Raw genomic sequence first — 57,671 nt, forward strand, 5'->3', positions numbered from 1 at the left:
GGTCTGCGGCTCCCGTCGAATCCTCGTTCATTCGAACAGAACGCCGTTCATTCTTTGCGAGTCTTCAAAAAGAGTGGACCTCTCTCTTCCCGTGCGACACGCCGAAGACACGCCACGTTGGCATTTCGCAAATCGCATGCTATTCTTTTCGAGTTGCCTGAATTCGTCGGTTACGACGTTTCTGTGCAGTGGAGGATTCGCCTAGTGGTCTATGGCGCACGCTTGGAAAGCGTGTTGGGTGCAAGCCCTCACGAGTTCGAATCTCGTATCCTCCGCCATCGCCCTTTTCCCACCCAAAGGAAAAGGGCTTTTTCATACCATCCTCCGAACCCGGACCAATTCAGGGCAATGCGTCGATGTTGCTTCGCAGATGTTCGATGAATCGTCTGGCCGCGAGGGGGAGTCTGTCGCGGTCGGCGTAGGCGATGGCGATGGTGCGTTCCACGGGAGGGTCGGTGGGGCGCAGAACGAGCCGGTAGTTGGTGCTGGTGCGGTGGAGGATGAGTTCGGCGAGGATGCTGAAGCCCAATCCGGCCTCAATCATGGTCATGATCGAGTAGTCGTCGTGGATGCGCAGTCGCACATTCGGTTTGAGTCCGATCGACGCAAACGCCTCCAACGGCTCGGAATAATGGCCCTCCTCCAGCAGAATCATGGGTTCCTTGGCGAGCGCGGCCAACGGCACCCGGTCGAGTACAGCGAGCGAATGGCCTTGGGGCAAGACGGCGAGCATGGAGCCCCGTTTGATGGCGATGGTCCGCACGTCGCGCGCGGCGGCGGGGTTGATGAACCCGAAGTCGATGGTGCCGTTGTGGATCCATTCCTGGATGGTGGTGTAGTCGCCTTGATGCAGGACGAACCGCACGTTCGGATAACGTTGCTGGAATCCGCTGATGAGCCTGGGCAGCCAGTGGGCGGAGATGCTGGCGATGGTGCCCATGCGAATCACACCGACATCAAGGCCGAGGATTTCGTCGGCCCGTTCGCGGATGCGCAGACCGTCCTCCACATAGCGTTCGATGAGCGGGTAGAGCTGGCGCCCCTCCTCGGTGAGCGTGCATCCGCCGCGCTGCCGGTTGAGCAGGATGACGTCGAGCTCCTTTTCCAGCGAGGCGATCATCTGGCTGACGGCTGATTGGCTGCATCGCAGTTCGTCGGCGGCCGCGGAGAAGCTGCCATATTCGACGATGTGCTGCAGGGCGAGATATCGGTTGTCCATAGTTGTTCATCATAGACGTTGCATAAGCATCGCTCATGTGTCCATTAGCGGATTTGATTGTACTTATCGTATATGTCCGCCATACGATGGCCGCCATCGGATACGTCCAGCGCAGTTGGATTGTTCGACACATGCACGGGAACATCAATGAAGGAAAGGATCTCCCCGATATGACGTTGTTGCGTACGACGTTCCGGACCGCATTGCCGCCCACGCTGCCGATCGCCGCGGGTTTTCTGTTTTTCGGCGGATCCTACGGACTGCTCATGCATGCCAAGGGATTCCCGATTGTGTATCCGCTAGCCATGGGCTACGTCATTTTCGCCGGGTCGATGGAATTCGTCACCGTGAATCTGCTGCTGTCCCCGTTCGCCCCGTGGGCCGCGTTCCTGTTGGCAATCATGGTCAACGCGCGTCATCTGTTCTACGGCCTGTCTATGTTGGACAAATTCCGCGGACTGGGCTGGAAGAAACCGTACCTGATCTTCACGATGATCGACGAGACGTTCGCCATCGATTCCAGCGTCCACATTCCGACATCTGTCGACCGAGGATGGTTCATGATGTTCGTCTCGGCGCTTTGCCGTTCCTACTGGTTTGGCGGAATAGCCGTGGGCTGGCTGGCCGGCGGCGTGCTGCCGTTCGACACCAAGGGCATCGAGTTCGTGCTCGCCGCCTTGTTCCTGTCGATTCTTCTTGAGCAGTGGGATGACGATCGGAATCGGAAGGGAGCCGGCAGAAGCCGCTCGCACTCGGCGATTGTGAATTTCGTGGATTCGGCGTGGCCCCATGTGCCCGCGTTGGTCGGGCTGCTGGTGCCTACGACTTGTCTGATGCTGTTCGGCCCGGATCGGTTCATGATTCCGGCCATGGTACTGATGCTGGTGGCATTCCTGATATTGCGTACGAGATTGGAAGACGTGGACGATGAGCACGGCATCCAGAATGGGGAGGAACAATGATGGCTATGACCACGTGGCAGGCCGTTGCGACCATCGCGGCGGTCTCGCTGGGCACCATGCTTACTCGATTCCTGCCGTTCGTGCTGTTCCCTGATTCGCGTCACCCACCCAGGACGGTGACCTACCTCGGCGGGGTGCTGCCGCATGCGATGACCGGTCTGCTGGTGGTATACGCGCTTAAGGACGTGTCGCCGTTTTCCGGATTCCACGGGATACCCGAGGCGATCGCAATCCTTGTGATCGTGTTGCTGCACCGGTGGCGTCACAGCATGCTGGTGTCCGTCGCCGGCGGAACCATCATGTATATGGTGCTCGTCCAGCTGGTGTTCGTCTGACGAGCTTGGATTTCCTGCTTCGTTGGGGGTCATGACGACGGACATCCGGAATCAACAGTAAGAAATGTTCTCCATCGGCACCATTCTGCCCGACCGATGGCGACGACAACGATGAGCAGACCCCAGCCAATTAGTGGATGGCAACCGCGTCCGTCATATAGAGCATATGGAGCGACGGCCTTGGAACCATGAACGACGGGACCGGTTTTCGAACGTCCCGCATCGATTGACTTGCCCGCCCCGCAGTCCGATGATGGTGGGCATGAGCATCATGGTGAAACGTATCTATGACGAGCCGGAACCCGATGACGGCTGCAGGATTCTGGTGGACCGGCTGTGGCCGCGCGGCATGAGCCGGGAACGCACCGCCCTTGACCTGTGGCTAAAGGACATCGCGCCGTCGCCCGGACTGCGCAAATGGTTCGGACACGATCCGGCGCGCTTTGCGGAGTTCGCCGAACGGTACCGTGAGGAACTGGACGCCAACGTAGAGACGGTCGCGTCTCTGCGCGACATCATCATGACCCATGAAACCGTCACGCTCCTGTATGCGGCCAAGAATCCGCTGGCCAATCACGCGGTCGTCCTACGCGACTACATGGCCGGCGACACGGGAATCATCAAGTCACGCTGAAGTGTAAGGGCACGGGAAGGAATCGACCATGAGGAAGTTGGGACTGATCGGCGGGACCGGGCCGGAATCCACGATCATCTACTACAAGGAGATCACCGACGGGGTGCGCAGGCGCTTGGGGCGCGACCGGTTCCCTCATCTGAGCATCGAGAGCCTGGATGTGTTCGAGGTGCTGGACTTCTGCAGACGCGCAGACTATGACGGGCTCGCCGATTACCTGACCCATGGAATCGCCAATCTCGCCGCCGCGGGGGCCGAGTTCGCCGCGTTCACGGGCATCACGCCGCATGTGGTGTTCGACGAGGTGGCACGATGCTCGCCCATCCCGATCATCAGCATGCTGGACACGTCCTGCCAGTACGCGGTTGACCGGCATTACGATCGAGTCGCCCTGATGGGCACCGGTCCGACCATGGACGGCGATTTCTTCCAGCGGCCGTTCCAGGCGCATGGCATCGACGTCGTCACACCGGACGATGAGGACAAGCGGTACATAGCCAAGGCAATCGAAACGGAATTGGAATACGGCATCGTCAGACCGGCGACCCGGAAGGCGCTGCGAGACATCGCCGCTCGCCTGGCCGAACGGGAGCATGCCGAGGCGATCGTGCTGGGCTGCACGGAACTGCCATTGGCGTTCGACGGCATCGGCCTGCCGGTGGACATCATGGACGTCATGCGCATCCACATCAACGCCCTCATCGACCACATCTGCGACCACCCCTGCGACCAATGATGAACTGAGGCCTTGTATCACAATGCCCGCCCACCCGCGCGTGGAAAGTCCTACCTCACCCTGAACAAGAGCGATCTCCGCAAGTGCCCACCCACCCGCGCGTGGAAAGTCCATCCGTTTCGGTCGTCACCGAGAAGCCGGCAGCTAACGACCTCGTCTAGAGTCAACGGCTCAGCCGCGCGACCAGAGCTCCATCCGCATCCCACAGGCGTTCCCATCATCCCGATTGAACGGCAAGGTGCCATGTTCCATCTCTTCGGCCACCGCCTCACAACGCTCTTGGGATTTCGCTCCGCCACCAAGGTTCCAGCTTCGGCTGGGACCTTTTTTCGTATTTCAGTGCGTTCTTCATCACAGTTGTGGTATCGTCTGGACGTATGCGATAAATTTCGCTTCGAACATTCGTTTGTTCATGTCGATCAGATACCTAGGGAATAGTGTATCCACGCTCATTCCACGACATCTGGGCAGTAATAACCGACAACAAACGAATGGAGTATCGCATTCATGCCGATGAATGATATCCGAACGACCGATATCAATCTCTCTTCCCTCTCCGAACTTCTGCGGGCCAGCTCCCGTACCATCGACGTGGCCGACACCGGTGCGGGCCTCGTCATCACCGACAATCGCGCCGTATATCTCAAGACCTACGTGGGAACGAACGGCATCGTCCGCTCCCGTTGGGAGTACCCCCAGCCCGACAAGCGCGGACACGTCCGCGGACTCCGCGACCACGACACCGCAACCGTGGCGACGTTCACGGACCGTTGCGTGGAACTGCCGCCGTTCGTTCTGACCGGCGACAGTTCCCATCAGGCCATACGGCTCCGACTGCATCTCAACCGTCAGACGAACCGCTTCGCACCGCACCAGGTGCACACCGCACTGCGGTTGCCGCAGCTCGCTGCCTCGTCCGACGTCCGCTACGACGTCTGGCGTTCCTATCATCGACTTATGCAGAACATCATCGACGACGGCGACACCGACGCCGTGTTCAGCGGTGCCATTGGCCGAGATTTGCAACTGCTCATGGACGCCATAGCCTCCCCCACCGGACTGGCGCTCATCGCTGCACTCGTCATCGACGAGGTGGAGCGCACGAAGCCCGACATCAACAAAACCGAACAGGACCACCAGCTGCGTTACGTCGTCGAAGATCTCGACTACAGCGGCGCCGACGATGCCGGGCAGCTCGCCGAACTGCTCGACACGGCGGCAGAGCTTATCGCCGGAGTGCGGGTTCGTCCCGACTTCGCTCGCGTCCGCGCCATGCGTGACCTGCTGACCGGCATCGTCAACCGGCTGCCCGAAAACGCTCTGGCGGACGCCGGATTCACGCGCGGCATGGCCGGTCACGTGCTCATCCTCATCAGCTGGTGGCTCGGCTCCGACCTTTCGCGACTGGCCGACGCGGCGCTGCGTTTGGAGATGCTCACCGAAGCGCAGCTGACGGCCGCAGGCACGTCGGCCGGCGTTGGGCTCAAGCCGGTCGGCGGTTCGTCGGTCTGCACACGGGCGGTGCGCAACGGCCGCCCCGGCTGGAAGCGGTAGGCGGGAGTACCGTACCCACCGTGTACGGGTCGGGTTTATCGCACGCATGCGCAAGACCCGACCCACACGACTTCCTCGTGGCGGGTTATGCGCACCCGTACGTAATAACCGCCACTGCACAACGCCCAACGGCGGTTATTACGCACGCATACGCAAAACCCGACACTGAAGGCTATCTAGCGTCGGGTTTATCGCATACTTGCGCAAAACCCGCCGCTAACGGGGACAAAACGGCCACACAAACCGCTACTCCCCCAGCGTCTGCTTGATGGCGTCGATGAACGCGTCCAGGTCGTCGGGCTTGCGCGAGGTAATCAGTCGCCAGCCGTTGGCGTCGTCCACATGAACTTCCTCGTCGACGTGCTTGCCGCCGGCGTTTTCGATGTCGGCCGCGATGTAGCGGCAGCTGGTCAGCGTCTTGCCGGGCAGCAGCTCGGCGTTCACCAGCAGCCACGGACCATGGCAGATCGCGGCGATCGGCTTGCCGGCGGCGGCGAACGCCTTAGCCAGCGCGATGGCCGCCGGGTTCACGCGCAGACGGTCCACGTTGGTGGTGCCGCCGGGCACGACGAGCAGGTCGTAGTCATCGGCCGAAACCGCGTCATACGTGGTGTCCGGAGTCACGGTCTCGCCTTCGAAGCGGTCGTGCTGCACGGTCTCCACCGGGTCGGCGGTCAATGCGGCCAGTGTCACTGCGGCCCCGGCCTCGCGCAGCTCGCGCAACGGCCGCGTCATCTCCGTCTCCTCGATACCCCAGTTCTGCGTGATGATCAGCACTTTTGCAGCGGCAATCGGCATGGTATCCCCTTTCAGCGAAGGTTTGACTACGGAATCCAGAATAATCCACGCAATGAGCATCAATCCCGACGAACCCCCACAACGGCCTCAGGTTTCTCCCAGCGACTGCGGTAATATTGCTGTTACGTTAGCGACGAAATGAACACACATAAGGTGAGGCAGGTTATGACATCCGACAATCGGGATACGTTCTCGGACCCCTCGCCATTCTCATTGCTGATGTCCGTGTATCATGGCGATTCGCTGCACAATCTGCAGAGGGCGGTGCAATCCAACACCATCGACCAGACGCTGCCGCCGAATCAGGTGGTCATCGTCCGCGATGGACCGGTCGATACGGAAATTCAGCAGTATCTCGATACTCTTCAGACTTCAATGCACGAGGCCTTTCAATCGCGGGACCTTCCCGCTCCGGAGGTCGTCGTTGTACCGCTGCCCAACAACGGCGGTCTCGCCCATGCGTTGAATGTCGGTCTGCAGCACTGCTCGCACGAGCTTATCGCTCGGGCCGATAGCGATGACATCTCCCTGCCGCGCCGTTTCGAAACCATGATTCCCTGCATCGACTCCGCAACCGCCGTCTCTCCAAACAGCACCTACGATGTGGCCGGCAGTGCAATCCAGGAGTTTCACGGCGACGAACTGCGTCGTGGAATCATACGACGAATCCCTGCCGGAGGAGCGGAACTACGTAGGTATGCCACGCTTCAATCGCCGTTGAACCACCCCAGTGTGGTCTTCCGCAAGAGCGCCGTGCTGCGGGTCGGCGGCTATCCCGAAGGCGTGGGACGTTTTGAAGACTATCTGTTGTGGGAACAGCTGCTGCTACATAACTACCGCATACGCAACCTTGCCGTTCCCCTCGTTCTCTACAGAGTGGACGAAGGCGCATATGAACGTCGCGGCGGCTGGCGCATGCTCATTGCGGAAATTCGTCTGCAACGACGGTTCCTACACGACAGGTTCATCACCCCGGCGCAGTTCCTGCGCAATGTGCTCATAAGGGCCGTATATCGACTGGTGCCTTCATCAATCCGTACAGCCGGCTACCGACTGCTGAAAAAGCAGAAGCAGAGACTTGCATAAATCCGGTAAGCCGCGAACATCGGAGCACACCAACGCACTCGGAGGAGCACCCCATGCACAGAATCCTGCATATCGTCCCGCAGTTCCAACCGGGAGATGGCATCAGCAGCGTGGTGATGAACTACGCGAAGTCGGTCGACCATACGCGTTTCGTCTTCGATGTCATCACACATCGTGTGGATCATCCAGCCTACGTCGACGCGATACGGAATCTGGGAGGAACGGTTCACGTACTTCCGGGATTCTCACCGAAGGCCCTGCCGCAACTTAACCGCTGGATACGAGATTTCTTCGCCCAGAATCGGAAAGACTACGACACCGTTCACTGCCATATGTCGAACGCCGCCTTCCTGTATCTGCGGGAGGCCAAACGCGCCGGGATACCCGTGCGCATACTGCACAGCCATCAGACCAAATACGCGGATACATTCAGTCATGCGGTGCGCAACGTGCCTCTCATCGCATGGGGTAAGCGGTATGCGAACGTCAATATCGCCTGTTCTCAGCAGGCGGGTGCGTTTCTGTTCGGGAAGCATCCGTTCATTCTGCTTCCCAACGCGGTCGATACGCAGCGATTCGCCTTCAATGCCGCCACTCGTGATGAATTCCGCGCGAACATGCATCTTACCGATGGCAACCGTTTGTACGGCAACGTGGGAAGACTGGCCATACAGAAGAACCAGGGATTTCTGTTGAATGCCTTCCGGCTCGTCCATGAACGGGATGATTCCGCTCGATTGCTGATCATCGGCGAGGGACCATTGAAAGCGGAGCTGCATGCCAAGGCACAGGAACTCGGCATCGTGGATGCCGTGATATGGGTCGATAATACCTCTCGGCCAGACGGGTACTACAACGCCATGGATGTTTTCCTGCTGCCATCCTTGCATGAGGGGCTGCCGGTGAGTCTGGTGGAGGCGCAGTGTTCCGGGCTGCCCTGTCTGATCGCCGAGGACATCGATAAGCAGTCTCTGATTCTGCCCGATGTGCAGCAGTTGCCAATCGACCATGCAATGGTATGGGCGCAACGGATGCTAGAGACCAAGGACACTCCGAGAGACGAACGCGCTCAGGGCCAATCGGCCGTATCCGAAGCAGGGTTCGACATGCTCAGGCAGGCGAAAACACTGGAAACGATTTATCTCAGCCACGCAGCTTCCGCCAGATAGTCAGGCCGAGGGTGAACAGTGAGCTCTTCAACGCCTTCATCGTCCCTATGACGAGCATGTTGTAGGGAAGATAGGCAATACGATAGTCCTTGGCGTGTCTGATCAACCAGACATTGAACAGCCGTTCGGCGATGAAACCGACGAGACGCTTGTTGTAATCATCGTATTGCGACGTGTCAATGGATTCGTATGCGTAGTCCAGCAGTGGCATCACCCAGGTCATGTAGGCGTCCAGAACGTCGCGCCTCGCCGCCAGCATGTTGCAGTAGATAGTCGTGCGTGAGCCCATGGCCTCGTCATACGCCGGGATATAGTCCGGTTCATGCTCGGCGATATAGGCCCGCATGAGGTCCATATCCTTGATATGGTGCATACGCTCATACGTCGCCCGCACCGTCTCGTGGTAGGTGATCGGCTGACCGACGACGATATCGTGACTGTCGAGTATCGCATTGATGTCCTGCAGGCCCATAATCGCCTTGAGCGAGCATTGCCAGGGCTTACGGAAGAAGTACCGGCGATACTGCACCAATCCGACGCGAGACGCATCGATATTCTTCCAAATCCAATACAGCACGCTGATTTCGCAGTATGAGGGATTGCGCTCGGAGATGTTGTCCCCGGTGTCATCGGTCAGTTCGGCGAAATGAGGATGCAGGGCCGCTCCGGCCTGGACCATCTCGTATCCATCGGGCATGGCCCATTCCACGGGCTTATGCGCGGAGACGAACATGCGAAGCTCAGTGCCATGCTGCACCATCGGCGTCGGTCACCTCTTTCTTATGAAGACTGGAAAATCGATGGCTGGAGCGAGATTCCTCGCTCAGCCCATCATCTTGCGAATATCGACAGGGCAGGAAAGATTGTCCTTCAACGACTTCAGCGACGACAGCGGGTCGGAATCCGACGAGGAGTCGCTCTTCGAAGAGCCACTCTTCGAAGAGCCGGTGCCGGACGATGCCGGCGAAGAAGACGAGGACGAGGCAGAAGACGAGGACTGACTGGGGGTCGCCGACTGCGTCTGATCCTGGGACTGCTGCGTATCAGTGGACGATGCGGCGCAATTATCCGTCACCGCACCATTCGAACCGGTCTGGATGCCCTTTTCATTGGCAATCGGCGTATTGACGATGTCCAGAGCCTTCGTCGCGGTCTTCGGGACACGAACCGTGTAAGCCACTGTCACGGACTTACCGGCCTCGACGGGAATCTTGACGGAAACGAAATGACGCTTGTTCATCATCATGCTGCCGCCGTACTCGCCGTGATTGAAGGCGATGGACGTGATCTCGCCGTTGGTCGGCGCCATGATGAACATGCGGTAGCTCATGGTCCCCGGATCGTCCTTGCCGGTCACGAACTTAGGAAGGTCCTTGACCTGCTTGGCGGTCAGCGTGTTCTTCATGGTGAACTCGACCGTGTATTCGTCACCCAGGTCGCTGGTGCTTATGGCTCCGATGGCGGTGGAACGCGGGGCATAATCGACCTTGTCGGAAATACGGTCCTTCGACGCCGCCTCAGTGCCATCGCACGACCGCGTGACCTTGATCTCGCTCTGCATATACCAGTCGAGCTTGCTGGCCTGGGTCTCATTGAGATACACGCCGCTGACCGGCGTCGTCTCATCGCCGGGCAGTTCGCCGGCGGCGTTTTCGTTAATCAGACCCGTCTGGACCATCGCATCGAATTCATCCTGCTTCTGCATCCAAATCTTCAGATGCGACGACGACGTGGTATCGCGGAGCGCCTTGAGCAACGACGACAGATTCGACGGCTTCGCATTCTGCAGAATATGGTTCATCACCAGTTTCGCAGCCTTGCTCACGTATGCGTTCTGATCGTTGAACTTCGGATGCTCGATGTACAAATCCTTTTCGAAGAACCTCACCGTGTTCTCACCGGTCAGAACCTTGCCGTCCTCAAGCGTGACATCGCCGGTGGCCCCGACCATGGACTGCAGAAATACAGGATCGACCATGATGACGCCGGCCACATTCTGCTTCTTGTTCTTGGCGTCCTGATACTGCCAAAGATTCTTGAAGGTCACGGCGGCACGAGGATAGTTGGGGTTGACCGTGGTCGTCTGCGGCCAATTCCAGACCTGCATGCCGTACAGTTGCGCCTCTTCCACGCCCTGATCATCAAAAGCCTTGGGGGGATTCTGGAAGCCGCCGGTGGTATCGAAATCACCGATGGTTACCATGCCCTTGTTGGCTGTCACTGCCGTATAGGTGCCGACCATACCTCCGGCGGAACGAATCTCCGCAGGATTCTGAACGGCGACGAGATACGTGCGCTCGCCGTTCTCGCCGAGCAGCTCCGGGAAGAGATTCACCAGCTCGTCATAACTGTCGAGCATATTGTCCACGGCCTCCAGGCCGTTGGTGCCCGCATCGATGGCCGATGCCACCTGATGAATCTTCGGCTGCTTCAGCGCCTTGAGCGTCTTGGTCTCCTGCTGGATGTCGGCACGTGCCTGATGCACGATCTTTGGCATGGTCGACAGCGCGCTCAAGTCTACGGTTTTGTCCTGCATGGAGAAGCCCGACAGGCTCTTGGAGAGATTCATCATATCGGTGAACGGACCGTCGACCAGATTGTTCATGGACTGCAGCATCGTGCGAGCCGCGGTGATGTCGTTGCCGTAGGCGGTGTGGTCGCGAATGAACGTCCACTGCGGCTTGTTGAGTTCGTCGTTAAGCTTTCGGGACGAATCCACCAGATCATCGGCGGAGTCGCTCAAACTCTTCTTGCTCCCGCACCCCAGCGCGGCGTTGGCGAGGTTTTCGGCGGCGGTCATCATGCGGTTGGCCTCGTGGTACATCTTCAGCGCCGAGACGCCGTAGACGCCGGCGATGGCGAGGATGAACCCGAGGAACACCATGACGACGCTGAGCGCCACGCGCTTGGGCATCGACTTCTTCCGCAGACTCCGATGGCCTTTGGGAGTGCTATGACGGGGAGTTGTCGACATAAATGGACCTCACGTACTCGTTTGACCTCGTGGCTTGGCGTGCGGTCTCACCGCACATACAGGGTCATATGGTACAACCGCAAGCTTAAAACGATTCCAGGAGCCTTCGGAACCGCCACATTTCTTTACGTTATGGCACGCCTATTTGTGGAACACCCCGTCGCGGATGTTCTTGTATCCCTCGGGTTCGATCTGGAACGTGGAGTGTTCCACGGAGACGGGGAAATGGTCGCGCACGCAGGTCTGCAGCGCGGTGAGGATGCCCTCGTAGTCGCCGATGGTGTCGGCGTCGACCACCACGTGGGCGCTCAGCGTCGGCATGCCGGTGGCCACGGTGTTGGCGTGCAGGTCGTGCACCTCCACCACGTGGCTGACGTTCTCCAGATGCTCGCGTACTTCGGTGAGGTCGAGTCCTTCCGGGGTCTCCTCCAGCAGCACGCGCATGCTGGAATGCAGGAGCTTGCCGGCGCGTGGAATCATCAGGACGGCGATGACGAGGCCGGCCACGGAGTCGAAGTTGTTCCAGCCGGTCGTCATGACGAGCACGGCGGAGATGACGACGGCCACCGAGCCGAGCGCGTCGTTGGCCACTTCGAGGAACGCGGCCCTCATGTTCATATTGGCCGCGCGGTCGGTCATGAGGATGGACAGCGAACCGAGGTTCGCGGCCAGACCGAGGATGCCGAAGAACAGCAGCAGAGCCGGGTCCTGCACCTCCTCGCCGCCGCTGGACAGTCGGCTTATCGCCTCGACCAGCGCATACAGCCCGACGAACAGCAGGGCGATGGCGCCGCCGGCGGCGGTGATGACCTCGAGCCGCGCCCATCCCCAGGTGCGTTCGGCGTTGGGCTTGCGGCGGATGAGGATGGCGGTGACGGTCGATGCCGTGAGCACCGAGATGTCGGTGAGCATATGGCCGGCGTCGACGAGCAGCGCCAGACTGCCGGTGAGTACGGCGCCGATGACTTCGGCGATGAACACCGTGCCGGTCAGGCCGAGTGTGGCGATGAGTCGACGCGAATGACGTGGGTCGTTCACGTCGCCCGCCGTATGCGCATGGTTGTGTTCGGTCATGCTTCACCTCCACTGACATACTACGATGCCGTCCGACCCAACGGAGGGCGGACGGCATCGTTTGCAATCCAGATCGGACCGCACAATTGGACCATACGATCGGACCATGCGATCAGCCGGCAACGCCGGTCGTCGCAAGCGCCTCGCTACAGCGCGAACATGTGGTCGGCCGATTCGGCGAGCGCCTTGTCGCCGGTGATGATGATGACGCAGTGGTCGTCGCGCTTGGGCAGTCGGCGCAGCAGCTTCATGATCTCGTGGCTGGCCTGTTCGCCCAGCTGGCCGGTCGGCTCGTCGATGACGATCACGTTCGCCTCGCAGATGAGCGCACGGGCGATGGCCGCCTTGCGGCGTTCCACTTCGAGCAGGTCGCGTACGGGCTTGTCGTTCTTCTCTTCGGGGAAGCCGACGGTCTCCAGCATTTCGGCGGCGAGGATCGGCTTGGCCTTGAGGAAGTTGCGGCCCGACGCCTCCATGGTGAGCACGAGGTTCTGCACGGCGCTCAGGTCGGGGCGCAATGCGTAGCGCTGCGGGATGAGTCCCATGAAGTGTCCGCGGTATTCGGCGGGCGTCAGTTCGTTGAGCTCCTGGCTTTTGAACATCACCTTGCCGGAGGTCGGGGCCATAAGGCCGGAAAGCAGGCCTCCGATGGCCACATGCTCGGCCTCGGACTGCGCCCAGATGGCGTAGAGGCGACGGGCATGGAATTCCATGTTGGCGTCGTGGATCACGTCGCCGCCCTTGGAATCGGGGGCGTAGGAGGCGTGCTTGAGCGCCAGCACCGGGTAGCTGCGGAACGCGAAGTCGCCGCCGGCGCCGAGCTCGCTGTCGATGTGCGAGGCCGCATGCTCGGCCTCGACCACCTCGACGGGAGCTGCGGGCTCTGCATCGGAATCGTCGGAAACGCCGTCAACGACCTCGTCGCCATCGGCGTTTGCAACGGCCTCGGCGGCCTCGGCTGACTCAGCCGTATCGGAACCGTCGTCGGCATGTTCTGCCGCAACGCCATCCGCGGTGTCGGCGGCGTCCGTGGTTGCCGTGTCGTCGGACGCCGCGGCTTTCTCGGCCGCCTTGGCGACGCCGGCGGCCGCCGATTCGGCGGCGATGGATTCGACGTCCGCAGCGTCGGCCCCGGCATCCGCATCGGAGGCGTTCATGTCGTCGGCGCCCGTCAACGTGACCGTTTCCACGGCGTCGTCGTAGACGATGTCGAACTTGGGGAACGTCGTGGCTGCGTCGGCGATATCGTCGGCTCCTGCGATCTTCTTGTCGTCGTTCTTGTCGTCAATGTTCTTGTCGTCGCTCATCGTGCCTCCTCCATTCGTGTGGCCAGAATCGACTGCGGGCGGATCATCGCGGAGCGGATCTCGCAGACGATGATCGTGGCGAGCAGCGCGCCAAGTCCGATCCACACCATCGTCCAGATGACGTCGGCGTTCGGCGCGGCGTTGGCCGCGGTCGCCAGCCTGTTCGAGATCGGCGATGCGGAGAATGCTCCGGCGACCGTGCCGATGATCCATCCGAGCAGCATCGGCATCATCGCCTCGAGTGCGAACTGCCAGCCGACGCGGCCGCTTGATATGCCGATGACGCGCAGGAATCCGGCGTCCTCGAGGCGCAGACGCGACGATGTGGCCGACCATACGAGCAGCAGCGCGACGACGGCGCCGACGACGAACAGCGCGATGACGGCCGGCCTGGTCTTGGCGGCCAGCTGCTTCAGCGGCTCGATCTTGGCGTTGTAGTCGTCGATGGTGGCGGATGCGATGATGAAGTCCTTGCTCAGACCGGCCTTGCGCACGCCCTTTTCGAACTTCGAGAAGTCGGCGGGGCTGTTCAGCACCATCGACACGTCGAGGTCGTTTTCGGTGGATTCGGAGCCGGTGGATGCGAGGCCGAGCATGCTCAGCGTGTAGGCGCTGGCGTAGATGGTGTTGTCGGGGTCGATGCCGGTGGCGTCGGCGTCGACGTCCTCCTCGTTCTCGTAGATTCCGGTGATGACCATGGACTGCGTGTAGCTGGCGTCCTTGGGATTGGTGATCTTCAGGGTGTCGCCGGCCTTGAGCTTGTTGGCGTCGGCGAGCGCCTTGGGCACGAGCAGGGTGCCGGCGGTGTCTTCGGCGTAGGAGATGTTCTTGCCGCTGACGATGGTGAACTTGCCGTTGATGGCGGCTCCGGCGGCCGTGGCGTCGGAGAAGCCGGTCATGGCGAGGGTGGCGCCGCTTTTCGTGGCCTTCACGCCGTTGATGCTGATCTTCGCGGTCTCGGCGGAGTAGGCGTTGGCGATGGATACGCCGGAACGCTGCACGTAGTCGGAGTATTGGGCCCAGGAGAGGTGGTATTTCGTCCAGTCGACCTTGCTGATGTCGCCGCCGTACTTCTTGATGATGCGGGCGCGGTCGGCGCGGAAGGTGACGGCCGGGTTCAGGTCGTTGTATGTGGTGGTGGTCGCGACGGTGTTGGCGTTGAGGATCGAGAGGCCGACCACCGAACCGAATGACACCGCGATGGCGGTAAGAGCCAGCAATGCGGTGCGCGCCTTGTGGCGGCCCATTGCGGACCATGCGTTCTTGAGAACGAACATGCGTTACTTCTCCAGTCCAACTGTTGGTGGACGGGGCCGGCGGGCGCAAGGTGCCACGGCCCCGTGCGAATCACTATGCACATAGTATGTGCGTGTTTGCTTGTTCCTTTCTAGGCTACTCCTGAGAGAAATCTGAAAGATCGCCCATATCGCGAGGCGGCTAGCCGGCAGCGGAAGCCGACTGTGGATGCAGGCATGATAACGAACATCACATATGGATGGCCGCGAATCACTCCTTTTACGGCCGTCGGCGGGCCGCCGCGGCCGTAAGATGACAGTATGATTCCTAATTTTGATGAGATCGATGAACTGCATCGCAAGTACGCGCCGTCGCAGGAGGCGTACGAGCTGGTCTACCGTCATTGCATGATCGTGGCGAACATGGCCCGTGAGATCTGCCGCCGTCAGAACAATCTGTTCGTGCAGCGCTGCACGCTCGGCGACGACATGATTCGCCAGTACACGACGCGAATCCCCCCGCGTCTGCTGAACACCGACAAGACCGTGGTCGGCGCGCTGCTGCACGACATCGGCACGTATTCGGTGATCGACAACGACGGTTCGAACGGCGAGCCGGTGAGTTTCGACCGCGACCGCTACATCCTGCACGGTCTGGCCGGCTACGACCTGCTCAAGGCCGAGGGCGTGGACGAGGAGATCGCCGAGTTCTGCCGCAACCACACGGGCGTGGGCATCACGAAGGAGATGGTGGAGAAGCAGCATCTGCCGCTGCCGCCGGCCAACTACACGCCGAAGAACCTCGAGCAGGAGGTGGTGATGTATGCCGACAACTTCAACAGCAAGTCGGAACCGCCGCGTTTCGTGACCGCGGCGAAGGCCATCAAGCGCTGCGCCAAGTTCGGCAAGGAGAACGAGCAGAAGATGCGCGACCTCGTCGGCATCTACGGCGAGCCGAAGGGCCTGAAGGAGATGGCCGAGCAGTACCACATGGTGCTCGTCGATGCCTGATGTCTGATATCGGACATCGACAATGAGGAAGGCCGGTACGATTTCCGTACCGGCCTTCCTCGTTTCCGTATCGTTTGACAGTTCCCGAACGTTCCCTATGCCTGGAAGAAGTCGGGGCGCAGCGGGTCGCCGGGCTCGTTGTCGAGCGTGCCTTCGGCGTGGAGGAACTCGCGCCAGAAGTCGAGGCTCTGGCCGTACGGGTGCGCGTCGGCGCCGTGGGCCTGCAGATCGGCCTTGGCCTCGCGCACGTCGAGGTTCGTCAGTCCGTCGAAGTACGAGAGCAGGCCCTCGAATTCGCTCTTCGTGTAGAACAGGTTCGACACGATCTCCGTGAGCCGCTGGGCGCGGGCGATCGGCAGCGAATCCCAGGAGCGCAGCTCCACGAAGTTCTTCAGGCGCACGTCGTTGAAGTGCGTGGAGATGATGTGGTTGATCTCCGCCTGGTTGAGCTCGCGGTCGGGGTAGAGCGTGGCGGCGTCGTCATACGGAGCGGAGAACACCGGACGGTCGCCCGTGTATTCCGGCGTGTGCGAGAGGTCGGCGATGAACACCGGCGTGGTCAGCACGTCGACGGCATAGTGCTCCCAATCATAGTTGTCGTCGTAGAGGCCCCACAGCTGGCCGGTGCGCTGCGGGTCGATCCAGTCCCACATCTCCTGGCGCAGCAGCGGATACGGGTTGGGCTCCTTCTCGAAGTTCGGCGTATTGCGGAAGAACCATGCGAGGATCGGCCCGATGGCGGTGCCGATGCGCAGCTTGTCGATGGCGTCCTGCTCGCTGAAGTAGTCGATGCTCACCTGCGTGGAGGCGGAGGCGCGCATCATGCAGAAGCCGAATCGTGCGATGCGGCCGAAGTACTTCTGCATCGCGTAGTAGCGATGCTTGGGGATGATCTCGATCTCCTTGTACGAGGTGTCCGGCTGATAGCCGAAGTTCACGAGGCGGATGCCGAACTTGTCGAGGATCGGGTCGAGGTCGCGGCGGAACTCGGAGTACAGGGCGTCGAGGTCGTCGGCGTGTTTGAGCACGCCGAGCGAGCACTCGATCTGGCCGCCGGGTTCGAGCGAGACCGAGATGCCAGGCTTGCCGAGGCCGAGCAGGTGGCCGTCCTCGTAGTATTCGTTGGCGGGATCGTAGTACTGCGTCAGCGCCTGCAGCACGTTGCGGATGCCGTGCGGTTCGGCGTAGGTGACGGCCTTGCCGGTGTCCTTGCGGATGGGGAGGTGCTCGATCTCCACGCCGAAGCCGTAATGGTCCGGCTGCTTGATGCCGGATTCGAAGAACTTGACCAGGCTCTCCACGTGCTTGGGATTGGCCGTGGTGCTCTGGTGAGCGAAATCAAAGGCTCGTATCGTCATGGTGTAGAGCGTACTGCAAATCGTTCGACGACGTGTGAGAGCGCCTATACGAATAATCGATAGGACGCGATAGGAAAGCGGCGGCCTCCGGCTGCGGTTGTGGCGACCGCGCGCCGGCTACAGCTCCTCGATATGGTATTCGCCGGTGCGGTTGGACGCGATGATCATGTGGTTGTTCGGCAGGGTCTTCCAGCCGTCGCGGTCGCGCTGCTCGAAACCGGAGCTGGCGGCCACCACGCCGCCGCCCGCAAGCTCGCGGTAGCGGATGCGGCGGTAGTCGGCCGCATGCTCGGCCTGGCCGTAGCGCGCATACAGCTCCTCGATCTCCTTTTCGGGCTTGAGGCTGCCGACCGCGTGCACGCAGATGTATTCGTCGCCGGTCTGGATCATGCAGTTGTACGACGAGCGCGGGCACAGGCCGCGCAGGTCGGCGATGGCCTCGCGGGCCGCCGCCGGCAGTTCGAGACCCTTGTGGTAGTAGGACAGCACGAGCGCGAAATACACGGCGGAATCGCTTTTGCCGCCGGTGCGCAGCATGTCGAGCTCGGAGACGGGCTTGCTGGGCGCGCGCACGATGTTGCGCTGGTTGAGGTCGCTGATGTCGCCGTTGTGGATGAACGAGACGCCGTCGGCGAAGAACGGCTGCTGGTTCTCCATGATCAGCGGCAGGTTCGACGATGCGAGGCGCAGATGGTACAGGCCTCCGCGGGCGCCCTGGCATTCGATGGAGCGGAACACGGGGTCGGCGTAGGCCGACGACGTGGACTTGTAGATGCTCACGTTGGCCGATGGCGTGGGCGCGCCGCCGTCCTGGATGCCGGCCGGCTCCGACGGATCGGTGATCAGCGCGGCGCCCCATCCGTCGTTGTGGATGATCGCCATCTGCTGGAACGTCTCAAGCTGCGAGGACGTCAAAACGTCGTCGAGGCTCTGATTGTCACCCGAGGTCGCGTATCCCAACAGTCTGCACATAAACACCTACGATACCGTCTGCCGGCCGCAAATCGCCAATGTCGTTATAGCCGTTGTCTATAGCGCGGCCGTGGACCGGTCGGCCGCGCGCGACGCCTGTTTTCCGCGGCCGACGCTTGACGCGGGCCGCAGCTCGAAGTTCGGCCTCGCATACTCGTGGCTTTCGCGGGCCGAGATCTCGGCGGCGCGGGCGTTCTCCTCCTCGTCGCGTTGCTCGGCGCGGATCTCCTGCAACGTGACCGGACGCTTCGGCTTGCGCAGCGCCACACGCTTGAGGGCCGGCACCTTGTGCGTGGAGACAAACAGCGGCTGGATCTCGACGACGGGATTGTACGCCGTCAGACCGAACCACTTGACGGGGTTGCCGGCCACATGACGGATCGCGTACTTCACGCGCAGCGACGTGGCGCCGCGCGACGTTATCTTCGACTCCGGCATGAGGGCCTTGTGCACGAGCACGTACCGGATGGTGCCGATCTCGGGATCGGCGTCGACCTTCGGATAGATGGACGACTGCCGGGGCAGCGTGCCGTCCTTGATGAGGTCGTGCATGATCTGGTGCAGATACGTGGCGACGTTCTGCGAGACCTTGAACCCGAGACGGATGCGCACACGGAACAGGAAGCTCGTGCCGAAGTTCTCCACCGAGTACTCGCGCGTGAACGGGTCGTCGGTCACCTGCACCGACACGGCCCACCATGCGCGGGCGCGCTTCGGATGGTTCGCGAAGATGGAATAGAAGATGTCGGTGTCGAGACGCCTCAGCTCGTTGTCCGACGTCAGATAGACGAGGTTGTCGGCGTAGTACGGGATCTTGAAGTCGCGGTGCAGCGCGTCGAGCGCGGGCAGGAACTCCTTGGGCCACATGTGCCGCCGCTGCGAACGCTCGACCTTCGTGCCCTGGTCCCACGTGTACATGATGCCGAGGATGAGCAGGGTGAGCAGCATGGTGAACCAGCCGCCGTGCAGGAACTTCGACATCGACGCCAGGAAGAACAGGATCTGGATGGCGAGGAACACGATGGCGAACACGATGGCGAACACGCGGCGCTTCCATGCGCACCAGATGTAGGCGGCGAGCAGGATCGTGGTGGTGATCATCGTGACGGTGAGCGCCAGGCCGTAGGCGGCGGTGATGTGCTCGGAGTCGCGGAAGAGCGCGAGCACGGTGATCGTGGCCACGCACAGCACGAGGTTCACGGTGGGGATGTACAGCTGGCCGCGCGTGCGGGCCGGGTAGCGTACCTGCAGATGCGGCATCCAGTTGAGGCTCGTTGCCTCGGAGATCATGGTGAACGCGCCGGTGATGAGGGCCTGCGAGGCGATGACGCCGGCGGCGACGGAAAGGATCACGGCCACGGAACGGATGCTCGGGGTCATCATCTGGAAGAACGGGTTGAGGCTTTTGATGCCGTACAGCTGCTCGTTGCCCTGGTTGCGCAGCATCCACGCGCCCTGGCCGAAGTAGTTGAGCACGAGGGCCACCTTGATGAACGGCCATGTGGCGTAGATGTTGCCGCGGCCCACATGGCCCATGTCGGAGTAGAGCGCCTCGGCGCCGGTGGTCGCGAGGAACACGGTGCCCATGATGGCGAGGCCGGCCTTGTTGGCGGGGTCGAACAGGAACTCGACGCCCAGCCAGGGGTTGAGCGCCTCGAACACCGTCCAGTCGGCCCCGAGGTTCGCGACGCCGACGACGGCGAGGAACGAGAACCAGACCATGACGACGATGCCGAACACCTTGCCGATGCGTTCGGTGCCGCGCGACTGGATGCAGAACAGCACGACGATGATGACCACGGTGATCATGAGCGTCAGATTGGCGTTGCTGTCGAATATCGGCGCGATCTGCGGAATGGTGGTGAGGCCCTCGACTGCGGACGAGATGGACACGGCCGGCGTCAGCACCGAATCGGCGAGGAAGGCGGCGCCGCCGATCATGGCGGGGATGGCCAGCCACTTGCCGTATCGACGGACGAGCGAGAACAGCGCGAAGATACCGCCCTCGCCCTTGTTGTCGATGCGCATGGCGATGAACACGTATTTGATGGTGGTGATCAGCGTGATGGCCCAGAACAGGAGCGACAGCATGCCGAGCACGGCATGGCGGTCGGCGTACTGGATGCCGCCCTGTCCGGAGAGGAACGACTGGGCCATGTACAGCGGCGACGTGCCGATATCGCCGTAGACGACGCCCAACGCGACGATGCACATGCCGAGCTGGATGCGGTTCGGACCGTTCTGCACGTTCCGCCACCATCGTCCCCACGGCGTCTTCGGGGCCTTCGCGGCCTTCTTCTCGGCCTTGGCCGCCTCGCGCTTGGCGCGGGCCGCCTCTTCCCTTTCCTCGGGAGTCATGCTCTGTCGTGATATCTTCGGCGGTTTGACAATCCCCTTGGGGAGCAGCGACCCGGTGTCCTCGGCTGTCATCGGCGTTTTGCTTCGCGCCTTCGATCTGGCTGTCTTCGTCGAACCGGATTTTCCGGTTTTGGGCGAGGCGGTCTTGGCCGGGGAGGATTTGGCTTCCTCCGTCACTTGGAACCTCCAACACTTGCGGTATCAGGAATTCACATCATCCTTACGTTCTCTAATTCGCCACATCACACTACTCCCGCTATGGCGAATTGGTAAATCCAGACGATAGCAAAAAGCGGCAAACGCAGGGGAACGCCATATTTGCCGCAAGATGAATCCAGTGCCGACCAGGTGTTTTTTGCAGAAGATGCCCCAGGTCAAACGTTTTTCGGAACGATTCCGCCGTCAACCGCCGGCGTTGATGCGACAGCCGGCGGCCGGCCGTCGCATGACGCCATACCGGCACGATGCCGGATTACGGTTTGGATACAATGCCGGCGCGGAACACGCGTTCGGCGTGTCGACGGCAGGCCCGGCACGCCGACGGCGAGCGGGAACCACGGCCGTCGCCGGCCGCGCCGGTCAGATGCCGTAGACCCGCTGCGCGTTGGCGCGGGTGATGGCAGCCATCTCGCCGACGGGGATATCAAGCACGTCGGCCATGGCCGTAAGCGTGTACGGCACCATGTACGGCGCGTTCGTGCGGCCGCGATACGGCATGGCGGTGAGATACGGCGCATCGGTCTCCACGAGGATGTGGTCGCGCGGGGTGAGGGAGAGCGCGGCGCGGATGCCCTCGTTGCCCTTGTAGCTCACGGTGCCGGAAAAGCTCAGATACCAGCCCTGTTCGCGGGCGACCTCGCCCATCGCGGCGTCGCCGGAAAACGAGTGGAACACGGTGCGTTCGGGGGCACCGTCCCTGAGGAGGATGTCGATGCAGTCGGCGTGGGCGTCGCGGTCGTGGATTTGCATGGGCAGGTTCAGTTCCTTGGCGAGCGCGATGTGGGCGCGGAACGCCTCGCGCTGGTAGTCGCGGGCGGCGTCGCCGGTGCGGAAGAAGTCGAGGCCGGTCTCGCCGATGCCCACGACGATGTCGGGGTATGCGACGGCGAGACGATGGACCTCGGCGATGGCGTCGTCGAAGGAGATGTCGTGCCAGGGCTTGTACTTGAGTTCGAGACCGTCGGGCCCCTTGGCCCCGCGATGGCCGTGAAGCACGGATTCGTTGGGGTGGATGGCGATGGCCGCCCGGACCCGGTCGGGGAACTGGCGGGCAAGGTCGATGGCGTCCTGAAGATGCGGGTATTCGCAGCCGACGTCGATAATCTGCCGGATGCCGACCGCGGCGGCCATGTCGAGCAGTTCGGCTTCGGAATAGACGGGTACGGGGGGCTGGCCCCTGAGCTCGGCCTCATGGCTCATAGCCTTGGAGAACGGAACGACGGATTTGACGTGCGTATGGTTGTCGATGGTCCATTCGGCGAGGGGTTCGGGGGCGGGCGCCCAATTGCGGTTGCGGTGGTGTTTTGCCATGCCTACCAGTATGGCAGGGGCCTCGAAAATGCGCGGAAATGAAAAACCCGGTGGGGACTGGCCACCGGGTAATCAGAGAAAGGAAGAGAGAAGAAGGGTTCAATTATGCTGATTCAATTATGTTCCGCTTACCGGGTGAATCGACTTCGCCGAACCACCCGCGGGATCATCAGCGGTATTGCTTGCTGACGGTTTATATATAACCACCCGTTTCTGGGCGCAACGATGCGAAAACCTTGGAGTTTTCTGAAAATCCGCGTATCCGTAACGTTCATCTCATGCCTGTGGAAGAGCGCGGAGGGGACGCGGAATCGCAGCGAAAAAAGAAAAGAAGAAGCCCGGCGGGAGAGAAAGCCGCCGGGCTGAGAGAAGAGAGAAGAGAGAAGAAGAAGGGTTCAGTTATCAGATTCGATTGGGAATCTCACCAGCGGTGTTGTCCGCTGACATGTCTTATATAATCACCCGTTCCTTGGAAAGACGATGCAGAAACCTGAATCTTTCCTGAGAATGTGTGACGGAACTGTGAAACACGGGCCCGAACCCCTCGGAATCGGGCCCGTATCGCACGAATTCGATCGCTCATCCAATCACTTGGACTCTTGGACTCACTTGGACTCTTCGGCGAGCTTGGCCTTCTCGGCGGCGAGGCGCTCAGCCTCCTTGGCACGACGGGCGTCGAGCTCGGCCTGGAAGCGGTCAAGCTCCTCCTGCACGGCCTCCTTCGGGATCTTCGCGAAGATGGGCTTCGGCTTCGGCACCTCGGCGCCGACCTCGATGGGCTCGCTCTTCCACGGATGCACGTTCACGCCGAGCTTGTAGTCGCCGGTGATGATCGGGTACTCGAAGCCGGGCTTGTCGAGGTCCTCGACCTCCTCGATGCGCGGCAGCGGGGAGAACACGCCCTTGCCGCCGAGCGCCTCCCACACCTTCTGCGCGGAGTGGGGCAGGAACGGGGCGAGCAGGTGGTTGGCGTCGGAGACGGCCTGTGCGGCGACGTGCAGCACGGTGCCGAGACGGGCGTCGTCGTCCTTGATCTTCCACGGTTCGATGGCGGAGATGTACTTGTTGATCTCGCCGACGATGCGCATGGCCTCGGCCAGGGCGGCCTTCTGGTGATGCTTCTCGATGAGGTTGCCGACGGTGTCGAACGCGGCCTTGGACTCGTCGAGCAGGGCGCGGTCCTGGTCGGTGAGCTTGGACTCGTCGATGGCGGGGATGGCGCCGAAGTTCTTGGCGATGAGGTTGGCCACGCGGTTGACGAGGTTGCCCCATGCGGCGGCGAGCTCCTCGTTGTTGTGGCGCACGAACTCGGCCCACGTGAAGTCGGAGTCGGAGGATTCCGGACCGGCCACGGAGATGTAGTAGCGCACGGCGTCAACGGGGTAGCGGGCGAGGATGTCCTTCACGTAGATGACGATGCCACGCGAGGAGCTGAACTTGCGGCCCTCCATGGTCATGAACTGGGAGGCGACGACCTGCTCGGGCAGGTTCAGCGGACCAAGCGGACCGGTCTCGCCGCCCTTGGAGCCCTGGCCGTTGTAGGCGAGCATCTCGGAGGGCCAGATCTGCGAATGGAAGGTGATGTTGTCCTTGCCCATGAAGTAGTAGCCGGGGGTGGCCGGGTCGTTCCACCAGGCGCGCCAGGCTTCGGGGTCGCCCTTGCGGCGGGCCCACTCGATGGAGGCCGACAGGTAGCCGATCACGGCGTCGAACCACACGTAGAGCTTCTTGTTCGGGTTGTCGATCCAGCCGGCCACCGGCACGGGGATGCCCCAGTCGATGTCACGCGTGATGGCGCGCGGCTTGACCTCCTTGAACAGGCCGATGGAGAACTTGATGGCGTCGGTGCGCCAGCCCTCGCGGGTCTTCAGCCAGGCGAGGTTGGCCTCGGCGAGCGCCGGAAGGTCGAGGAAGAAGTGCTCGGTCTCCTCGAAGCGCGGGGTCTCGCCGTTGATCTTGGAGACGGGGTTGATGAGGTCGATGGGGTCGAGCTCGTTGCCGCAGGCGTCGCACTGGTCGCCACGCGCACCGTCGGTGTGGCAGATCGGGCATTCGCCTTCGATGTAGCGGTCGGGCAGGGTGCGGCCGGTGGACGGCGAGATGGCCACCTGCTGGGTGCCCTTGTAGATGTAGCCGTTCTCCAGGCACTGCTTGAACAGCTCCTGGACCACATGCTCGTGGTTGCCGGTGGTGGTGCGGGTGAACAGGTCGTAGCTCAGGCCCAAGTCGCACAGGTCCTTGGCGATGACGCGGTTGTAGCGGTTGGCGAGCTCCTGGGCGGTGACGCCCTCCTTCTCGGCCTCGACCAGGATCGGGGTGCCGTGCTCGTCGGTGCCGGAGACCATCAGCACGTCATTGCCCTTCATGCGCTCGTAGCGCGCGTAGACATCCGAGGGGACGCCGAAACCGGCGACGTGGCCGATGTGGCGGGGGCCGTTGGCATACGGCCAGGCAACGTTAACAAGAATATGACTCATAACCCTCGATTATCCGCATGGACGTTGACATCAGGCCGCCTCGCGCCGAACGGCGACGACGCGGCGCGAAGCCGTTGATGCGACGGGGTTGTTCCACTTATCCACATTTATGCGAAAGGCGGTCGCGCAGACGTGCCGATGCGGCTAGCGTTCGAACCAAGGGGGCGGCGATATGCCGAGGGAATGCACAGGGAATACACGTTCAACGAGGAATGGAGCGAACATGGCGACCCTATCGAGGACGACAACGATGATGCTTCCGCCGGACGACGGAGCACGGGGAAAACCGGCACGCGCCGGTTCGGCCGTCAGACCGGCGGAGATGATTGAACCGACTATGGCGGTCGAATCGGTCATCATCGATCCGCTGACCCTGCGCAAACGCCGGCGTCTCCCCGAACGGCGGGGATACGCCGAACCGCTGATCACGCTCATCCCATCGGTCGTGTTCATCGACGACATGCCCGGCAGTCTGGGACTGCGCCGCATGGTGGACGACGGCACGCTGTCGTCGCTCGACGAAGGCAGCGCCTATATGGCGCGGGATTCGGCCACGTTGTACGGCCGGGCGGCGATCGCCGACTGCATCGTGCCGTTCGGCTCCATCGCCGCGGGACTGCTCGCATCATGGATATGGCTGGGCGGCCCGTTCCCCGAACGCATCGACCTGATCTCGGGATCGCACTACCGGGCGCTCGCCTACGGACGGCAGGTAAGGGTGTTCCACCGCCAGACGACCGCCGAGCAGGTGATGAAGCTCGGCAAACTGCGGGTGACCTCGCCGGTGCGCACCATATGCGATCTGGCCTGCATGGATGCGGCCGGGCGTGCGAGCATCGACGTGGACGGCACCATCGTCCGGCTGCTGGCCGCCTATGCGATTCCTGCGGCGCTGTGTCTGCAGACGCTGTGGGACAACCAGCGTTGGCCGAACCACGGCGAGGGCGTGGAGACGCTGACGAGAATCCTCGAACGGCAGCAGGCGGGAGCGGAGACGAACCGCGACCACGATTGCGCGACCGACGACGGGCGCGGCAACGAGCGCGACGACACGTCAGGCGACGGAAGCACATCATGAGCCGAGGAAAGGAACGGGAATCCCGACGACGCAGTCGTCGTAGTCGAAACGACAGCATGCCGGGCACACCGCCGAGACGAACGCGACGCATGCGGAGAACCGAGGAATCGGGCAGGGCGGCGGGCAAGGCGCCGAAGTCCACAACGATGCCGAAACGGCTGAAGACCATACGCGGCATCACGATGAACGCGCCGGCCAGACGGCGGCGTGGACTGCAGCCGCCCGCTCCCCCGCTGCGTCTCACCCCGCAGGTGGCCAGCGACCCGCTCACCAACGAGGACGTGCTGTGGCATATCGCCGAGCATGCGCCGGAACTGCGCATGTGGCTGATTGCGAACACGGCGGCGACGCCGGAACTGCTGGAATACGTCTCGCAGGTCGGCGGCCCCGGCGTGGCGCGCGGGTTCGAGGTGCTGTTCTCCTCATTGGAGGAGTGAGCCCGACGGAGCGGGCCGACAGAACGGGTGGAGAAACGAGGCCGGGAAAGCGAGCGCTACTGCCGGATCTTGAGCACGGCGGAATAGACCTGCTTGCGGTTGGCGAGCGAGCCGTCGGGCAGCGGATGCTCCTCGATCACCTCGGCGATGGCGTCCTTGATGCGCAGGCCGTCCTCCAGCGCGCGGTCGATGGCGAGCACGGCGAGCTCCTCAACGCTCAGCGTGGAGGCCGAGTTCTCGCGGGCCTCGTCCTCGGATGCGCCGGCGATGACCAGCACGATCTCGCCACGCGGCGGGTCGTTGATCACGCCGTCGCGAATCTCGGCGATGGAACCGCGGCGAATCTCCTCGTAGTCCTTGGTGAGTTCGCGGGCCAGGGCCATGGCGCGGTCCGGGCCGAATGCGGAGAGCAGGTCGTCCATCGCATCGGCGATGCGATGCGGTGTCTCGTAGAACACGATGGTACGGCGCTCGGACTGCAGCGCACGCAGACGCTGCACACGATCGGAATGCTTACGCGGCATGAAGCCCTCATAGCAGAAGCGGTCGGTCGGCAGGCCGGACAGGGCGAGCGCGTCGAGCACGGCGGACGGTCCGGGCGCACAGGTGACGGGCAGGCCGCGTTCGATGGCGCGGCGCACGATTGACAGGCCGGGATCGTTGATCGTGGGCATGCCGGCGTCGGAGACGACGAGCACGCAGGCGCCGGCCTCGACCTCGTCGAGCAGACCGTCGGACTTGCCGCGTTCGTTGTGGTCGTGGAAGGCCACAACGCGGCCGTTCACGTGGACGCCGAGGCGACGGGCCAGATCGTAGAGGCGGCGCGTGTCCTCGGCGGCGACGATGTCGGCCTGCTCCATCAGGGCGACCAGCCGCGACGAGGCGTCGCCGACGTTGCCGATGGGTGTTGCGGCGAGCACGACCGTGCCGCGGGGAACCGCCACCACACGCAGGCCATCCGGGCCCGCGGCGTCATCGTGGATGCCGGCCGCATCGGCGACCGGCCCGGTGGCATGGTCGTCGACGACGTCATCGCCGGAGATATTGATGGAAGTCTGACTGGGTTCGCCGTGTTTTGCCGAATGCATACCTCCAGTATCCACGACGGGCATACGAGACGCGGAATTTACGCACCGACGCGGCGTGCACGGCCGGCATCGGCGGGCGCGCGCCGGTCGTGCACGCTCACAATCAGGCCATGCGAGGACGGCAATCCGGCAGGAATATGAATTGCCGTTGAATTTTGGCGGGTTACGGGCGGATTACGGCGATATGGATAATAAAGTGGTAGGCATGGCCCAAATATTCAATGCACCTTCAAAGGCGATACTGAAAAGTCAGATCGCGGAGCACATTGCGGAGACTCCGAAAGAGAGCCGCCTCAATCCGAACGCTCCCCACTACGACCCGCTGCCCGACGACCGCTTCTTCGACCGTGAGCTCAGCTGGCTGAAGTTCAACAAGCGAGTTCTGGAGCTCGCCCAGGACGAGTCGCTGCCGGTCCTTGAACGCGCGAACTTCGAGGCGATCTTCGCCTCCAACCTCGACGAGTTCTTCATGGTCCGCGTCGCCGGCCTCAAGCGCCGCATCGACACCGGCCTGGCCGTCACCGCGGCCAGTGGCCTGAGCCCGCGCCAGCAGCTGCGCGCCATCACCGACCAGGCCCACCGCCTGCAGGACGAGCACGCACGCTACGCCATCGAGCACATCCTGCCCGACCTCGCCAAGGAGAACATCGTCCTGCTCAAGTGGAGCCAGCTGACGATCTCCGAGCAGGAGCGCCTGAGCAAGTTCTTCCGCCGTCAGGTCTTCCCCGTGCTGACCCCGCTGGCCGTGGACCCCGCCCACCCGTTCCCCTACATCTCCGGCAACTCGCTGAACCTCGCCGTGATCGTGGAGAACCCGAACTCCGGCAAGTCGCACTTCGCCCGCGTGAAGATCCCCGACAACCTGCCCCGTCTCGTCGCCGTCGACGACCTGACCGAGGACGAGAGCAACAACGTGCGTTACGGCTTCGTGACCATGGAGAACCTGCTCATCGCCCACCTCGAGTCGCTGTTCCCGGGCATGATCATCAAGGAGGCGCGCTCCTTCCGCGTCACCCGCAACGAGGACATCGACGTCGAAGAGGACGATGCCGAGAACCTGCTCAACGCCATGGAGAAGGAGCTGCTGCGCCGCCGCTTCGGACCGCCGATCCGTCTGGAGATCTCCGACGCCACCAGCCCGTTCCTCTCGCATCTGCTCGCCGACCAGCTCGGCGTGAGCGACGACGAGGTCTACCGTCTGCCGGCCCCGCTCGACATGACGGTGCTCTTCGAGCTCGGCGCCATCGACCGCGCCGACCTGAAGTTCCCGAAGTTCATCCCGACGACGAACCGCCAGATCGCCGAGGTCGAGTCGAGCCGCGCGCAGGACATCTTCGCCGCCATCCGCGAGCGCGACGTGCTGCTGCACCACCCCTACGACTCGTTCTCCACGTCGTTCCAGGCGTTCCTCGCGCAGGCCGCCGCCGACCCGAAGGTGCTGGCCATCAAGCAGACGCTGTACCGCACCAGCTCGAACTCGCCGATCATCGACGCCCTTATCGACGCCGCCCATGCGGGCAAGCAGGTGCTGGCGCTGGTGGAGATCAAGGCGCGCTTCGACGAGGACGCCAACATCGCCTGGGCCCGCAAGCTCGAGCGCGCCGGCGTGCACGTGGTGTACGGCATCGTGGGTCTGAAGACCCACTGCAAGCTGTGCCTCGTCGTGCGTCAGGAGGCCGACGGCCTCAAGCGCTACTGCCACGTGGGCACGGGTAACTACAACCCGAAGACCGCCCGCCTGTACACCGACCTCGGCCTGCTCACCTGCGACCCGGTCGTCGGCCAGGATCTGACCCGCCTGTTCAACCAGCTGAGCGGCTACGCGCCGAAGTCGAGCTTCCACCGCCTGCTTGTCGCCCCGCGCACCATCCGCACCGGTCTCATCGAGCGCATCCAGCGCGAGGAGGCCGCGGCACGCGCCGGCAAGGAGGCCTGGATCAAGATCAAGGTCAACTCCATCGTCGACGAGAAGACCATCGACGCGCTGTACCGTGCATCGCAGGCCGGCGTGAAGATCGACATCGTCGAGCGTGGCATCTGCGCGCTGAAGCCCGGTGTGCCCGGCATGAGCGAGAACATCCGCGTGCATTCCGTGCTCGGACGCTTCCTCGAGCACAGCCGCATCTACGCGTTCGCGAACTCCGCGGGCCCGCAGATCGGCGAGGGCCCAGCCTCCGGCCCCGAGGTGTGGATCGGTTCGGCCGATCTGATGCACCGCAACCTCGACCGTCGAGTCGAGGCGCTGGTGCGCATCACCGCGCCGGAGCAGATAGAGGAGCTCATCAAGTACGTGGACTTCCAGATGGCCGACACCACCAGCTCGTGGCACATGCAGCCGGACGGCACCTATGTGCGTCATTCGCGTGACGCCGAGGGCAAGCCGCTGGTCGACAGCCAGGAGGCGCTCATCAAGAAGCACACGCGTCGCCGCCGTGGCAACTGACGAAGCTGCGAAAACCTATTCGCACATAATCCTCACGTCAATTGATTGACGCAAGGATTTTCATAACGTTGCGGTCACATTTTCGGGATGTCATCCCGTAATGTGACCGCAACGTTTTTCGTTCCAAATACAAGGAAAACGCCTTCCGCGCATCATCGTCGTCCCATATGCTGGCATCCGCCGGTCATCGACCGATGATTTTTCGAATTACGATAGGAGCTGCCCGACACGGTCGCGTCGTCACCGACGCCCACGACCAGGCCGGAGAATTTATCACTCAATCAAAGGACAGATCATGAGTACTACGGTCGTCGAGGCAGCCGGCGGCATAGTGTACCGCTGGCGCGATGATGCGGAGATTCTCGGCAGGGGGGATTCCGACGCGGACCTCGCCCTGGAGCATCTTGAACTCTGCGTGGTGCACCGTCCCAAATACAACGATTGGAGCTGGCCGAAGGGCAAGCTCGAGAACAACGAATCGCACCGCCACGCCGCCGTGCGCGAAATCGGCGAGGAAACCGGTCTGGCGGTCGCGCTCGGCGCCTACCTCGGCGAGATCGAATACCCGCTCGAGGACGAGGGCAAGGCGAAGATGCACCGCATCGATCCACGCAAGCCCCGCAAGCACGTATGCTACTGGATCGCCTCGCTCATCGACTCCGAAACGGCGATGAAGCGCCGCTACGCTTTCGGCCCCATCAACACCGACCCCAACGAGGTGGACAACGTCGAATGGCTCTCCCCTGCGGACGCGCGGCACAAGCTCACGCATCCGCTCGACCGCGGCATCCTCGACGAATTCGTACGCAAGGTGCGCGACGGCATCCTGCATTCGAAGATGTTCCTGCTCATCCGCCACGGCAAGGCGGAAAGCCGCAAGTTCTGGGGCGGCACCGACGCCGACCGGCCGCTGACGCCGCTCGGCTCGGCCGCCGCGTTCGCCCTGACGCGCGAAATCGCATGCTTCGGCATCAACCGACTCGTCACCTCGCCATGGAGGCGCTGCATCGGCACCATCCAGACGTTCGCATGGCAGACCGGCCTGCCGGTGAATCTGGCCGACGACCTGACCGAGGACGCGTTCGCCGACCATCCCGATTCGGCATGGGACTGCATTCATCACGAGATGGAGATCACGCTGCGCACCGGGCAGACGACGGCCGTGTGCATGCACCGGCCGGTCATCGGCGGCGTGTTCAACCACATGCGGGAACTGTGCACGCGAAAGTCGCTGGCGAAGAAGCTTCCGGCGAAAACGCCGTATATGGCGACCGGGCATGCCGTGGTCTTTAATATCATTGATTCGGAAAACGGTCCGCAGATCATCGATATTCAGAAGGTAAGCCCTATTGTCTACTAACTCCTCCGCATACGGTTCCTCCTCCGTCCGCGCCGCCGGCTCGGGCTTCGCGGCGTCCGGACGGTTCACGCGTCCGGCGCAGCTCGACCCGGCGCTGGTGGAGCATCTCGCCGGCGGCGTCGACCCTCAGCGGCTGAGCGAGATCAGCCATACGACGGCCGCGTCGCTGCTCGACCGCGTGCATCATACGCAGGACCCGCAGGTCGTTGAGCGTGTGCTCACGCTCGTCGAGCATGAAGGCGTCGACCTGGTGGCCGAACTGTGGAGCGAGGGAGACCCGGATTCGCTGCCGGGCGTGCTGTGGCGACTGTACATGCTGCGCACGTGGATGCATCGCAACCGCGAGTCCATTTCGCGTCTGTGGCGCGTGGGCGAGCCGGTTGCGGGCGTCTCCTCCGCCATCGCCGGCGTCGATCAGGCGCCGACCGCGGAAGACATCGCCCGAACGGCGGATTCGATTCTCTCCGGCGCGTTCGTCGGCGACTTCGCCGTGGCGTTGGAGCGTGCGAGCGCCTTCTGCTCGGTGATTTCGGCGGGGCTTATGGCCGAGGCTCGCCGCCGCCAGGAGCGGGCGGCCGAGCTCGGCGAGTCCGCGGCGAACACCGGTGCCGCGCACTTCGTCAAGACGGCGAAGTCGCTGCATGGCACGGCCACGGATTTCCTCAAGGGCGCCAAGCTCTGGCGCGAAGGCCGGTTGGAGTAGGGATTGGCTTGCAGGCGGCATTTCGGCCGCGATGCCGCCGTGCGCGAACACTCGCGTTTGGCGATGCGGCCGCCATGCCGTACACTGGTAGCCGCGTCGGGCCGTGCATTGCCCCGGGCTCCATTTTTTGCCGCCGAGAGCGGCCCTTGCGCCGACAGGCGCATTCACGGTCTGGCGCTTCCCCTTATCGTTTATTTATCGCCTCTTTTCTTTCTGTGTTTTTTCTCTTTTCCGATGTGCGTTCGGCAAAGCGATGCGCTTCCGCATCGGAATTTGCATTTTTCCGACGCATGGCTGTATGATGGCATGTCGTTGCCCCTCTAGCTCAATTGGTTAGAGCAGCGTCCTTTTAAGTCGTGGGTTGTGGGTTCGAGTCCCACGGGGGGCACATATGGAAAGAGCCGGCTGATAAATAGCCGGCTCTTTCCATATGTGCCCAAAGGGCTGCGCCGTTAAGCAAACAGTCCAGTGGACTGTTTGTAGGTGCAGCGAGCGCGATTCATCGAGCGCGAGGTGAAAAATACGTCTGCCGCAAGGCAGTCCTCCCGAGACATGCGCCGTTAAGCAAACAGTCCAGTGGACTGTTTGTAGGCGCAGGGCGCGCGACCACATCGAGCGTGCCGAAGGGGAATATGCCTGCCGCAAGGCAGTCCACTTGATGAAAGAGCCGGCTGATAAATAGCCGGCTCTTCCCATATGTGCCCTGTCATCTACAATGTTGGCGTGGATATCAGCCCTGAAACTCGTGAATTCATCCGTGCGCATCGCGATGGCGACGTGCGCGATCTGGCGTTGCATGCCAAGGCCGGCGACGGCGTCGACATGACGACCGCGCTGGAGCAGATCGACGGATGGCAACGCGCGCGGACGAAACTTCTCGATTGGACCGCGCATGACGGCATCATCTATCCGCCGCATATTTCGATGGAGCAGTGCTCGTCGCAGACGACTGCGCTGTACAAGGCGGATGTGGCCCGGCGACTGATGGCCTCGGCCGATCCTACGGGAAACGGCACGACGACGCCTTTCGATACGGCGGCATCGCCGGCCGACACGACGCTCATCGATCTGACCGGCGGCTTCGGCGTGGATTTCTCATATATGGCGCGCGCGTTTTCTCGGGGCATATACGTGGAGCGACAGTCGCATCTGTGCGAGGTCGCCGAGCATAATATGGCGGCGCTGGGATTGACGAGCGTTCGTGTCGTCAACGCGGATTCGACGAAGATCATCGTGACGGGCGCATACGATGCGGATCCGTCCGTCACGATGATCTTCGTCGATCCGGCGCGGCGCGATTCGCATGGTGCGCGAACGTATGCCATCGCCGACTGCACTCCCGATGTCATCGCGTTGGAGCCGCTGCTGCTCGACCGTGCCCGATACGTGATGGTGAAGCTCTCCCCCATGCTTGACTGGCGCAAGGCCGTGCATGACCTTGGCGGCGTCGAATTCGTGCGCGAGGTGCATATCGTTTCGACGGGCAACGAATGCAAGGAGCTGCTTATCGTGCTGGGAGGGTCGTCGGATGAGCATGTCGGTGACGGCGATGGCAGCGACGGCGACGGCATCAACGCAGACAATCGTCATATTCGCATGTATTGCGTCAATGATTCGAATATAGTCGAATATCATATTGATGAATCCGGTGAGATCATCGATATCGGCAACGATGACGAAAACATCGACGACGCCGAGAATGCGATCGCCGATGACGCCGATTCGGCGGACGCCGGTGCAACGGATGACGCCGAATACCGATACCTCTACGAGCCGAACGCCTCGATCATGAAGGCCGGCTGCTTCACGCTTATCGAACGGCGATACGGCGTACGGCAGATCGGCGCGAACAGCCATCTGTTCGTATCGGACCGACCCGTCACCGACTTCCCCGGCCGCGCATTCGCCGTCGACGCCGTGACCGGCATGGGCAAGCGCGAGCTCAAGACCGTGCTTGCCGGCGTCACGCATGCGAACATCGCCACGCGGAACTTCCCGATGAACGTGGCGGCGCTTCGCAGGAAGCTCAAGGTCAAGGACGGCGGCAGCACGTATATCTTCGCGACGACCGACGCGGAACGACATCATGTGCTGCTGATTACGCGGAAGATGCGATGAAACGTTCGTCGCGTCATGGTAAAACGGCAAGCACTGGGATACGCGCATAACGCATACGCACGGGAAACGTGCGGAAAATACGTAGAGAACAGGAGCATGGAATGATCAACGAGGATTACAAGGCGATGCTTGGCGGCAAGTCCGTCATCCGCGAACTGAGCGAATACGCGACCGCGCGCGGCAAGCAGATCGGCTACGAGAACGTGTTCGACTACAGCCTCGGCAATCCGAGCGTGCCCGCCCCCGCCGCGTTCACCGACGCGATGGTCGACCTGTATGCGCACGGCGATCCGGTGGCCATCCACGGCTACTCCCCCTCGCTCGGCATCCCCGAGGTGAAGGACGCCATCGCCGAATCGTTGAACGCGCGCTTCGGCATGGACTACACCGGCAACCACATCTTCCCCACCACGGGCGCGGCCGGCGCGCTCGCCCACGCCATGCGCGCGGTGACGAAGCCGGGCGACGAGATCATCACGTTCGCGCCGTACTTCCCCGAATACCAGCCATACGTCAAGGGCACAGGAGCCCACCTGACCATCGTTCCGGCAGACACGGAGAACTTCCAAATCAACTTCGAGGCGTTCGAGAAGGCGCTGAACCCCGGCGTCATGGCCGTGCTCATCAATACGCCGAACAACCCCTCGGGCGCCGTGTATTCCGCCGAGACTCTGGAGAAGCTGGCCGGCATCCTGCGCGCCAAGCAGACGGAATACGGCCACGACATCTTCCTCATCAGCGACGAGCCGTACCGCGAGATCGTGTTCGACGGCGGTGTGCAGGCGTATCCATCGAAGTACTACGACAACACGCTCAGCTGCTACTCGTGGTCGAAGTCGCTTTCGCTGCCGGGCGAGCGCATCGGCTATGTGGCTGTGAACCCCGCGGCCACGGACGCCGACCTGCTCGTGCCGATGATGGGTCAGATCTCGCGCGGCACCGGCCACAACTGCCCGCCGAGCTCGATCCAGCTGGGCGTCTCCAAGGTGCTCGACAAGACCGCCGACCTTTCCGTGTACGAGACGAACATGAACCTGCTGTACGACGCCCTGACCGGCATCGGATTCGACGTGGTGCGCCCCGGCGGCACGTTCTACATCTTCCCCAAGGCCCTCGAGGACGACGCGACCGCATTCTGCCTCAAGGCCAAGGAGCACGACCTCATCCTCGTGCCGTCCGACAGCTTCGGCGTGCCCGGCTACTTCCGCATGGCCTACTGCATCGACACCGAGAAGGTGAAGCGCTCGATTCCGGCGCTGGAGAAGTTCGCCCACGAGGAATACGGACTGTGAATCGGTACGTAATGGAGCGTCATCGGCCGATTGGCAGACTCGACGTATTGATATACGCCTTTGTCTCCCATTCGGCCGATGCCACACGCATTACGCACCAATTCACCTGCGGTACGTAGGCAGATGCCGCCGTCGCGCCGCCATGACCGTATGACACCGCAAATCGGCTCGTGACGCGTGCGGCATTCGCAGGGCGGAAGGCGAAGGCGTATTCAAATACGTCGAGTCTTCAGCCGTGCGAATGACGCTCCGTCACGAGCCGATTTCAGGTTTCGTTCAGGAAGCTTTCACGATACATCGGCAAAAGTCGCAGGGGATGTTGCGTAACGGTCCAGTCGGCCTTGCGGCGGGCGTCGTTTACTGAGAATCAGCAGTACAACGAATGTTCCCCGCTCCAAGGAAGTGCATGATGACCGACAACGCCCCCAACGCAATCAACACCAATCCCGATCCCAATGTCGCCAACGCGACCGGCACCGGCAAAGCGGACGGCCGCGAGACCGACGACCCCCAGACGGTCGTGCTGGATCCCCAGGCGAAGAAGGCGCAGGAGGCACCGACCGAAACCGTGCAGCCGGCGCGGCCGATTCCCTCGGCGGACGCCCAACAGAACGCAGGGCGGAACGCGAGCCCGTCGGCGTTCGGCGCGCAGACGGCACAGGCACAAGCACAGACGGCACAGCCGCAGCAGTCATACCAGCAGCCCGCAACGCAGACGCAGCAGACGTATGCGGCTCCGGCATATGCCGGAACAGACGCATCGTATGCCACGCCGGCGAATTCATCGGCGGCCGCGCAGTCGCAGCCGTCCGCGGCCGGCCAGTATCAGTCGGCGCAATACCAGACGGCCGCCTATCAGACGCCGCAATATCAGTACCAGTCGGCGGCGCAGGCCCAGGGCACTACGAACACCACGACACCGAACGGCACGGCATCAAACGACGGTACGGCAACCGGCCCAGCCTTGAAAACGAAGACGAAAACCAAGGGCAAGGGATTGGCGGCGATCACCGAACTGAAGGGCCGCAGCCTCGCACTGGTGGCGGCGATCGCACTGGTGTGCGGTCTGCTGGGCGGATTCGGCGGCTCGTACATATTCTCGCAGACGCATAAGCCCGGCAATATGCCCGGATACGGACGCTCGATGCAGATGCCGGGATATGGCAACGGCAACGGATACAGCAACGGTTCGGGAACCAACGGATACAGCGGCTCCGGCTCCAACTCCGGGTCCGATTCCAATTCCGGCTCCGGCTCGAGTTCCGATTCCGGCAGCTCGAACGGTTCCGGCAGCAGCTACGGCTCCTCCTACAGCCAGTCCAGCGGCGACGTCATGTGATCCGCATTCATGAACCATCCGAGCGGCATCCGTCGGTTGGGATCATGGAAATCACGGAAAGGGGCGGCTTCCTCATCTGGGAAGTCGCCCCTTTCGCATGCCCGCCTTTCATGCCATCCGTGCCAGTCCTTGTTTTCCGTGACGGTTTGTGAGACGGCGGCCACAATGCGGCCCGAACGATGGATTGCGTTGCAATATCAGCGTTTTGCATCGCAGTCCATGAACAATACAACGCGTTCATTTTCAAAACGTTGGAATCATGCGGTTTTGTAATCTCCAATCGTCATTCGTCGATGGATTCGGCAGCATTTTCCCCGATATGCATCGCAATCCATGAGATTGCCGCCGATATCGATGGAGCGCATCGGCTTTTCAGTGTTTTTACATCCAAATCCATCGGTCGTGCGGATGACGCTTCATCGCACGGTGATTCATTCGATGGTGTTGATGGTGCCGCCCCACGAATGCTGCAGCTTTTCGATTTTGCTTTGCTCGCCGACGAGAATCCACTGCTTGCCGATGAGCATGGCGTATTTGGTGGAGCCGACCTCGCCGGAGTATTGGTCGAGGAGCTTGGAGGCCTGGGTGGCGAGCGGGGCCTTGTAGAGGCCGATGGCGGAGGTGTTGTCGAAGATGGCGTAGGCGACGCGGGTCTGCTTGCACAGGTAGATGGCCTTGACGCCGGGGTATTGGCTGGCGTTGACGCTTTGCCATTTGGTGGTGCAGGCGCCGAATACGCCTTCGACGCCGCTCTGCATTTCCTCGGTGTTGCTGATGGGGGCCTCATCGCGGACCTCGGGCTTGACGACGCCTTCGGAGAACAGATTGCTGGTGACGAGGCCGGCGCACATCATGAGCAGGGCGAGAACGATGGCGAGAATGCCCCATGACGAAGCGCCGCTGCGGCGTCGGCCGGCCGGCGCGGTGACGCGGGCAAGAATGACGAGGATGAGCGTAAGCACGGCGAGGACGCCGGCGACGATGGTCCATGTGGTGAGCGTCTGGTCTTTGACGACGGGGACCATCTGCGGGGCGATGCCGCGGATGGCGACGGCGAGACCGGCGAGCACCACGAGAATGCCGGCGATGGCGCAGAGCGGGTTCCATGGGTTGGCTCGGCGGCGCATGCCGCGATGCGAACGGCGGTTGTCTTCTCCGGCGTGATATGTGACCATGACGGTTCCCCTTCGCTTGAGATGGCGGCGGTCTGTCGCCGCTCCCAGTATAGGAGGCGCGATGTGGCCGTTCTGCGGTTGTCAACCACTACGCTTACCGTAGTGCTACGGAATACGTAGTGCTCGATTCCATGACCGAGCGACGCACGACATGCAGCCGGCGGAGGTCATGGGACGATGCGGCCGCGACGGCACAGGAAACGGCACGGAAACGTGCATAGATGGGAGCGGGGAGTCCGTGGGAAATGTATTGCGTCTGGTCAAACGCGACCTGCTCCGACTGCTGAGGGTGCCCGCAGCCTGGGTGATCTGCGTCGGTCTGGTCGTCATCCCGTCGCTGTACGCGTGGTTCAACATCGTCGGATTCTGGGATCCGTACGGGAACACGAAGTCGATCCAGGTGGCCGTGGCGAACGAGGACGAGGGCACGAACAGCGACATGCTCGGCAAGCTCAATCTCGGCGACCAGATCGTGGAGAGCATGAAGTCGAACGACCAGCTGGGCTGGCATTTCGTCAGCCGGGCCGACGCGCTCGACGAGGTGAAGTCGGGCCGCAGCTATGCCGCGTTCGTCATCCCCAAGGATTTCAGCAGGAATCTCGCCACGCTCGTCTCGGGTGACTTCAAGCAGCCGAAGCTCGAATACTACGTGAACGAGAAGGCGAACGCCATCGCCCCGAAGATCACCGACATCGGGTCGACCACGCTGGACACGCAGATCAACAACACGTTCGTCTCCACGGCCAGTCAGGTGATCACGGCCACGGTGAACGACAAGATAGCGCAGGTGCAGGGCAAGGCCCGCACCGCGCAGTCGAACGCGACGAAGACGCTCGGCAAATCCGTCGGCAACCTGCAGTCGGCGCGAGACTCCATCGCCGACCTCGACGCCACGGTCGCGGCGGCCCGCACGAAGGCGGCCGGCGCGAAGACCACGCTGACCCAGGCACAGAAGCAGGCGGCGGTGCTGAGCCAGGGACTGCAAGGCACGTCGAAGCTGCTGACGTCGACAAGCAACGATCTGACGAAGTTCTCGTCGTCGATGTCATCGACGCTCGACCAGGGTTCGAGGCTGCTGTCGCAGTCGTCGTCGAAGGCGAACGTCTCCGTGGGCACGGTGGCCGGCAAGATCACCGCCGCAAAGGGCACGGTTGACTCGGCCATCGAGACCGGCAAAAGCGTGAACGAACGCAATGCGGAGGTCATCGCGGCGCTCGAATCCATCGAGCAGTCGCTGCCAGAGAATTCGACGGTGCGCTCGCAGCTGCACCAGCTCATCAACGGCCGCAACGGCGACGGCGTGACCGGCCTCAAGCACGAGAACGCGGCCGCAAAGCAGACGCTCGACAATCTTTCGACGCTCAGCGACGACACCGGCAGGACGGCGACGTCGGTCGCCGGGGCCACGAACAGTCTCGACACGGCCGTGCGGAACACGCTGACGACGGTGGACGGCTACCGGGCCACGCTCGGCGACACCACCATGCCGCAGGTCAACTCCGGCCTCGCCCAACTGAGCTCCACGGCCAGCGGCCTGAGCGGTGCCATCGAACGCCAGCAGGGCCTGGTCGACCAGACATCGGCCGTGCTCGACCAGCTCGACTCCACGCTCGCCACCACGGCCAAGGCCCTTGAGCAGACCGACGCCACGCTGGGCGACATCGAAACCGACCTCAAGACCGCACAGACCGACGTGACCGCGCTGTCGACGTCGGACGCATGGAAGAAGCTCACTTCGAGCGGCAAGCTCGACGCCACGAAGATCGCCGACTTCATGTTCTCCCCCACCACGCTCAAAACCGACACGCTCTTCCCCGTGAACTCGTACGGTTCGGGCATGGCGCCGCTGTTCACCGACCTTTCGCTGTGGGTGGGCGCGTTCGTGCTCATGGTGATCGTGAAGCTCGAGGTGGACGACGAGGGCATCGACGGCCTGACCATCGGGCAGAGCTATCTCGGCCGTTGGCTGCTGTTTGCCATGTTCGCCATCGCGCAGGGCGTCATCTGCTGCGTGGGCGACCTCATCATCGGCGTGCAGGCGGCGAACGTGCCCGCGTTCATCGCGACCGGCGCGCTCACCTCGCTCACGTATCTGAGCATCACGTATTCGCTCTCGACCACGTTCCAGCACGTGGGCAAGGCGCTGTGCGTACTGCTCATCATCGTGCAGATCCCGGGCGCCTCCGGCCTCTACCCGATAGAGATGATGCCGGGGTTCTTCCGCCATCTCTACCCGTTCTTCCCGTTCACGTACAGCATCGACGCGCTGCGCGAGACCATCGGCGGCTTCTACGAGAACCATTACGCGACGGCCATCGGCCACCTGTTCGTGTTCATCGTGGCGAGCTTCATCCTCGGTCTGGCGTTGCGCCCGTACCTGACGAACCTCAACCGTCTGTTCGCCCGCGAAATCGAGCAGAGCGACATCATCATCGGCGAGAAGATCGAGACGCCGTTCCGCCGGTACCGCTTCTCGCAGGCCATCCGCGCGCTGTCGAACCGCACCGAATACCGCGCGGCCATCCATCATCGGGCCATGAAGTTCGCCCGCCTGTACCCGCGCCTCAAGATCGGTGCGATCGTGGCCGGCATCATCGTGCCCATCGCGCTGATCGTGCTGTTCTCCGTGAGTTCGAATTTCGTGGACGCCAGCCGCAAGGTGGTGATCCTGGCCGCGTGGGCGCTGTGGATCCTGCTGATGATCGGATTCCTCATCGCCATCGAATACATCCGCGACAACATCCAGCGGCAGATGATGCTCGGCTCGATGAAGGACGAGGACATCCGCGCCCTGTTCTCCGTGCGCAGCCGGCTTCGGGGACTGGCGCTGCCGATGGTCGCGCCGCGTGCCGCTTCGGGCGATGCGAACGCCCGTCGTCCGAAGCACACGGCTTCGGACGCGGCCGCCGGCTCCGCAACGAATAGCGCGACGAATAGTCCCGGCGGCAGCGGCAACGACGACAATGCCGCCAACGACGGCAACGGCAACGGAAAGGAGATGTGATATGAGGACGATCTGGCGTATCTTCACCGGCGATCTCAGACGCATCACCAGCAACGTCGTCTCGGTGATCATCGTCATCGGACTGGTCGCGCTGCCCTCGCTGTTCACCTGGTTCAACGTGGCGGCCAGCTGGGATCCGTTCAGCAGCACGAAGAACCTGCAGTTCGCCGTGGCGAACACCGACGAGGGATACAAAAGCGATCTGATTCCGATGAAGGTGAACGTCGGCGACCAGGTGATCTCGGCGCTGCGCGCGAACTCGCAGCTTGACTGGACGTTCACCACGAAGGACGACGCCATCGACGGCACGAAATCCGGCAAATACTATGCCGCCGTCGTGATTCCGAAAAGCTTCAGCACCGACATGATGACGTTCTTCTCGTCGGACGTGCAGCACGCGAAACTGACGTATTACACGAACGAGAAGAAGAACGCGCTCGCACCGAAGGTGACCGGCCAGGGCGCCGACCAGGTGGCCGCGCAGATCAACACGCTGTTCACGACCACGCTTTCGGACGTGGCGCTCAACATCGTCTCCTCGCTGTCGGATTATCTCGACGACGCCGACGTGCACAGCAGCATCGCGAACCTCGCCACGCATATCGACGAGATCTCGGGGCAGTTGGACGACGCCGCCACGACGGTTGGCACGTATTCGTCGATGACCGATTCGGCGCAGTCGCTCATCGTGAGCTCGTCGAAACTGCTCAGGCAGGCGTCGTCCTCCGCCGAGGACGTGGGCGGCACGATGAAGGGCGCGAAGCAGGCCGGATCCACGATCAGCGGCGCACTCAAGGATTCCACGTCGGCGCTTTCCACGGCGTTGCAGTCGAGTTCGGGCAGCTACGCGGCCGTGGCCGACGACATCGCCTCCGTGTACGACGCGGTGGATACGCAAAGCGCGGATTCGGCGAAGGCGCTGCGCGACCAGGCGTCGACCATCAACGACCAGATCACCGGATACCAGCAGGTGCTGCAGGACCTGAAGGACCTGCGCGCGGCATTGCAGACCCATGTGGGACAGACGGCCGTGGACCGCGTCATCACGCAGTTCGAAGGCGTCATCACCCTGCAGACGAATCTGAAGAACAAGCTGCTCGACGCGGCGACGAACATCGAAGACGGCAACGCCGACGCGCAGAAGGACCGTGAGGCCATCGCCGACCTCGCCAAGCAGGCGAAGACCAGCGTGGCCGGTCTGAAGACCGACTTCGACAAGGACCTCAAGCCGCAGATCGACAAGCTGGCCGGCAACGTGGCGCAGACGGCGTCCTCGCTGAACGCGAGCGCCGCGAACCTGAAGACCGCGGTGAACGATCTGGCGAACTCGTCGCAGTCGGCGGCCTCGAAGCTGACGAACACGCGCAACACGCTCGACGCCACGAGCGACGACCTGCGCGATGCGGCGAACAGGCTGAAGGCCACGTCGAAGAACATCACGTCGGCCCTGGACAGCGGCGACAACGCCACGTTGAAGAAGGTGCTGGGCGGTGACGCCGAGTCGCTGGCGCAGTCCATCGCCTCGCCGGTGGGCGTGACGCGCACGGCCGTGTTCCATGCCGAGAACTTCGGTTCCGCGCTGAGCCCGTTCTATACGTTCCTGCCGTTGTGGGTGGGATCGCTGCTCATGGCGGTGACGCTGAAGACGTCGGTCTCGCGGCGCATCCGCGAGGCTCTGCCGGGCGCGAGACCGCATCAGATGTATCTCGGCCGGTTCGGCGTGTTCGCCGTGCTTTCGCTGCTGCAAAGCACCTGCGTATGCGCGGGCAATCTGCTGTTCCTGCGCGTGCAGGCCGAGCATCCGTGGCTGTATATGCTGTCCGGCTGGCTTTCCGGCCTCGTGTTCATCTTCATGATCTACACGCTGGTCGTCTCGTTCGGCAACGTGGGCAAGGCCATCGGCGTGATATTCCTCGTGCTGCAGATCTCGGGCGCGGGAGGTGCGTATCCGCTGGCGGTGATGCCGCAGTTCTTCCAGGACGTCAGCCCGTTCCTGCCGGTCACGCATTCCATCAACGCGATGCGTGCGGCCATGTTCGGCATCTACGACAACGACTACTGGCGACAGATCGGCATGCTGCTGCTGTTCATCCTGCCGACGCTGCTGCTCGGCCTTGTGCTGCGCAAGCCACTGGTGCGGTTCAACAAGTGGTATGTGAGCACGATCGAAAGCACGAAGCTGCTGTAGGGCAAGAAGAGAAAGAAGGGAACGATGACCACCCAGCGCGGGGAACGCACCCGCAAGGAGACCGACCGGAAGATCATGCAGGCCACGCTGGCCATTGCGCTGACGAAAGGCGTCGGCGGCATCTCCATCGAGGAGATCGCACGCCGGTCGGGAGTGGCGAAGACCACCATCTATCGCCGGTACAACAACGCCGACGATCTGCTGCGCAAGATCAGCGCGCTGGAGATCTCCTCGTCGCCGGAACTGGCCGGCCTCGAACCGACGCGCGAGAACCTGACGCTGATGCTGCGGCGCATGGTGGAACGCTACGTCTCCAGCGTGGGCGTGAAGGCGATCGGCATCATCCTGACCTCCGACGACGAGTTCTTCCAGCGGCTCGTACAGCAGGCCATCAGACCCGAGGAGGAGACGTTCGCCACGTTCTTCCGTCGCGGCATCGAACGCGGCCGGTTCCGCGACGACCTGAACGCGAAGTTCCTGTTCGGCACCATGCTCGGCTCGATGATCGCCTGCGAGGCGTTGCGCGGTTCGGTCGACGAGGACTGGCCCGAACGCATGACCGCCATGGTATGGCCCTCGATTGCGGCGGATACGAAGGCGTAGCGTCGGCCGAACGCTAGATGGTGTCGCGGCTGCCGGAGTCGGCGAGTTCGTCGAGCCGCTGCATGTCGCCGCCCCACGCGTCGTGAAGCTGCTTCATGTCGGCGTTCTTGCCGATGACCATCCACGTGTCGTCGTGCACCACGGCGTAGTCGCCGAGCGAATCGGTGACCGTGGTGTCGAAGGTGTCGTCGCCCTGGGCGAGGGAGCGTTCGAGCGTCGTCACCATCTGCCGGGTGTCGCTGGTGGTGTCGAACATCAGCAGAATCTCGTCGTCGCCGCAGGTGTAGGCGCCGTCGAGACCGGGAATGGAGCTGGCTTCGGAGTCGCCGCCAAGGGCGCTGTAGCTGCCGATGTCGGACCACAGGCAGCTGCTTCCGGTGATGGAGGAGATGTCGCGCTGCATCTGGTACGGGTCGTCGAAGGGGACGGAATCATAGCCCTGCTGGCCGTCGGCATACGTGCTGTCGTCGGAATGACCGCCGACAACGCCGATGACTGCCAGCACCACAGCGATGATGATCGCCAGCGCCACGATGCCGCCGATCACGGAGACGGCGATGATGACACCGGTGCTGCGTTTCCTCGGCTGCGGCATCGGCTGCACCGACGACATCGGCTGGCTGGGATAGCCGTAGGCGGGATACGGAGTCCGGGGAGATTGCGGCGCATAAGGACCGGGCTGCGTCGGCTGCTGCGGGATGACGGGATTCGCATACGGGTTCGGAACAGCCGGCTGCTGTGTGTATGGGGTCGGCTGCGACGGGACAGTCGGCGCCTGAGCATATGGCATCGTCGGAGTCGGTGCGGCGGGATTCGCTACGACGGGATTCGGGCCGACCGGGACGCTCACCCGCTCGCCGGATTTCGTGTAGTGCCCCGGCGCCTGGAACTGGTCGGGACGCAGGGGTTTACCCGAGGTGACGTACTGATTCGGCACGGTGTATCGCGCAGCATCCCGGGTAGGCGCATCGGACTGGCCCGACACGGCAGATCGGCTCGGTACATCGGACTGGCCTGACATAGCGGCAGCCTGAGGATGCGGAGCCGACGGCGTCTGGGTCTGCGGCACTTGCGGTGCTTGCGGCTGCGGCTGCACAGATACCGCCGGCCGCGCCGGTGCTTCCGCCGGCTGCGGCTGTGTTTCAGACAGCATGGAATCAGGCTGTTGCTCGGGATTGCTCATGCCCCCATCCTACCCATGGCAGTACGGGCGATGGCCATTTGGCCTCTTTTCGGCCGTCAGCCGAGAGAAAGGGAGGACCGTCAGGAACGGCCAGCGGCGTTGGGAACATCGGGATGCCGCGTCAGGTCGCGGTCGATCCACGCCATCACCACTGCGGCGAGCCTGTCGATTTCATCGTCGGTCAATACGCGGCCTTTGGGGATGTGATGCCATTTTTCGATGCATCCCCGGCAGCAGGTGGCGGTGGCGTGCTGCGCGGTGAACACCGGATGCCCGCGCCACGGCGTCTGTTTGCCGTCCTTGTACGGCTGCGCCGGACCGACCCGCTTGGCCAGCATCTCGTGCGCGTGACGGTCGATGGTCGCCCGGCCTTTCGCTCGCGCATAGGCGCGGTCTTTGTCGGTCAGCACGAACCTGGCGCGGAACTTCGACGTGCCGAGCCGTTGCAGCATCGACGCCGCATAGTCGGTGTAATCATTGCCGCTGTAACCATTGCCGGAATGAACGGTGGATTCGACGGAAACGCCCGAATCCGCAACGTCTGAATCGTCGGCCGCAGAACCATTCGGAGTTCCGACAGAATCCCCATCCCCCAGATCCAGCATCGGCTGACGGTATTGCTCCTCCGATGGTTCACCGCCACGCATAGATTTCACGACTCTTCTCGCCTCTTTTTGCTTGAGCATCAGTCCTTGTCGGTGCCGAACAGCGCGGCATACGTGGAATTCGAGGACTTACGCAGATCCTTGCCGCTACGGCCATACGAGTCGGACGACGAGCCATACGACGAGCCATACGACGAGCCGGAGTCGGAATCGAAATCATCGTCGTCGTAACCGCGACGACGGCCGTACCGCTTCCAACCGCCCCGACGACCGCGGCCGCCGTATCGGCCGCGCGAATCCTGTGCATCGTCCGACGAACCCCAACCGTCCGAACTGCTGACCTCGCCGTAGCCGTCGTCGATGTCGTCATAATCGGAAGCCCGACGGAATCGTTTACGCGACGTGCCGTCGCCGGAACCGTATCGCCCCGACGACCCGCCGAAGTTCGACGTATGCGCGGTCCGCGAGCGCGCTCCCCCGCCGAGGCAGTTCGAGCATTTGCCGCATTTCGCGGCAGCCGGCTCCTCGCCGAAGTATTTCAGGAATGCGGCACGCAGGCAGCCGTATGATCGGCAGTATCGTTCCATGGCGTGCAGCCGCTCGAATGCGGCGGACCGCGCCTCGCTCTGCTTGCCGGCGTCCATGGCGTCGTTGTTGAACGATTCGTCGATGCGTTTCTCCAGCCATTCGAAGTCGTCGTCGCTCCATAGCAGCAGGCTTACGGATTCCTTGCCGTCGCGACCGGCTCGACCGGCCTCCTGATAGTATTCCTCGATGCTGTCGGTGGCACCGTCGTTGATGACCCATCGCACGTCGGGCTTGTCGACGCCCATGCCGAATGCGGTGGTGGCGCACATCACCTGAATCTCGCCGGAAAGGAAGCGATCCTGCACCGGTCCTTTGTCGGCTTCGGCCATGCGCGCGTGAAAATGCGCTGCGGAAACGCCGGCGTCGAGCAGCGCCTGCTCCAGTTCCTCGGTGCGCTTGCGGCTGTTGCAGTACACGATGCCGCACTGTCCTTTATGCCCCAGCGCCCAGGCCACGATCTCGTCCTCGCGGTCCCATCTGCCGACGACCTTCGTGTCGAACCGGATGTTCGGCCGGTCGAAGGTCGTGGTCACGCGAACGGGGTCGCGCTGGCCGAGGTTGTCGCTGATCTCGGTGCGTGTGGCCGGCGTCGCCGTGGCGGTGAACGCGGCGATTCGCAGGCGTGGTTCGGCGGCGGGACGGGCCGGCAGGGAATGCACGAACTTGCTGATGTCGAGGTATGCGGGCCGGAAATCCTGCCCCCATTGCAGTACGCAGTGGGCTTCGTCCACGGCGATGAGGTCTATCGGCATCCGCTCGGCGAATGCGAAGAAATCGCGGGTCTTCAATCGTTCCGGAGCCACGTAGAGCAGTTTCAGACCGCCGGCGAGCGCCTTGTCGTAGATGGCGCGACGTTCGGCGACGCTGGTGCCGGCGTCGATGAGTGCGGCGGGGATGCCGCGTCGTTCGAGCGACTGCACCTGGTCGCGCATGAGCGCACGCAGCGGCGTAATGACCAGCGTGAATCGCAATGCCATGGCCGGAAGCTGATAGCATACGGATTTTCCGGCGCCGGTCGGCAATACGGCCAGTACATCGTGACCGTTCATGATGGCGTTGACGACGTCGGCCTGGCCGACGCGGAAATCGTCGTATCCGAAGAAACGCTTCAACGCATTGCGCGCGGGAACCGTATAGTCGCGGTCGTCCGTCTTGCCGGCTGTGCGATTCATGTCGTCCACGATGTGCCGCCTTTCCCCTGCGTCTGCTGCGAATCGTACCATTATGCGCCGCAATTATGGGGTGTGTGCAAATTACCGGCCGTTGGCCGGGTATTCATAGTGCGGTTACAGTAAGCTTCATTGCGAAAGTGTTCGCGCGCAGACACGGCGAATCGTGCGGCGGCCGTATGGACGGCCGAGCCGCCGATTCGAAAGGTCGAGCGCAGCCTCAGAGAAGGAATCATACGAATCATGCCCGAAAGACTGGCGAAGCCGGAGAAGTTCTGCCCGAAATGCGGCGCTTTGCGGGGATTTGGCACGCAGTTCTGCATGACCTGCGGGTATCGGTTCCCTCTGGACGACGCGGATGGCAACGCTGCGGGCGGCAGTTCCGCCAGCGTTGACGGCGGCCGTGATGAACGTGACATCCCCCAGTCGCCGGCGGAGATCACCGTCGTTTCGCAGACGGGGTCCATTCCTCCCGTGCAGGATGCGCCAGCGATGGTGACGGCTGCCGGTGCGGTTCCGTCGGCTCCGACGCCGGTCCCGGCGCCAACGGCCGCGACTCCGGCGGTGGCCGCTTCCGCGGGCACCCCTGCGGCTGCACCCGCAACGCCTGCAATACCCGCAATGCCCGCATCCACTCCAGCTCCGGCGGCCCTTGAGGAAACGGCCGCTTTCGACCCGCTCGCGGAATTCGACGAGCCGGATTCGCCGACACCGTCAACAACGGCCACCTCTGCCGTCGCTCCGGCGACGCCAGTGGCACCCACGTCGACGGTTCCCGCCCCGCCGGCAACATCACCGGCGCCGCTTGAAGAGACCGCGGCGTTTGACCCTCTCGCGGAATTCAACGAGCCGGATTCCTCCACGAAACCCGTTTCCGACGGCGCTTCCTCCGATGGCATCCCCTCCGATAAGCCGGTCGATGCGGCTGCGCAGCTGATTCCGCCGTTGACCATGTTCGGCGTCTCGCATACGGAATCGACGCCGCAGACGGCGACTACCGCACCGGCCGCTACTGCACCGGCTGTGCCCACGCCGCCTGCATCCACGCCGGATGACGGTGCGACGCAGGCGATGCCGACCATCGCCGTTCCACGACCGTCAACGGGCTCTGCGCCTGCGGCGAGAACCTCGTCATCGGCGCCGACGCCGGTCGGCACACAATCGATGGCGACGACTCCCCTGCCGCAGACGACCAATGACACCGCCAAGACCACGGCCATTCCCAATGGCGGCAACGGCATTGCATCCGGCAGCCTGAACGACGACGGCCTGGGCCCGCTGATGATGGACCCCTCGGTCGGCAGCGCGTCACTGGCCGCATTGGCGTCGCCTACGGAAGCCGCCGGTACGCCGACCGCCGCACCGACCCCTCACACGGCCTCTTATGCGCGGAACGACGCGGCATCGCACACCGAACCGGCCTCGCAGGCGCAGATCCCCGCACCGAACACCGATCCGGCAGTACGGACCTCGGTGCCGACACAGGCAGAGGTACAGACACCGGCATCGGCATCGGATGACCAGGCCACGGCCGTAATCAAGCCGATTGGAGCCTCGCATACGGCGGCCCCCTTGCCGAAGCGATTGACAGGAACCGGCCTCGCTGGCATCAACAAGGGTTCCAAGACCGACGAACCGCAGGAATCCAAGGGACTGAAGGCTCTCAAGGACCTTTGGGGTTCCAAGGGCGTAACGAGCCCGAACGACACGCAAAATCCGTCGGAACCGTCGAGCGCAAAGGAACCGTCGAGCGCAAAGGAACCGTCAGGCGCGCAGGAACCGCCGAGTTCGAAAACGCCGCGAGCACCGAAGGCCCCGATGAAGCCGAAGCAGCCGCTTGACGCCAAGCGCCGTCGTATCATCATGATCGCCGTGATCTGCGTACTCGCGCTGGTGCTGGGTGGCGGCGGCTACGCGCTATGGGCGCGGCATCAGCATGCGACCGCGCTGGCCGACTGCACCGCCGCACAGGCGAATCTCACCGACGCCAAGAAGGCGCTGGACGCCACGCTCGAGAACGTCAAGTCGACGGCCGGCATCGACAAGTCGAAGCTCGCCGACGCCTCGACGCTGACCGATCTGAAGGGTCTTATCGACGAGGGCGCGGCCCAGAAGACACCGACCGATCCGTGCGCCTCGAATCTTTCGACCAGGCAGCTGACCGACAACACCACGACGGTTTCGGCCAAGGCCAAGGCGTTCTCGACGCTGAACGTGCAGCTGAACAAGGCCTCCAAGGCGGTGCAGGCCAGTCAGGAGAAGAAGCTGCTGGACGATGCGCGCGCCTCGCTGGTCGACACGTATGCGAAGGCGGAGAAGCTCATCGACGACGCGACCGGCAAGGTGGCGGACGTCTCCACGCTCACCGCACTCAAGCAGGCCGCCACCGCCGCGAAGAAGATCGTGGCCGGCGGCGAAGGCGAGAAGGCCGACGTCGACGAGATCAACACGCAGATCAAGGCGCTGCAGACCGCGATGACCAAGGTGAACGAGTCGGTGAAGGCCAAGCAGGCCGCCGACGCGAAGAAGAAGGCCGACAAGACGCATTGCGCGGCCGTCGCCGGCAACTACAGCGGATTCAAGGTGAGCATGTCGCTTACCGTGAAGGCCGACTGCAGCGTGACGTGGAAGCCGAGCAAGGGCAATTCGACCGACGCCACCTACGTGGCCGAATCGTACAAGGGCAGCGACGGCTCGTACACGTGGAAGCTCTCGAACGGCAAGACCGTGACGCTCTACCCGGCCGGCAAGAGCTCGCCCATCATCACCAAGGCGTACTCGGGCGACAAGAGCAAGGCCGACGAACTGAAGAAGCTCACCGCCAAGACCACGATCGAAACCGACGGCAAGGCGTACACGAAGTAGGGGCGGGCGGCAAGCAGCAGAGTTCTGTCATTTGCTAAATCACGATTTACTAAATTATGATTTACTAAATCGTGATTTAGCAAATGGGTGTGGATTACAAAATCAATCACAGTAGTATCCTGGCGATATGAGTCGGGCACGTCGCAATTGGTCATATGAAGAAACCCTCATGGCGTTCGTGCTGTACATACGGCTCAAGCCCAGCGAGATGGACGATACCGGTCGTGATGTGCAGCAGCTCGCCAAATCCCTGCACCGCACGCCGAACGCCGTGACGCTGAAAATCATGAACATCGCGGCGAATGATGCGAACCGCGTCGCAACCGGCCGCAAAGGCATGTCCCATGGCAGCAAGCTCGATCGGTCCATTTGGGAGGACTATGCCGAGCGAGGCAGCAGCCTCGTGGAGGAAGGCCTTCTGCTGCTCACCAATACGGTTCAGCAGCAATATGTGAATCCGGAGTTCTTCAAGCTGGCATCGTCATTCAAAATGGGAGGCGAACGGGCGGTCGAGGCCCAGCGGCGCATCAATCAGGACTACTTCCGCAAGATTCTGATAGAAAACTATCAGGGACGCTGCTGCCTTACCGGAATCGGCATCAATCAACTGCTCATCGCCAGTCATATCAAACCATGGGCGGACTCGACCGACCTTGAAAAGACCGCCGCCGCCAATGGATTGCTGCTCAACGCATTCCACGACAAGGCATTTGACAATGGCCTGATGACCATCGACGACGATTACCGAATGCGCGTCTCGCCGGCCGTCCGTCATTCCGAGGTCAACGATACCTGGCTGTGGGCCTACGACAAGCAGGAAATCGAGCTGCCGCAGGTCAATCCGCCGTCGCATGAATTCATTGAGTATCACAACAAGCATGTGTTCAAAACAGCGGCGTAGTCGAAAAATCACCGCCTGCATCCCTACAGATGTCAATAAAGATCGTCCCGACTCTAGATCAGTATCGAACGTGATTTAGCTGTTTGCCCTGACTGGAGTTAGCGTGACCGATACCATCACCATCGCCGAAATGTTCGCTGGAGTGGGCGGATTTCGATTGGGATTGGAAGGCTACGACGACCCACGGCATCCTGAATTCCATTGCGCTGCCGCAGGACCATTTAAAACGGTATGGGCGAACCAATGGGAGCCGCAAGGCAGCCCAGCTCGTCAATTTGCGTGGCGTTGCTACGAACAGCGTTTCGGCGAAGGAAGCTGCATCAACGAGGACATCACCAAGGTACTCGACGCTTATGAGTACGGTGACGTCGATATCCCTGATATCGATATGGTCGTCGGCGGGTTTCCCTGCCAAGACTATTCTGTCGCCAAGCCGCTTTCTTTGGCAGGTGGCATCGAAGGCAAAAAAGGCGTGCTTTGGTGGCAGATTCGCCGTCTTCTTGATATGAAGAAGCCGAAGTATCTGCTTTTGGAGAATGTCGATCGACTGTTGAAATCTCCCGCTTCGCAGCGCGGTCGCGATTTTGCCATCATCCTTTCATGCCTTGCAGCGCTGGGATACTCTGTGGAATGGAGAGTGATCAACGCCGCTGACTACGGCATGCCTCAACGACGGCGCCGCGTGTATCTGTATGGGGTGCGCACAGACCAGGCATGGGATTTTGAGAAGCGACTGTTCGAAAGCGGAGTAATGGCCAGAGCGTTCCCCGTCAAGCAGATGGCTGACCCAAATAACTCTCGACTCGATATTCGTATAGGGGGGGGGCTTACTTCCGTAAGCCTTGATCCTTACGAGGTCAGTAATGAGTTCGGCAAGAAGGCGAAGACTTCATTCTTCCAGAATGCCGGAGTGATGCAGCATGGCGAAGTCTACACGCGCAAGGTAGAACCTACTTTTCATGGTGTTCATGCCACACTCGCCGATATTCGAGTACCAGATTCTGAAGTGCCGGAGCAGTACTTCATTGATTCCGAAAAACTACCCCAGTGGCAGTACCTCAAGGGAGCCAAACGCGAAGAACGCACATCAGCCAACGGATACGCCTATACCTATTCCGAAGGTGCCATGGCATTCCCCGACGCACTGGACAAACCGGCACGCACAATTCTCACCGGCGAAGGCGGAGCCGGTGCCAGCCGCACAAAACATGTCATCAAAGCAGAGGATGGTCGTTTGCGCCGTCTGGTGCCCGACGAGCTTGATCAGATTCAGATGTTCCCCAAAGGGTGGACTAACACCGGCATGACTGACGGCCATCGAGCTTTCTGCATGGGCAACGCACTCGTTGTAGGCATCCCCCACGCCATTGGCAAGGTCATAGCCGAAGACCGCGCAGCCGGGCGGGAGTGACAATGGCAGCTCAGAGAAAACGCCGAACCAGCGGCAGTCATAAATTCACTAGAAACGAGCTGGAGCAAATACTCGCTGACTGTATCGACAAGACGCTTGGCGAAGTAGACAAAAACCATGTCTTTGCAGGGAAAGCTGGAAACCGGGGTATAGCTGGGGCAGTGATTGAACAATCGGTGCTTGGTTATCCCGCAGACAGTTTCCAACGACCAGATTTAACTGTGGACGGGGTGGACACGGAACTAAAGACAACAGGAATCATACCTGCGAAAAAGAACACAGCATATGAATACGACGCGAAGGAACCGGTTACCGTAACCGCTGTTTCCCCTGAAAGAATTGTCTCGGAATCCTTTGCAGACTCGGCTTTCTGGCACAAAGTCGCCAATATTTTATTTGTGTATTATCTGTATGCTTTTAAAGTTCAAAGCACAGCAGAATACGCTAACTTCCCAATTAAAGGCTTTGAATTTAACCAATTCAGCGCCGAAGACATAAGAGCCCTAGAAACAGATTGGACTGCCGTACGAGACTTCATTCAAGATATCAATGACTCATTTTCTGATCCGACTGCCGAATATCCACGAATTTCATCCGAGCTCAACCATCAGCTGGCCTGTCTCGACACTGCACCTAAATGGCCAAAGCGACCACGTTTCCGTCTAAAGAGAGCCTTCGTTTCCACGATTGTTCAAGAGTACTTCGGAGAGAAATTTGAACGTCTCCCCGAAAGTTATGACGGATACTCCGCAATAGACAGACGCTGTCATCAGCTTAATGCGCGCTATTCAGGCAAGACCCTGAACGAGCTCATAGATACCTTCGATATTCCTGTTACCAACCGTCAAAAGGTCAACAAAGGCATCGCGGAACAACTTGTCGTTCGAATGTTTGATGGCACGGCAAAAACAATGAACAAGGTAGAGGTATTCAGCAAATTTGGAATTACCGCCAAAAGCGTTGTATTCACGGAAAAAGGACTAAAAACAGAGGACACCAAACTCTTTCCCTTGGATTTCGATGAACTATGCAATCCTCAAATTGAATTCGAAGACTCAACGTTCCGTAGCAACTTCGCCTCCCAGCAGATTCTTTTTGCCGAATTTACCGAGCCTTCCAACGCCAATTATTTTGTTGAAAACATTTTCGTAGGCTTCAAACGTTTTTGGTTTACCGAAGAATTCATTGATGACCATGTTCAAAACACTTGGAACCGCATTCGCAATCTCATCTTTAACCACGAACTGAAGGATGTCATCAGCTACAATCGCCAAGGACTTCCAATTATCAACAAGAAAACCAAGACAATTCGAAGTGCACCGAATTTTCCTAAATCAAGCAATAGCTTGATCTTTGTTCGCGGCACAGGAACAGACTCTACAGTAAAACCAATCACGATTAATGACGTGCACATGTACAGGCAGAACCTTTGGATTAAGGGCACCTACCTCGCAAAACAACTGGCATCCATCAAATGCCTTTGAAAAACCACCTCTCCCCCAGCACAATCAGGCCACTTCACCCCGACGACGGGACACCAAGGTCTCCAAATCTCACTGCACAAACTGACGAAGACTCAAAAAGGTGTCGGCAGGCTCATTGCTTGCCGACACCATCTGAAATGCTGCAGCGAGACTCTTTGGTTTATTCCTCAGAACGTGACTCAGCCCAAGTTTCCTGTCTCCAACCGTTTAACGACCCATCATGCTCAAGCCAATAATTAATCATATTGCTTCGGAAACAAATCGCTGTTCCATCGTTGGTCGATTGCACATACTTGTTATATGTGACAAAAGCTCGATAGAGGTCTTCTTCTGCTCCAGAAAGACTTGCTTCGTCAGTATCTCGGAATCGTGATTTCCGCTCTGATTCGAACTTGCTGAGTAACCTACGAATATTTCCGTGCCTGTTACCCCACAAATCGTTTCTTATTAATGCAGCATAGAAAAAGACCGAAACATTGCCGATGCTGTACAGCAGAGGATCTTCCTCATTAAAAACACCTGCAAGTAAATCAAGAGTCTCCCGTACCTGCTTATCAATGTTCAAAGCGTCTTCATCGGTTAGCGCGTCTCTATCGATTGATGAAGACGACTTATTCTTATTCCGCTCATACAAGGCATCGAGAGTTTTCTTCTTCGTGTCTTTAATCTTCCCGTCTCTCTGCTGCTCACACAGAGCGAAGCACTTCACATATATTTCATTATTCTTGTAGCGTGCCTTGTCCCGCAAACACCGACTAATAAACTCGCTCTGAGAATTAGGATCATTCTTCGAAGCAGCTGCTTTGACAAGTTCCCTGACTTTGCAATTAATAGCGTTACGCTTCTCCTGCGCATTCAGCGGAACACCCTCATTCAACCGTGTAAAGAAATTATCAGTGAGCTCCTCCGTTAAGCCGTCTAAAAGAACAATATCAAGCGCATATCTTTTTAACGCATAATACAAATCAGGAAATTGCCGCTCTAATTCTTCGGCTTTCAACCCTTTGAGATCATCTTCAGACCCATAAACCTGAATATCTTGAGACAGAGGGAAACGATTCTCAAAAAAATCCTGTATAGCTTGCAGTCGTTGCTTACCATCAACAACCTCATACCGTACATATTGGGACTTCATTCCACCATCGTCTTGCAGAACTTCCTGATCACGATTAATACGACGGAAATAGAATTTCGGCACATCGAAGCCGTTTATCAAGGAATCGATGAACAATTGCCTCTTCGGCAAATTCCATATTCCGCCTTCTCTCTGATAAGGTGGATTTAAATTCAAATATGGCATTAACAAAAGAATCTCGCCGATTGTTGTTTCATCACGCCGGATGTGCTTTAACTGCATGTGCGCTCCCTATCAATTGTCGGCATATTCAGATTTAATCTGACTTGCAAGGTGATCTAAATCTGGATAAGTACTTGCCTCATTTACTCCGAAAAAGGTCAGCTCTTGACGTATCAAGTCTTTAGCGCCAGCTTTTATCAAAATTTTACGGCAGCTACTGTCAAGCTTGTCGATGTCATAATTATCAGAACCGTAATAAGTAAACGCCCCATCCTGGGCCTTAATTCTCGAAAAAGTTTTTTCCGCAATAACCGCTAACGGATGAGACGTTTCTCGATCACGAATTTTACTGTCATAACTTTTATAGTTCTTGTCTCCTTCGCTCAAGAAAACAGGATAAGAACCAGTCCCCAGCACCTGCCGGTTTAACCCTTCTGGATCGAGCACAAAAAGAGCAGCATCTTCCGTATCGTGGTTTTTATCGGCAACCGCAAAGAATAAAGCTTGCAACGGGTTCAGAGTCCAGTCCAATAACCGAGTTGGCAACCCATAATGTTGAGCGAGAATCATCCATTCCAAATCCCCCTCTGGACGCTGATCAAGGCTAAAACACGCATTCCTGCGGAAAGCCTTCAGCATCGTCTTTTCTTTCCCAACTCCTACTCCCGGGCGCAATATTCCAGGTGCTAATGACCAACCCCAGTTTCTCTGCCCGCGAAACCACGATCCACTTTCTATCTCCGGCCGCAATTTCGATAAATCCGACAGGGAATGAATCTCCTTATCCGACATATGCGCTTTCAGCTCCTCTCCAATGACACCGAACTTACTCGCTTCCAAAACAATCTCATATTAATCATTCAACAAACTCTTTAGTAAAATCGTTGTCCAGAAAGAAAGGACTCATAATTGCGCGGTATCGAATTATTTGCTGGAGGCGGTGGGCTGCTGCTCGGTTCGGCACTGGCCGGATTCTCTCATGACGCAGCCATCGAATGGGAGCACAACTCCTGCGAGACGCTGCGCTTGAATCAGTCAAAGGATTATCCGCTAGTACGCGGAATGGATATTCTCGAATCCGACGTCCGTACTGTGGGTTGGAGCAAATACGGCACTGATTTGGACCTGCTTGCCGGAGGCCCTCCCTGCCAGCCTTTCAGTCTTGGCGGCCTCGCACGAGCCGCACTCGATCCACGCGACATGTTCCCTGCCATGACTCACGCATTGTCGGTACTCCGACCTCGTGCATTCATCGTGGAAAATGTCAAGGGCCTACTCCGATCCTCCTTCGCCGACTACTATTCCTACATTCTCCTAAGGCTTCAGCATCCTCTGCTGACGGCCCGAGAAGATGAAACCTGGAAAGAACATCTCACTCGCCTTTCCAAAGAACACACCAACGGCGTGCATGACGAACTGTCGTATGCCATCGTTCCGACGCTGGTTGACGCCGCCAATTACGGCGTCGCCCAGCATCGTCATCGCGTAATCATCGTCGGTTTCCGCACTGATATTCAGGCCGATTGGTCATTCCCGAAACCTACGCATTCAGCAGCTGCCCTGCACGCGGCACAGATGGACGGTACATATTGGGAGCAGCATCGCGTACCCCAAAAAGACCGCCATATCATCACCGCCAAAAACGGCGACGCTTCGCTTAAGCCTTGGCGAACTCTCCGTGACGCCCTGCATGGTCTCCCCGACCCGCGTAGCAAGGAATCATCCCAATGGCTCAACCACAACTTCCAGCCCGGCGCCAAAATCTATCCCGGGCATACGGGGTCGGTCTTAGACGAACCGTCCAAGGCCATTAAGGCCGGAGTACATGGCGTGCCCGGAGGGGAAAATATGATTCGCTACCCTAACGGGGAAGTGCGCTATTACTCTACTCGTGAGGCAGCGCGCATTCAGGGTTTCCCCGATCGCTACGAGTTTTCCGGCGCGTGGGGCGAAACCATGCGTCAAATCGGCAATGCTGTTCCCGTCCAGCTGGCACAAATCGTCGCATCCTCCGTTGCCATTGCGCTCGAGGAAGCAACAGTACGCAATACGATGGATAACAGCATTGAAGACATGACATCCGCTAACGGAAGGATGGATTATGCCAAATCCTGAATTGTTCAATCCACTCGCATACGAGTCGATTTCACGTTCCATTTCTTCCGCGCTCATGGCCGAGGAACTGGTGCCTCTGTCCGAAATCCAGCCCTTTAACGGCCCCGGCATCTACGTATTGTTCTACGACGGCCAATTCGCCCCCTATGCTGATCTCGCCGCACAGAATACACGGGAACCCGGGTCTTGGCCTATTTACATCGGCAAGGCTGCGCCTTCTACTCGAAAAGGCAAGGACATCGCACCGGACGATATGTCCGGTCAGGAATTGTACACGCGTCTCCGCAAGCATCGTCAGTCCATCGAACAGGCGAACAATCTGGAGATTGAACATTTCTATGCACGTATGTTGCTGCTTTCATACATATGGGTTCCCATGGCTGAAACAGCTATGATCGGTCTGTACCAACCGCTTTGGAACACCTACATCGACGGC

Annotated in this window: 45 protein-coding genes and 2 tRNA genes (1 of these 47 running past the window's edge); 27 read left to right on the top strand and 20 right to left on the bottom strand. The window is 61.0% G+C overall.

All coding sequences use genetic code 11. The features are described from left to right. Nucleotides 1-190 precede the first annotated feature (190 nt). Nucleotides 191-278: transfer RNA gene (locus tag CS006_RS02765), tRNA-Ser, on the top strand. Between the two features lie 62 nt (nucleotides 279-340). Here the strand turns inward: CS006_RS02765 and CS006_RS02770 are convergent. After that, entirely contained in the window at nucleotides 341-1,219 is an 879-nt protein-coding gene (locus CS006_RS02770) for a LysR family transcriptional regulator (protein ID WP_100510227.1), read from the bottom strand. 170 nt (nucleotides 1,220-1,389) lie between these two features. Here CS006_RS02770 and CS006_RS02775 point away from each other — a divergent pair, with 170 nt between their 5' ends. From CS006_RS02775 to CS006_RS02795, 5 genes are all read left to right on the top strand, one after another. Next, nucleotides 1,390-2,181: an AzlC family ABC transporter permease gene (locus CS006_RS02775; RefSeq protein WP_165777192.1), complete on the top strand. Its 792-nt coding sequence runs from the start codon at nucleotides 1,390-1,392 to the stop codon at nucleotides 2,179-2,181. Next, the gene (locus CS006_RS02780) at nucleotides 2,181-2,516 is read left to right on the top strand and encodes a branched-chain amino acid transporter permease (RefSeq protein WP_100510228.1); all 336 of its coding nucleotides are present in this window, start codon (nucleotides 2,181-2,183) and stop codon (nucleotides 2,514-2,516) included. Before CS006_RS02775 ends, CS006_RS02780 begins: the two co-directional genes overlap by 1 nt. A 262-nt stretch (nucleotides 2,517-2,778) precedes the next feature. Beyond that, nucleotides 2,779-3,150 carry a DUF488 domain-containing protein gene (locus CS006_RS02785; RefSeq protein WP_165777193.1) on the top strand — a complete coding sequence of 124 codons (372 nt, stop codon included), beginning with the start codon at nucleotides 2,779-2,781 and terminating at the stop codon, nucleotides 3,148-3,150. Nucleotides 3,151-3,178: 28 nt separating this feature from the next. Beyond that, entirely contained in the window at nucleotides 3,179-3,886 is a 708-nt protein-coding gene (locus CS006_RS02790) for an aspartate/glutamate racemase family protein (protein WP_100510229.1), read from the top strand. Between the two features lie 507 nt (nucleotides 3,887-4,393). Then, nucleotides 4,394-5,440 (top strand): hypothetical protein, encoded by a 1,047-nt coding sequence (locus CS006_RS02795; RefSeq protein WP_100510230.1) that lies wholly within the window; start codon nucleotides 4,394-4,396, stop codon nucleotides 5,438-5,440. 246 nt (nucleotides 5,441-5,686) lie between these two features. Here the strand turns inward: CS006_RS02795 and CS006_RS02800 are convergent, their stop codons facing one another. Beyond that, nucleotides 5,687-6,238, bottom strand: coding sequence for a DJ-1/PfpI/YhbO family deglycase/protease (locus CS006_RS02800; RefSeq protein ID WP_100510231.1), 552 nt, complete (start codon nucleotides 6,236-6,238; stop codon nucleotides 5,687-5,689). Between the two features lie 165 nt (nucleotides 6,239-6,403). Here CS006_RS02800 and CS006_RS02805 point away from each other — a divergent pair, with 165 nt between their 5' ends. Further along, nucleotides 6,404-7,324: a glycosyltransferase gene (locus tag CS006_RS02805; RefSeq protein WP_243386624.1), complete on the top strand. Its 921-nt coding sequence runs from the start codon at nucleotides 6,404-6,406 to the stop codon at nucleotides 7,322-7,324. Nucleotides 7,325-7,377: 53 nt separating this feature from the next. Further along, nucleotides 7,378-8,493, top strand: a complete 1,116-nt coding sequence (locus tag CS006_RS02810; RefSeq protein ID WP_100510232.1) for a glycosyltransferase — start codon at nucleotides 7,378-7,380, stop codon at nucleotides 8,491-8,493. Here CS006_RS02810 and CS006_RS02815 read toward each other — a convergent pair. From CS006_RS02815 to CS006_RS02835, 5 genes are all read right to left on the bottom strand, one after another. Continuing rightward, on the bottom strand, nucleotides 8,468-9,253 hold the full coding sequence (locus CS006_RS02815; protein WP_100510233.1) for a DUF4422 domain-containing protein: 786 nt from the start codon (nucleotides 9,251-9,253) through the stop codon (nucleotides 8,468-8,470). The two genes, CS006_RS02810 and CS006_RS02815, sit on opposite strands and share 26 nt — an antisense overlap. 63 nt (nucleotides 9,254-9,316) lie before the next feature. After that, the gene (locus CS006_RS02820) at nucleotides 9,317-11,407 is read right to left on the bottom strand and encodes a DUF4012 domain-containing protein (protein WP_243386626.1); all 2,091 of its coding nucleotides are present in this window, start codon (nucleotides 11,405-11,407) and stop codon (nucleotides 9,317-9,319) included. A gap of 201 nt (nucleotides 11,408-11,608) precedes the next feature. After that, nucleotides 11,609-12,541 carry a cation diffusion facilitator family transporter gene (locus tag CS006_RS02825; protein WP_100510235.1) on the bottom strand — a complete coding sequence of 311 codons (933 nt, stop codon included), beginning with the start codon at nucleotides 12,539-12,541 and terminating at the stop codon, nucleotides 11,609-11,611. Nucleotides 12,542-12,687: 146 nt separating this feature from the next. Continuing rightward, the gene (locus CS006_RS02830) at nucleotides 12,688-13,848 is read right to left on the bottom strand and encodes an ATP-binding cassette domain-containing protein (RefSeq protein WP_100510236.1); all 1,161 of its coding nucleotides are present in this window, start codon (nucleotides 13,846-13,848) and stop codon (nucleotides 12,688-12,690) included. Beyond that, on the bottom strand, nucleotides 13,845-15,125 hold the full coding sequence (locus CS006_RS02835) for an FtsX-like permease family protein (protein WP_100510237.1): 1,281 nt from the start codon (nucleotides 15,123-15,125) through the stop codon (nucleotides 13,845-13,847). The genes CS006_RS02830 and CS006_RS02835 overlap by 4 nt, the downstream gene beginning before the upstream one ends. Nucleotides 15,126-15,404: 279 nt before the next feature. On the opposite strand from CS006_RS02835, the gene CS006_RS02840 reads away from it, so the two are divergent. Continuing rightward, a complete protein-coding gene (locus CS006_RS02840) occupies nucleotides 15,405-16,094 on the top strand; it encodes an HD domain-containing protein (RefSeq protein ID WP_100510238.1) in 690 nt (229 codons plus the stop codon). Nucleotides 16,095-16,189: 95 nt separating this feature from the next. Here CS006_RS02840 and CS006_RS02845 read toward each other — a convergent pair whose 3' ends face one another. The 5 genes from CS006_RS02845 to metG all read right to left on the bottom strand — a co-directional run bounded on the left by CS006_RS02845 (nucleotide 16,190) and on the right by metG (nucleotide 24,789). Further along, nucleotides 16,190-17,452 carry a glutamate-cysteine ligase family protein gene (locus CS006_RS02845; protein WP_100510239.1) on the bottom strand — a complete coding sequence of 421 codons (1,263 nt, stop codon included), beginning with the start codon at nucleotides 17,450-17,452 and terminating at the stop codon, nucleotides 16,190-16,192. A gap of 117 nt (nucleotides 17,453-17,569) precedes the next feature. Then, nucleotides 17,570-18,424, bottom strand: coding sequence for a class II glutamine amidotransferase (locus CS006_RS02850; RefSeq protein WP_100510240.1), 855 nt, complete (start codon nucleotides 18,422-18,424; stop codon nucleotides 17,570-17,572). A 57-nt stretch (nucleotides 18,425-18,481) separates the two neighbouring features. Then, nucleotides 18,482-20,854 (bottom strand): KUP/HAK/KT family potassium transporter, encoded by a 2,373-nt coding sequence (locus tag CS006_RS02855; RefSeq protein WP_100510241.1) that lies wholly within the window; start codon nucleotides 20,852-20,854, stop codon nucleotides 18,482-18,484. Between the two features lie 507 nt (nucleotides 20,855-21,361). Beyond that, nucleotides 21,362-22,312, bottom strand: a complete 951-nt coding sequence (locus tag CS006_RS02860) for a TatD family hydrolase (RefSeq protein ID WP_100510242.1) — start codon at nucleotides 22,310-22,312, stop codon at nucleotides 21,362-21,364. Nucleotides 22,313-22,917: 605 nt separating this feature from the next. Then, entirely contained in the window at nucleotides 22,918-24,789 is a 1,872-nt protein-coding gene (metG, locus tag CS006_RS02865; RefSeq protein WP_100510243.1) for a methionine--tRNA ligase, read from the bottom strand. Between the two features lie 337 nt (nucleotides 24,790-25,126). Between metG and CS006_RS02870 the strand changes: the two genes are divergently transcribed. Together CS006_RS02870 and CS006_RS02875 are read left to right on the top strand one after the other, a co-directional pair. Further along, nucleotides 25,127-25,867, top strand: coding sequence for a hypothetical protein (locus CS006_RS02870; protein WP_100510244.1), 741 nt, complete (start codon nucleotides 25,127-25,129; stop codon nucleotides 25,865-25,867). Between the two features lie 89 nt (nucleotides 25,868-25,956). Next, complete coding sequence (locus CS006_RS02875) at nucleotides 25,957-26,304, top strand: variant leucine-rich repeat-containing protein (protein ID WP_243386628.1); 348 nt, start codon at nucleotides 25,957-25,959, stop codon at nucleotides 26,302-26,304. Nucleotides 26,305-26,360: 56 nt separating this feature from the next. Here CS006_RS02875 and rsmI read toward each other — a convergent pair whose 3' ends face one another. Next, on the bottom strand, nucleotides 26,361-27,392 hold the full coding sequence (rsmI, locus tag CS006_RS02880) for a 16S rRNA (cytidine(1402)-2'-O)-methyltransferase (RefSeq protein ID WP_100510245.1): 1,032 nt from the start codon (nucleotides 27,390-27,392) through the stop codon (nucleotides 26,361-26,363). Between the two features lie 205 nt (nucleotides 27,393-27,597). Between rsmI and CS006_RS02885 the strand changes: the two genes are divergently transcribed. From CS006_RS02885 to CS006_RS02915, 7 genes are all read left to right on the top strand, one after another. Continuing rightward, nucleotides 27,598-29,835, top strand: coding sequence for an RNA degradosome polyphosphate kinase (locus CS006_RS02885; RefSeq protein ID WP_100510246.1), 2,238 nt, complete (start codon nucleotides 27,598-27,600; stop codon nucleotides 29,833-29,835). A 295-nt stretch (nucleotides 29,836-30,130) separates the two neighbouring features. Continuing rightward, nucleotides 30,131-31,195 (top strand): NUDIX hydrolase, encoded by a 1,065-nt coding sequence (locus tag CS006_RS02890; protein ID WP_100510247.1) that lies wholly within the window; start codon nucleotides 30,131-30,133, stop codon nucleotides 31,193-31,195. Continuing rightward, nucleotides 31,185-31,898, top strand: coding sequence for a thymidine phosphorylase (locus tag CS006_RS02895; RefSeq protein WP_100510248.1), 714 nt, complete (start codon nucleotides 31,185-31,187; stop codon nucleotides 31,896-31,898). The genes CS006_RS02890 and CS006_RS02895 overlap by 11 nt, the downstream gene beginning before the upstream one ends. A 314-nt stretch (nucleotides 31,899-32,212) precedes the next feature. After that, nucleotides 32,213-32,286, top strand: a tRNA-Lys gene (locus tag CS006_RS02900). 335 nt (nucleotides 32,287-32,621) lie between these two features. Beyond that, complete coding sequence (locus tag CS006_RS02905; RefSeq protein ID WP_207759988.1) at nucleotides 32,622-34,016, top strand: THUMP-like domain-containing protein; 1,395 nt, start codon at nucleotides 32,622-32,624, stop codon at nucleotides 34,014-34,016. Between the two features lie 101 nt (nucleotides 34,017-34,117). After that, nucleotides 34,118-35,308: a pyridoxal phosphate-dependent aminotransferase gene (locus tag CS006_RS02910; protein ID WP_100510250.1), complete on the top strand. Its 1,191-nt coding sequence runs from the start codon at nucleotides 34,118-34,120 to the stop codon at nucleotides 35,306-35,308. A 406-nt stretch (nucleotides 35,309-35,714) separates the two neighbouring features. After that, nucleotides 35,715-36,647 carry a hypothetical protein gene (locus CS006_RS02915; protein WP_100510251.1) on the top strand — a complete coding sequence of 311 codons (933 nt, stop codon included), beginning with the start codon at nucleotides 35,715-35,717 and terminating at the stop codon, nucleotides 36,645-36,647. Between the two features lie 431 nt (nucleotides 36,648-37,078). Here the strand turns inward: CS006_RS02915 and CS006_RS02920 are convergent, their stop codons facing one another. Beyond that, nucleotides 37,079-37,822 (bottom strand): DUF5336 domain-containing protein, encoded by a 744-nt coding sequence (locus CS006_RS02920; protein ID WP_100510252.1) that lies wholly within the window; start codon nucleotides 37,820-37,822, stop codon nucleotides 37,079-37,081. 238 nt (nucleotides 37,823-38,060) lie between these two features. On the opposite strand from CS006_RS02920, the gene CS006_RS02925 reads away from it, so the two are divergent. From CS006_RS02925 to CS006_RS02935, 3 genes are read left to right on the top strand one after another with little or no spacing between them, the layout of a single operon-like run. Beyond that, on the top strand, nucleotides 38,061-40,826 hold the full coding sequence (locus CS006_RS02925) for a YhgE/Pip domain-containing protein (protein ID WP_165777195.1): 2,766 nt from the start codon (nucleotides 38,061-38,063) through the stop codon (nucleotides 40,824-40,826). 1 nt (nucleotide 40,827) lies between these two features. After that, nucleotides 40,828-43,014, top strand: a complete 2,187-nt coding sequence (locus CS006_RS02930; RefSeq protein ID WP_100510254.1) for a YhgE/Pip domain-containing protein — start codon at nucleotides 40,828-40,830, stop codon at nucleotides 43,012-43,014. A 24-nt stretch (nucleotides 43,015-43,038) separates the two neighbouring features. Then, nucleotides 43,039-43,617 (top strand): TetR/AcrR family transcriptional regulator, encoded by a 579-nt coding sequence (locus CS006_RS02935; RefSeq protein ID WP_100510255.1) that lies wholly within the window; start codon nucleotides 43,039-43,041, stop codon nucleotides 43,615-43,617. Between the two features lie 13 nt (nucleotides 43,618-43,630). Here CS006_RS02935 and CS006_RS10655 read toward each other — a convergent pair whose 3' ends face one another. The 4 genes from CS006_RS10655 to CS006_RS10660 all read right to left on the bottom strand — a co-directional run bounded on the left by CS006_RS10655 (nucleotide 43,631) and on the right by CS006_RS10660 (nucleotide 48,244). Beyond that, nucleotides 43,631-44,554 (bottom strand): hypothetical protein, encoded by a 924-nt coding sequence (locus CS006_RS10655; protein ID WP_133119520.1) that lies wholly within the window; start codon nucleotides 44,552-44,554, stop codon nucleotides 43,631-43,633. Nucleotides 44,555-44,880: 326 nt separating this feature from the next. Then, on the bottom strand, nucleotides 44,881-45,252 hold the full coding sequence (locus CS006_RS02945) for a DUF4186 domain-containing protein (protein ID WP_100510257.1): 372 nt from the start codon (nucleotides 45,250-45,252) through the stop codon (nucleotides 44,881-44,883). Between the two features lie 233 nt (nucleotides 45,253-45,485). Beyond that, nucleotides 45,486-47,165: a RecQ family ATP-dependent DNA helicase gene (locus tag CS006_RS02950; protein ID WP_243386700.1), complete on the bottom strand. Its 1,680-nt coding sequence runs from the start codon at nucleotides 47,163-47,165 to the stop codon at nucleotides 45,486-45,488. Nucleotides 47,166-47,215: 50 nt separating this feature from the next. Next, the gene (locus CS006_RS10660; protein ID WP_133119521.1) at nucleotides 47,216-48,244 is read right to left on the bottom strand and encodes a hypothetical protein; all 1,029 of its coding nucleotides are present in this window, start codon (nucleotides 48,242-48,244) and stop codon (nucleotides 47,216-47,218) included. A gap of 82 nt (nucleotides 48,245-48,326) precedes the next feature. Between CS006_RS10660 and CS006_RS02955 the strand changes: the two genes are divergently transcribed. The 4 genes from CS006_RS02955 (at nucleotide 48,327) to CS006_RS02970 (ending at nucleotide 53,823) form a co-directional block, all read left to right on the top strand. Continuing rightward, nucleotides 48,327-50,027 (top strand): flagellar basal body-associated FliL family protein, encoded by a 1,701-nt coding sequence (locus CS006_RS02955; RefSeq protein ID WP_100510259.1) that lies wholly within the window; start codon nucleotides 48,327-48,329, stop codon nucleotides 50,025-50,027. Between the two features lie 169 nt (nucleotides 50,028-50,196). Continuing rightward, nucleotides 50,197-50,928, top strand: a complete 732-nt coding sequence (locus CS006_RS02960; protein ID WP_100510260.1) for an HNH endonuclease — start codon at nucleotides 50,197-50,199, stop codon at nucleotides 50,926-50,928. A 103-nt stretch (nucleotides 50,929-51,031) separates the two neighbouring features. Then, nucleotides 51,032-52,339, top strand: coding sequence for a DNA (cytosine-5-)-methyltransferase (gene dcm / locus CS006_RS02965; RefSeq protein ID WP_207759989.1), 1,308 nt, complete (start codon nucleotides 51,032-51,034; stop codon nucleotides 52,337-52,339). Between the two features lie 2 nt (nucleotides 52,340-52,341). Beyond that, the gene (locus tag CS006_RS02970; RefSeq protein ID WP_100510261.1) at nucleotides 52,342-53,823 is read left to right on the top strand and encodes a MutH/Sau3AI family endonuclease; all 1,482 of its coding nucleotides are present in this window, start codon (nucleotides 52,342-52,344) and stop codon (nucleotides 53,821-53,823) included. Between the two features lie 160 nt (nucleotides 53,824-53,983). Here the strand turns inward: CS006_RS02970 and CS006_RS02975 are convergent, their stop codons facing one another. After that, entirely contained in the window at nucleotides 53,984-55,180 is a 1,197-nt protein-coding gene (locus CS006_RS02975; protein WP_100510262.1) for a DUF262 domain-containing protein, read from the bottom strand. 12 nt (nucleotides 55,181-55,192) lie between these two features. Further along, nucleotides 55,193-55,912: an FRG domain-containing protein gene (locus CS006_RS02980; protein ID WP_165777197.1), complete on the bottom strand. Its 720-nt coding sequence runs from the start codon at nucleotides 55,910-55,912 to the stop codon at nucleotides 55,193-55,195. Between the two features lie 117 nt (nucleotides 55,913-56,029). On the opposite strand from CS006_RS02980, the gene CS006_RS02985 reads away from it, so the two are divergent. Both CS006_RS02985 and CS006_RS02990 read left to right on the top strand, forming a co-directional pair. Beyond that, nucleotides 56,030-57,235 (top strand): DNA cytosine methyltransferase, encoded by a 1,206-nt coding sequence (locus CS006_RS02985; RefSeq protein WP_100510264.1) that lies wholly within the window; start codon nucleotides 56,030-56,032, stop codon nucleotides 57,233-57,235. Beyond that, nucleotides 57,222-57,671, top strand: the 5' portion of a protein-coding gene (locus tag CS006_RS02990; protein WP_100510265.1) for an Eco29kI family restriction endonuclease. 183 nt of this gene lie beyond the right edge of the window; only the first 450 of its 633 coding nucleotides appear in the window; it begins with the start codon at nucleotides 57,222-57,224; its stop codon lies off the right edge, out of view. Before CS006_RS02985 ends, CS006_RS02990 begins: the two co-directional genes overlap by 14 nt.

This window comes from Bifidobacterium primatium (assembly GCF_002802875.1).
Lineage (GTDB): Bacteria > Actinomycetota > Actinomycetes > Actinomycetales > Bifidobacteriaceae > Galliscardovia > Galliscardovia primatium.

What these genes read in the sequence shown, in the direction of transcription:
- CS006_RS02770 (WP_100510227.1), bottom strand. Translation starts at nt 1,219, where the DNA reads ATGGACAACCGATATCTCGCCCTGCAGCACATCGTCGAATATGGCAGC.
- CS006_RS02775 (WP_165777192.1), top strand. Translation starts at nt 1,390, where the DNA reads ATGACGTTGTTGCGTACGACGTTCCGGACCGCATTGCCGCCCACGCTG.
- CS006_RS02780 (WP_100510228.1), top strand. Translation starts at nt 2,181, where the DNA reads ATGGCTATGACCACGTGGCAGGCCGTTGCGACCATCGCGGCGGTCTCG.
- CS006_RS02785 (WP_165777193.1), top strand. Translation starts at nt 2,779, where the DNA reads ATGAGCATCATGGTGAAACGTATCTATGACGAGCCGGAACCCGATGAC.
- CS006_RS02790 (WP_100510229.1), top strand. Translation starts at nt 3,179, where the DNA reads ATGAGGAAGTTGGGACTGATCGGCGGGACCGGGCCGGAATCCACGATC.
- CS006_RS02795 (WP_100510230.1), top strand. Translation starts at nt 4,394, where the DNA reads ATGCCGATGAATGATATCCGAACGACCGATATCAATCTCTCTTCCCTC.
- CS006_RS02800 (WP_100510231.1), bottom strand. Translation starts at nt 6,238, where the DNA reads ATGCCGATTGCCGCTGCAAAAGTGCTGATCATCACGCAGAACTGGGGT.
- CS006_RS02805 (WP_243386624.1), top strand. Translation starts at nt 6,404, where the DNA reads ATGACATCCGACAATCGGGATACGTTCTCGGACCCCTCGCCATTCTCA.
- CS006_RS02810 (WP_100510232.1), top strand. Translation starts at nt 7,378, where the DNA reads ATGCACAGAATCCTGCATATCGTCCCGCAGTTCCAACCGGGAGATGGC.
- CS006_RS02815 (WP_100510233.1), bottom strand. Translation starts at nt 9,253, where the DNA reads ATGGTGCAGCATGGCACTGAGCTTCGCATGTTCGTCTCCGCGCATAAG.
- CS006_RS02820 (WP_243386626.1), bottom strand. Translation starts at nt 11,407, where the DNA reads ATGCCCAAGCGCGTGGCGCTCAGCGTCGTCATGGTGTTCCTCGGGTTC.
- CS006_RS02825 (WP_100510235.1), bottom strand. Translation starts at nt 12,541, where the DNA reads ATGACCGAACACAACCATGCGCATACGGCGGGCGACGTGAACGACCCA.
- CS006_RS02830 (WP_100510236.1), bottom strand. Translation starts at nt 13,848, where the DNA reads ATGAGCGACGACAAGAACATTGACGACAAGAACGACGACAAGAAGATC.
- CS006_RS02835 (WP_100510237.1), bottom strand. Translation starts at nt 15,125, where the DNA reads ATGTTCGTTCTCAAGAACGCATGGTCCGCAATGGGCCGCCACAAGGCG.
- CS006_RS02840 (WP_100510238.1), top strand. Translation starts at nt 15,405, where the DNA reads ATGATTCCTAATTTTGATGAGATCGATGAACTGCATCGCAAGTACGCG.
- CS006_RS02845 (WP_100510239.1), bottom strand. Translation starts at nt 17,452, where the DNA reads ATGACGATACGAGCCTTTGATTTCGCTCACCAGAGCACCACGGCCAAT.
- CS006_RS02850 (WP_100510240.1), bottom strand. Translation starts at nt 18,424, where the DNA reads ATGTGCAGACTGTTGGGATACGCGACCTCGGGTGACAATCAGAGCCTC.
- CS006_RS02855 (WP_100510241.1), bottom strand. Translation starts at nt 20,854, where the DNA reads ATGACAGCCGAGGACACCGGGTCGCTGCTCCCCAAGGGGATTGTCAAA.
- CS006_RS02860 (WP_100510242.1), bottom strand. Translation starts at nt 22,312, where the DNA reads ATGGCAAAACACCACCGCAACCGCAATTGGGCGCCCGCCCCCGAACCC.
- metG (WP_100510243.1), bottom strand. Translation starts at nt 24,789, where the DNA reads ATGAGTCATATTCTTGTTAACGTTGCCTGGCCGTATGCCAACGGCCCC.
- CS006_RS02870 (WP_100510244.1), top strand. Translation starts at nt 25,127, where the DNA reads ATGGCGGTCGAATCGGTCATCATCGATCCGCTGACCCTGCGCAAACGC.
- CS006_RS02875 (WP_243386628.1), top strand. Translation starts at nt 25,957, where the DNA reads ATGCGGAGAACCGAGGAATCGGGCAGGGCGGCGGGCAAGGCGCCGAAG.
- rsmI (WP_100510245.1), bottom strand. Translation starts at nt 27,392, where the DNA reads ATGCATTCGGCAAAACACGGCGAACCCAGTCAGACTTCCATCAATATC.
- CS006_RS02885 (WP_100510246.1), top strand. Translation starts at nt 27,598, where the DNA reads ATGGCCCAAATATTCAATGCACCTTCAAAGGCGATACTGAAAAGTCAG.
- CS006_RS02890 (WP_100510247.1), top strand. Translation starts at nt 30,131, where the DNA reads ATGAGTACTACGGTCGTCGAGGCAGCCGGCGGCATAGTGTACCGCTGG.
- CS006_RS02910 (WP_100510250.1), top strand. Translation starts at nt 34,118, where the DNA reads ATGATCAACGAGGATTACAAGGCGATGCTTGGCGGCAAGTCCGTCATC.
- CS006_RS02915 (WP_100510251.1), top strand. Translation starts at nt 35,715, where the DNA reads ATGATGACCGACAACGCCCCCAACGCAATCAACACCAATCCCGATCCC.
- CS006_RS02920 (WP_100510252.1), bottom strand. Translation starts at nt 37,822, where the DNA reads ATGGTCACATATCACGCCGGAGAAGACAACCGCCGTTCGCATCGCGGC.
- CS006_RS02930 (WP_100510254.1), top strand. Translation starts at nt 40,828, where the DNA reads ATGAGGACGATCTGGCGTATCTTCACCGGCGATCTCAGACGCATCACC.
- CS006_RS02935 (WP_100510255.1), top strand. Translation starts at nt 43,039, where the DNA reads ATGACCACCCAGCGCGGGGAACGCACCCGCAAGGAGACCGACCGGAAG.
- CS006_RS02945 (WP_100510257.1), bottom strand. Translation starts at nt 45,252, where the DNA reads ATGCTGCAACGGCTCGGCACGTCGAAGTTCCGCGCCAGGTTCGTGCTG.
- CS006_RS02950 (WP_243386700.1), bottom strand. Translation starts at nt 47,165, where the DNA reads ATGAATCGCACAGCCGGCAAGACGGACGACCGCGACTATACGGTTCCC.
- CS006_RS10660 (WP_133119521.1), bottom strand. Translation starts at nt 48,244, where the DNA reads ATGGTCGGCATCGCCTGCGTCGCACCGTCATCCGGCGTGGATGCAGGC.
- CS006_RS02955 (WP_100510259.1), top strand. Translation starts at nt 48,327, where the DNA reads ATGGCGACGACTCCCCTGCCGCAGACGACCAATGACACCGCCAAGACC.
- CS006_RS02960 (WP_100510260.1), top strand. Translation starts at nt 50,197, where the DNA reads ATGGCGTTCGTGCTGTACATACGGCTCAAGCCCAGCGAGATGGACGAT.
- CS006_RS02970 (WP_100510261.1), top strand. Translation starts at nt 52,342, where the DNA reads ATGGCAGCTCAGAGAAAACGCCGAACCAGCGGCAGTCATAAATTCACT.
- CS006_RS02975 (WP_100510262.1), bottom strand. Translation starts at nt 55,180, where the DNA reads ATGCAGTTAAAGCACATCCGGCGTGATGAAACAACAATCGGCGAGATT.
- CS006_RS02980 (WP_165777197.1), bottom strand. Translation starts at nt 55,912, where the DNA reads ATGTCGGATAAGGAGATTCATTCCCTGTCGGATTTATCGAAATTGCGG.